This window comes from Neiella holothuriorum, from assembly GCF_019457915.1.
Taxonomy (GTDB): Bacteria; Pseudomonadota; Gammaproteobacteria; order Enterobacterales; family Neiellaceae; genus Neiella; species Neiella holothuriorum.
In genome coordinates this window covers 115,343-173,013 of record NZ_JAHZSS010000004.1, presented here as the reverse complement: position 1 = coordinate 173,013, position 57,671 = coordinate 115,343, and the positions used below count along the sequence as shown (strand labels likewise).

The 57,671-nt window shown below is 48.3% G+C and carries 44 protein-coding genes (1 of these 44 cut by a window edge); 17 read left to right on the top strand and 27 right to left on the bottom strand.

What is annotated here, in order from left to right:
- The 3 genes in view from K0504_RS05595 to K0504_RS05585 are tightly spaced (at most 48 nt apart) and all read left to right on the top strand, a layout consistent with a single transcriptional unit that may run on beyond the window.
- On the top strand, nucleotides 1-922 hold the 3' portion of the coding sequence (locus K0504_RS05595) for a patatin-like phospholipase family protein (RefSeq protein ID WP_220103189.1). 26 nt of this gene lie to the left of the window's left edge; the window shows 922 of its 948 coding nt (coding positions 27-948); its start codon lies beyond the left edge, outside the window; the stop codon is at nucleotides 920-922.
- Nucleotides 923-970: 48 nt separating this feature from the next.
- On the top strand, nucleotides 971-1,657 hold the full coding sequence (locus K0504_RS05590; RefSeq protein ID WP_220103188.1) for a response regulator transcription factor: 687 nt from the start codon (nucleotides 971-973) through the stop codon (nucleotides 1,655-1,657).
- Nucleotides 1,657-3,060 carry a sensor histidine kinase gene (locus K0504_RS05585; RefSeq protein WP_220103187.1) on the top strand — a complete coding sequence of 468 codons (1,404 nt, stop codon included), beginning with the start codon at nucleotides 1,657-1,659 and terminating at the stop codon, nucleotides 3,058-3,060. The genes K0504_RS05590 and K0504_RS05585 overlap by 1 nt, the downstream gene beginning before the upstream one ends.
- A gap of 83 nt (nucleotides 3,061-3,143) precedes the next feature.
- On the opposite strand, the gene katG is transcribed toward K0504_RS05585, so the two are convergent.
- The 13 genes from katG to K0504_RS05520 form a co-directional block, all read right to left on the bottom strand.
- Entirely contained in the window at nucleotides 3,144-5,336 is a 2,193-nt protein-coding gene (gene katG, locus K0504_RS05580; RefSeq protein ID WP_220103186.1) for a catalase/peroxidase HPI, read from the bottom strand.
- Nucleotides 5,337-5,968: 632 nt separating this feature from the next.
- Nucleotides 5,969-7,843, bottom strand: a complete 1,875-nt coding sequence (locus K0504_RS05575; protein WP_220103185.1) for a methyl-accepting chemotaxis protein — start codon at nucleotides 7,841-7,843, stop codon at nucleotides 5,969-5,971.
- Nucleotides 7,844-8,011: 168 nt separating this feature from the next.
- Nucleotides 8,012-11,446 carry a hybrid sensor histidine kinase/response regulator gene (locus K0504_RS05570; protein WP_220103184.1) on the bottom strand — a complete coding sequence of 1,145 codons (3,435 nt, stop codon included), beginning with the start codon at nucleotides 11,444-11,446 and terminating at the stop codon, nucleotides 8,012-8,014.
- A 108-nt stretch (nucleotides 11,447-11,554) separates the two neighbouring features.
- Complete coding sequence (locus K0504_RS05565; RefSeq protein ID WP_220103183.1) at nucleotides 11,555-12,844, bottom strand: sensor histidine kinase; 1,290 nt, start codon at nucleotides 12,842-12,844, stop codon at nucleotides 11,555-11,557.
- Complete coding sequence (locus tag K0504_RS05560; RefSeq protein WP_220103182.1) at nucleotides 12,837-14,108, bottom strand: sigma-54-dependent transcriptional regulator; 1,272 nt, start codon at nucleotides 14,106-14,108, stop codon at nucleotides 12,837-12,839. Before K0504_RS05560 ends, K0504_RS05565 begins: the two co-directional genes overlap by 8 nt.
- 12 nt (nucleotides 14,109-14,120) lie before the next feature.
- A complete protein-coding gene (locus tag K0504_RS05555; protein WP_220103181.1) occupies nucleotides 14,121-15,332 on the bottom strand; it encodes an FtsX-like permease family protein in 1,212 nt (403 codons plus the stop codon).
- A 9-nt stretch (nucleotides 15,333-15,341) separates the two neighbouring features.
- Nucleotides 15,342-16,628: an ABC transporter permease gene (locus K0504_RS05550; RefSeq protein WP_225917985.1), complete on the bottom strand. Its 1,287-nt coding sequence runs from the start codon at nucleotides 16,626-16,628 to the stop codon at nucleotides 15,342-15,344.
- Between the two features lie 11 nt (nucleotides 16,629-16,639).
- Nucleotides 16,640-17,362 (bottom strand): ABC transporter ATP-binding protein, encoded by a 723-nt coding sequence (locus K0504_RS05545; RefSeq protein WP_220103179.1) that lies wholly within the window; start codon nucleotides 17,360-17,362, stop codon nucleotides 16,640-16,642.
- Nucleotides 17,363-17,425: 63 nt separating this feature from the next.
- A complete protein-coding gene (locus tag K0504_RS05540; RefSeq protein WP_220103178.1) occupies nucleotides 17,426-18,697 on the bottom strand; it encodes an efflux RND transporter periplasmic adaptor subunit in 1,272 nt (423 codons plus the stop codon).
- A 550-nt stretch (nucleotides 18,698-19,247) separates the two neighbouring features.
- A complete protein-coding gene (locus tag K0504_RS05535; RefSeq protein ID WP_220103177.1) occupies nucleotides 19,248-19,937 on the bottom strand; it encodes an exonuclease domain-containing protein in 690 nt (229 codons plus the stop codon).
- Complete coding sequence (locus K0504_RS05530) at nucleotides 19,937-21,745, bottom strand: DUF294 nucleotidyltransferase-like domain-containing protein (RefSeq protein ID WP_220103176.1); 1,809 nt, start codon at nucleotides 21,743-21,745, stop codon at nucleotides 19,937-19,939. The genes K0504_RS05535 and K0504_RS05530 overlap by 1 nt, the downstream gene beginning before the upstream one ends.
- 51 nt (nucleotides 21,746-21,796) lie before the next feature.
- A complete protein-coding gene (locus tag K0504_RS05525) occupies nucleotides 21,797-23,503 on the bottom strand; it encodes a sodium:solute symporter family protein (RefSeq protein ID WP_220103175.1) in 1,707 nt (568 codons plus the stop codon).
- 2 nt (nucleotides 23,504-23,505) lie between these two features.
- Nucleotides 23,506-23,772 (bottom strand): DUF4212 domain-containing protein, encoded by a 267-nt coding sequence (locus K0504_RS05520; RefSeq protein WP_220103174.1) that lies wholly within the window; start codon nucleotides 23,770-23,772, stop codon nucleotides 23,506-23,508.
- 333 nt (nucleotides 23,773-24,105) lie between these two features.
- Between K0504_RS05520 and acs the strand changes: the two genes are divergently transcribed.
- Both acs and K0504_RS05510 read left to right on the top strand, forming a co-directional pair.
- Nucleotides 24,106-26,010: an acetate--CoA ligase gene (acs, locus tag K0504_RS05515; protein ID WP_220103173.1), complete on the top strand. Its 1,905-nt coding sequence runs from the start codon at nucleotides 24,106-24,108 to the stop codon at nucleotides 26,008-26,010.
- Nucleotides 26,011-26,200: 190 nt separating this feature from the next.
- Complete coding sequence (locus tag K0504_RS05510) at nucleotides 26,201-27,385, top strand: DcaP family trimeric outer membrane transporter (protein WP_220103172.1); 1,185 nt, start codon at nucleotides 26,201-26,203, stop codon at nucleotides 27,383-27,385.
- 231 nt (nucleotides 27,386-27,616) lie between these two features.
- On the opposite strand, the gene pelA is transcribed toward K0504_RS05510, so the two are convergent.
- On the bottom strand, nucleotides 27,617-28,702 hold the full coding sequence (gene pelA / locus K0504_RS05505; RefSeq protein WP_220103171.1) for a pectate lyase: 1,086 nt from the start codon (nucleotides 28,700-28,702) through the stop codon (nucleotides 27,617-27,619).
- A gap of 253 nt (nucleotides 28,703-28,955) precedes the next feature.
- Here pelA and K0504_RS05500 point away from each other — a divergent pair, with 253 nt between their 5' ends.
- Nucleotides 28,956-31,202, top strand: a complete 2,247-nt coding sequence (locus K0504_RS05500; RefSeq protein ID WP_220103170.1) for a S46 family peptidase — start codon at nucleotides 28,956-28,958, stop codon at nucleotides 31,200-31,202.
- Nucleotides 31,203-31,379: 177 nt separating this feature from the next.
- Here the strand turns inward: K0504_RS05500 and cspE are convergent, their stop codons facing one another.
- Entirely contained in the window at nucleotides 31,380-31,586 is a 207-nt protein-coding gene (gene cspE / locus K0504_RS05495; RefSeq protein ID WP_220103169.1) for a transcription antiterminator/RNA stability regulator CspE, read from the bottom strand.
- A 539-nt stretch (nucleotides 31,587-32,125) separates the two neighbouring features.
- Between cspE and K0504_RS05490 the strand changes: the two genes are divergently transcribed.
- Nucleotides 32,126-34,396: a putative bifunctional diguanylate cyclase/phosphodiesterase gene (locus K0504_RS05490; protein ID WP_220103168.1), complete on the top strand. Its 2,271-nt coding sequence runs from the start codon at nucleotides 32,126-32,128 to the stop codon at nucleotides 34,394-34,396.
- 16 nt (nucleotides 34,397-34,412) lie between these two features.
- Here the strand turns inward: K0504_RS05490 and K0504_RS05485 are convergent, their stop codons facing one another.
- The 4 genes from K0504_RS05485 to K0504_RS05470 form a co-directional block, all read right to left on the bottom strand.
- Nucleotides 34,413-34,886 (bottom strand): LabA-like NYN domain-containing protein, encoded by a 474-nt coding sequence (locus K0504_RS05485; protein ID WP_220103167.1) that lies wholly within the window; start codon nucleotides 34,884-34,886, stop codon nucleotides 34,413-34,415.
- A 67-nt stretch (nucleotides 34,887-34,953) separates the two neighbouring features.
- Nucleotides 34,954-35,556 carry an SAM-dependent methyltransferase gene (locus K0504_RS05480; RefSeq protein WP_220103166.1) on the bottom strand — a complete coding sequence of 201 codons (603 nt, stop codon included), beginning with the start codon at nucleotides 35,554-35,556 and terminating at the stop codon, nucleotides 34,954-34,956.
- A 215-nt stretch (nucleotides 35,557-35,771) separates the two neighbouring features.
- Nucleotides 35,772-36,500: an esterase family protein gene (locus tag K0504_RS05475; RefSeq protein ID WP_220103165.1), complete on the bottom strand. Its 729-nt coding sequence runs from the start codon at nucleotides 36,498-36,500 to the stop codon at nucleotides 35,772-35,774.
- A gap of 42 nt (nucleotides 36,501-36,542) precedes the next feature.
- Nucleotides 36,543-37,490, bottom strand: coding sequence for an acetylxylan esterase (locus K0504_RS05470; protein ID WP_220103164.1), 948 nt, complete (start codon nucleotides 37,488-37,490; stop codon nucleotides 36,543-36,545).
- 131 nt (nucleotides 37,491-37,621) lie between these two features.
- Here K0504_RS05470 and K0504_RS05465 point away from each other — a divergent pair, with 131 nt between their 5' ends.
- From K0504_RS05465 to K0504_RS05450, 4 genes are all read left to right on the top strand, one after another.
- Nucleotides 37,622-38,020 carry a YbaN family protein gene (locus K0504_RS05465; RefSeq protein ID WP_220103163.1) on the top strand — a complete coding sequence of 133 codons (399 nt, stop codon included), beginning with the start codon at nucleotides 37,622-37,624 and terminating at the stop codon, nucleotides 38,018-38,020.
- Nucleotides 38,021-38,092: 72 nt separating this feature from the next.
- On the top strand, nucleotides 38,093-39,910 hold the full coding sequence (locus K0504_RS05460; RefSeq protein ID WP_220103162.1) for a vWA domain-containing protein: 1,818 nt from the start codon (nucleotides 38,093-38,095) through the stop codon (nucleotides 39,908-39,910).
- 76 nt (nucleotides 39,911-39,986) lie between these two features.
- Nucleotides 39,987-40,541, top strand: coding sequence for a sigma-70 family RNA polymerase sigma factor (locus K0504_RS05455; protein ID WP_220103161.1), 555 nt, complete (start codon nucleotides 39,987-39,989; stop codon nucleotides 40,539-40,541).
- Nucleotides 40,534-41,295 (top strand): hypothetical protein, encoded by a 762-nt coding sequence (locus K0504_RS05450; protein WP_220103160.1) that lies wholly within the window; start codon nucleotides 40,534-40,536, stop codon nucleotides 41,293-41,295. The genes K0504_RS05455 and K0504_RS05450 overlap by 8 nt, the downstream gene beginning before the upstream one ends.
- A 4-nt stretch (nucleotides 41,296-41,299) precedes the next feature.
- Here the strand turns inward: K0504_RS05450 and K0504_RS05445 are convergent, their stop codons facing one another.
- From K0504_RS05445 to K0504_RS05420, 6 genes are all read right to left on the bottom strand, one after another.
- A complete protein-coding gene (locus tag K0504_RS05445; RefSeq protein WP_220103159.1) occupies nucleotides 41,300-41,926 on the bottom strand; it encodes a Tll0287-like domain-containing protein in 627 nt (208 codons plus the stop codon).
- Nucleotides 41,927-42,019: 93 nt separating this feature from the next.
- Entirely contained in the window at nucleotides 42,020-45,136 is a 3,117-nt protein-coding gene (locus K0504_RS05440) for an efflux RND transporter permease subunit (RefSeq protein WP_220103158.1), read from the bottom strand.
- 49 nt (nucleotides 45,137-45,185) lie between these two features.
- Nucleotides 45,186-46,328, bottom strand: coding sequence for an efflux RND transporter periplasmic adaptor subunit (locus tag K0504_RS05435; protein WP_220103157.1), 1,143 nt, complete (start codon nucleotides 46,326-46,328; stop codon nucleotides 45,186-45,188).
- A 139-nt stretch (nucleotides 46,329-46,467) separates the two neighbouring features.
- Nucleotides 46,468-47,226 carry an MlaA family lipoprotein gene (locus K0504_RS05430; RefSeq protein ID WP_220103156.1) on the bottom strand — a complete coding sequence of 253 codons (759 nt, stop codon included), beginning with the start codon at nucleotides 47,224-47,226 and terminating at the stop codon, nucleotides 46,468-46,470.
- A 17-nt stretch (nucleotides 47,227-47,243) separates the two neighbouring features.
- Nucleotides 47,244-48,533: a hypothetical protein gene (locus K0504_RS05425; protein ID WP_220103155.1), complete on the bottom strand. Its 1,290-nt coding sequence runs from the start codon at nucleotides 48,531-48,533 to the stop codon at nucleotides 47,244-47,246.
- Nucleotides 48,534-48,776: 243 nt separating this feature from the next.
- A complete protein-coding gene (locus K0504_RS05420) occupies nucleotides 48,777-49,460 on the bottom strand; it encodes an oligogalacturonate-specific porin KdgM family protein (protein WP_220103154.1) in 684 nt (227 codons plus the stop codon).
- A 287-nt stretch (nucleotides 49,461-49,747) separates the two neighbouring features.
- Here K0504_RS05420 and K0504_RS05415 point away from each other — a divergent pair, with 287 nt between their 5' ends.
- Entirely contained in the window at nucleotides 49,748-50,071 is a 324-nt protein-coding gene (locus K0504_RS05415) for an antibiotic biosynthesis monooxygenase family protein (RefSeq protein ID WP_220103153.1), read from the top strand.
- Between the two features lie 129 nt (nucleotides 50,072-50,200).
- Entirely contained in the window at nucleotides 50,201-50,503 is a 303-nt protein-coding gene (locus K0504_RS05410) for a DUF3301 domain-containing protein (RefSeq protein ID WP_318837940.1), read from the top strand.
- A gap of 248 nt (nucleotides 50,504-50,751) precedes the next feature.
- Here K0504_RS05410 and K0504_RS05405 read toward each other — a convergent pair whose 3' ends face one another.
- On the bottom strand, nucleotides 50,752-52,014 hold the full coding sequence (locus tag K0504_RS05405) for a hypothetical protein (protein ID WP_220103151.1): 1,263 nt from the start codon (nucleotides 52,012-52,014) through the stop codon (nucleotides 50,752-50,754).
- Between the two features lie 230 nt (nucleotides 52,015-52,244).
- On the opposite strand from K0504_RS05405, the gene K0504_RS05400 reads away from it, so the two are divergent.
- From K0504_RS05400 to K0504_RS05385, 4 genes are read left to right on the top strand one after another with little or no spacing between them, the layout of a single operon-like run.
- On the top strand, nucleotides 52,245-52,757 hold the full coding sequence (locus K0504_RS05400) for a retropepsin-like aspartic protease family protein (protein WP_220103150.1): 513 nt from the start codon (nucleotides 52,245-52,247) through the stop codon (nucleotides 52,755-52,757).
- A 15-nt stretch (nucleotides 52,758-52,772) separates the two neighbouring features.
- Nucleotides 52,773-54,098, top strand: a complete 1,326-nt coding sequence (locus K0504_RS05395; RefSeq protein ID WP_220103149.1) for a PqiA/YebS family transporter subunit — start codon at nucleotides 52,773-52,775, stop codon at nucleotides 54,096-54,098.
- Nucleotides 54,095-55,714: an intermembrane transport protein PqiB gene (gene pqiB / locus K0504_RS05390; protein WP_220103148.1), complete on the top strand. Its 1,620-nt coding sequence runs from the start codon at nucleotides 54,095-54,097 to the stop codon at nucleotides 55,712-55,714. The genes K0504_RS05395 and pqiB overlap by 4 nt, the downstream gene beginning before the upstream one ends.
- Complete coding sequence (locus K0504_RS05385) at nucleotides 55,711-56,283, top strand: PqiC family protein (RefSeq protein WP_220103147.1); 573 nt, start codon at nucleotides 55,711-55,713, stop codon at nucleotides 56,281-56,283. The genes pqiB and K0504_RS05385 overlap by 4 nt, the downstream gene beginning before the upstream one ends.
- 83 nt (nucleotides 56,284-56,366) lie before the next feature.
- Here the strand turns inward: K0504_RS05385 and K0504_RS05380 are convergent, their stop codons facing one another.
- Entirely contained in the window at nucleotides 56,367-57,611 is a 1,245-nt protein-coding gene (locus K0504_RS05380; protein ID WP_220103146.1) for an ROK family protein, read from the bottom strand.
- Nucleotides 57,612-57,671 lie beyond the last annotated feature (60 nt).

The following is a 57,671-nucleotide window of genomic DNA, read 5'->3' as shown; positions in this document are numbered from 1 at the left end:
TGCAGCAGGCCAGCGCATGCAACGCAGCAACAAATCAACCACACATTTCGCTAAGCCGCTTAGTGGCCTAGGGCTGGTAGCGGAAGGTGGCGGGCAGCGCGGCGTGTTTACAGCAGGGGTATTGGATAGCTGGCAGTTGGCTGGTTTTAATCCTTTTGAAGTGCTTGTTGGCACTTCCGCTGGGGCTCAAAACATAGCGAGTTTTTTAAGCCAGCAAACAGGCTATGCCTATAGTTTGATTGCTGATTTGACGGTTTCCAGTGACTTCTTTAATCCTTGGCGTGTGCTGACAGGAAAAAACGCCATGGATCTGGATTGGTACTTTGGCAAAGCAGCCACCGACAGCTATCAATTTGATACGCCTCAGGCGCATCAAAATGCCAAAGGCAGAACCGTTAGGTTTTCTAGCTCTAATCCGAAAAATTTTGCCACGCGATTAATCGATCCGCTGCAGGAAGGTTGGTTAAATTCGTTACGTTATTCCAGCGCCATTCCCTATTTGTATAAATCTGATTCACTGATCGACGGTGGTGTGACGGCGCCCATTCCCGTGCAAGAGGCGCATGCGTTAGGGGCGCAAACGATTGTGACGATTCGCACGACCAGCGGTGCTCAACATGCGATGCCAAAGCTGTTTGATAAGATTAAACCCTTGGTGTGCAACAAGAACCATTGCCTTCATTTTATGCGCATGCTGAAACAACATCAGTCTGCCTGTGAGCAGGCGGAGCATTTTATTAGCCAGCCGCCAGCACAAGTGACTGTGTTCGAAATTAAGCCGGAAATCGCTTTGCGAACCAAGGTGCTGGGCAGTTCACATGACGATATCGTCGCGGACTACAAGCAGGGATTTTCTATTGGCATGCGCTTTATCAAAACTCATCAGCACGATCTGATGCAAGGTAAGCGCGCCGTTGCTTAATTTTTAACGCTTAATCGATGGCCGAATGATTAAACACGACAGGAATGTATGACTCCTAATATCCTTATTGTTGATGACAAGCTGACTGTTCAGCAGTTACTGATCGATTTTTTATCGGCGCAAGGCTTTGCCACACTTACTGCTTCCAACGGCCTTGAGGCCATTGAAAAAGTGAAAAGTGGTAAGCCCGATCTGATCTTGCTCGATTTGATGATGCCGGTCATGGATGGTTCTGAGTTCATTCGAAAATTCCGCGAAAATTACGGCACACCAGTGATCGTGATTAGTGCCAAACGGCAAGAGAGCGATATTGTTGCAGGCTTTGATTTAGGGGCCGATGACTACATCACTAAACCCTTTGGCATGATGGAATTACTGGCGCGCATCAAAGCAGTGCTCAAGCGAGCTAATGTCGACTTCTTTCCTGATTCGAAAATCGCAGCAGGGCCGCTGACGGCTGATTTGGTCAATAACGCGGTGTCTTGTCAGGGGCAATTGGTGGATTTAACGAAAGCTGAATTCGCTTTACTGGCGGTCTTGCTTAAAGCCAAAAACCGTTCAGTTGATAAAGCCAAAATCTCTAGTCAGTTAATTGAACAAGGCTTTAGCGGCAGTGAGTCCACCTTAAAAATTCATATTCGTAACGTGCGCCAAAAATTAGCCCCGTTACTTGATGGCCAAGCTGAAATTGAGTCGGTGTTTGGGGTGGGCTATCGACTGAAGGTGACATTCTAATGCGCTGGCCAATTCGCTACCAGCTGGTCGCAACCTATCTGCTCGTTAGCATGCTAACGGCTGGCGTCACATACGCTTTGGTGCTGTTCACGTCGGAGCAGCGCATCAATACATTGACGCTTAAATACCAAACCAAAGAAATGAAGCAGGAAGTGATCGCTTGGTATAGCACTGAGCAGCATTGGCAGGGCTTTGAGGGATATTTTCGAGAATTGCATCCACCGAATTTTAAACAACCCAATGTGCAGTATGAAGATGATGGTACGGCTGGTAATTTGGTGTCAGAAAATGCCCAACGCCCCAAGCATCATGGCATTGTTACGGCAGATAATATTGCATTAATTCCCTACTTGGCTTTTAACGTTGGTGACTATATTCCACCTGCTTTTTTGTTAGATGCCGAGCCAATCCAATACAACCAGCAACTCATTGCTTGGATTATCCCTCCTGAGGCGACGGGGCTGAGGCTATCATCACAGCTCAAAGTGTTTCTGGCCAACATCCATCAGATCTTATTTGTGTCGGTGGCCATTGGAATTATTGCCTCATTGATACTGGCGGTTTGTTTGTCGCGCTGGCTACTCAAACCCATGCATTCATTGCATTCAGCCATGTCGTCTATGGCCAAAGGGCAATTGTTTCAGCACGTGCCGGTTACTGCAAAAAATGAATTGGGCGAGCTGGCCCAAGGCTTTAATCAAATGAGTAGCAGCATTGCCGAGGCTGATCGTAAACGGCGTCAGCTTGCTGCGGATATTAGCCATGATCTCGGCACGCCGCTGCAAGTGATTTCCGGCTATGTTGAGATGGCTCAGGCGGGCGATGTTGATTTATGTAAGTCGCGCCTCGATGTGGTTGCTTCGGAAGTGAAGTTAATCGAACGGCTGATTGATGACATGAATCTGCTGGCTAAAACCGATTCGCAAACGTTGTCGCTCACTATGTCTGAAGTACCGGTTCAACTCTTGTTGCAGCGCGTTCATCAACGCTTTATGCCGAGTTGCGAGAGCAAGCAGATCGAGTTTGTATTGCAAGCCGAAGAGCCTTTACCCACATTGCCGCTCGATGAAGAACGGATGCTGCAAGTGCTGGGTAACCTAATCACCAATTCCCTCAAACACACGCCCAAAGGCGGCCGCATTACGTTGCGGGCAGAGCAAACGGCCGAGTATTGTGAGCTGTCTGTGATTGATAACGGTGAGGGAATAGACCCGAGTAAATTGCCGTTCGTGTTCGATCGTTTTTATCAAACGGATACGGCCAGAGCGAATGTCGAAGGTAGCTCGGGATTGGGGCTTAGCATCGTGAAAGGGCTGCTAAAAGTGCAGGGGGCAAACATTACTGCCTACTCTGATGGGCAGCTAGGGGCTCGATTTACCATTCAGGTTCCGTTGCCTGCTTAATACTATTCGTGTGCAACACGAACTGCTGAAGCTATAAAAAAAGGGTGACCATTGGTCACCCTTTTTAGTCTCAAATGAACGAGTTACTTGATATCGAAACGATCAGCGTTCATCACTTTGACCCACGCTGCAACAAAGTCGCTCACGAACTTCTCTTTCGCGTCATCGCAAGCATAAACTTCTGCCAGCGCCCGTAACTGAGAGTTTGAACCAAAGGCCAAATCAACACGCGTTGCGGTCCACTTCTTCTCGCCGGTTGCTCTATCAACACCAATATAAGCACTGTTGTTTGGACACACAGGTGACCACTCAGTTGACATGTCGGTGAGGTTGACGAAAAAGTCGTTGGTCAACACGCCCGGCGTTTTGGTGAATACGCCGTGTGGAGTGCCGCCATGATTGGCGCCAAGAACACGCATGCCGCCGACTAACACTGTCATTTCTGGTGCTGTTAGCGTTAGTAATTGGGCTTTATCGAGCAACAGTTCTTCTGCCGGTACCGAGTATTCTTTCTTGCTAAAGTTTCGGAAACCATCCGCCACCGGCTCTAGCACATCGAATGACTCAGCATCGGTTTGCTCTGCAGTTGCATCGGTACGGCCAGGGGTGAACGGTACTTCAACTTCTTGGCCTGCCGCTTGCGCAGCCTGCTCAATACCAACGCTACCGCCTAGCACAATCAAATCAGCCAAAGACACTGACACGCTTGAAGCCGCTTGGATGCCGCGATAAACAGTCAGCACTTTTTCTAGCTGCTCAGGTTGGTTCACTTCCCAACCTTTTTGTGGCGCAAGTTGAATGCGAGCACCATTAGCACCGCCACGGTAGTCGGAGCCGCGGAAAGTGGCGGCAGAAGACCAAGCGGTATACACCAACTCAGCAACAGACAAACCGGATTCTGCAATTTGGGCTTTCAGCGCTTTAATGTCATCAGCGCCAATCACTGGGCCAGTTTGAGCTGGTACAGGATCTTGCCAAATCAAATCTTCGGCTGGCACTTCTTCACCCAAATAGCGGCTCTTAGGACCCATATCGCGGTGAGTAAGCTTGAACCAAGCGCGAGCAAATGCATCGGCAAATTCATCAGGGTTCTGATGGAAGCGTTTGGAGATGTCGCCGTAAATTGGATCCATGCGCAGCGACATATCTGCTGTGGTCATGATGGTTGTCACTAATTTAGAGGCATCATGGGCCTGAGGCGCTTTATGCTCATCAGACACGCCAATTGGCACCCATTGCCAAGCGCCAGCTGGGCTTTTAACTAGATCCCAGTCGTAGCCAAGTAGCAAATCAAAATAACCGTTGTCCCATTGGATTGGGTTGGCTGTCCACGCGCCTTCAATGCCGCTGGTAGTAGTGTCGTCGCCGCTACCCGAACCATGAGCATTTTTCCAGCCAAAGCCCATTTCTTCGAGCGGAGCCGCTTCTGGCTCAGGACCCATTAGCTCAGGATCGCCCGCACCATGACACTTACCAAAGGTATGGCCGCCAGCGACCAATGCTACGGTTTCTTCGTCATTCATGCCCATGCGAGCAAAGGTGTCACGCACATCTTGACCGGAAGCCAAAATGCTTGGGTTGCCGTTCGGGCCTTCTGGGTTGACGTAAATGAGGCCCATTTGCACTGCGGCTAATGGATTTTCCAAGTCACGCTCACCGGAGTAGCGTTCATCACCGAGCCACTCGCTCTCTGCGCCCCAGTAGATATCTTCTTCTGGTTCCCAGATATCTTCTCGACCACCAGCAAAACCAAAGGTTTTCAGGCCCATGGACTCGATAGCAACGTTACCCGCTAAAATGAATAAGTCGGCCCACGACAAGTTTTTGCCATATTTCTTTTTGACCGGCCAAAGCAGGCGACGGGCTTTGTCTAAGTTGCCGTTATCTGGCCAGCTGTTAAGCGGCGCAAAACGTTGGTTGCCTGTATTGCCGCCGCCGCGACCATCGGAAGTACGGTAGGTGCCCGCAGCGTGCCACGCCATACGGATCATAAACGGACCATAGTGACCGTAGTCGGCAGGCCACCAGTCTTTGGAGTCGGTCATCAGGGCTTCAATGTCTTGCTTAACTTGCTTCAAATCTAGTGATTTGAAGGCTTCCGCATAGTTAAAGTCGGCACCGAGGGGATTCGATTTCGTGTCGTTCTGATGAAGAATTTTTAAGTTAAGTTGGTTTGGCCACCAGTCGACGTTCTTCGTCGCTTTGCCACCCAACGTTGTGTTACCACCATGCATTACAGGACATTTGCCTGATGCTTTATTTTGTTCGTCGCTCATCTGGATCTCCACTTGCGTACCATCTATACAATGAAACAAAATCAATGGGCCAAACTACCACTTCACAAGGCTCTATTGGTTTAGAAAAAGTTTAGTCAAACCACAGAGATGACCTAGATCAAAGGTTGCGATCTACGTATTGTTTTTGGGTTTTATTTTTGTTGCCGCGTTGGTGTTGTGGCGGATTATTTTGTTGCGTTCTGGCCGTTAAAATTCATCTGGTTGACTGTCGATTGGCCTGTACCTGAAATTGGTGTCTAAAATGAGACAAAATCTCTGCAAATGTTCCTGTTGATGCAATGTTTGCAGGCAGAATTAAAGGGAAAAATTAGTCTGGTTGTACTGCCATGCCTCCGGCTCAACTGACAAGAAATCGATATAGAGCCCAATCTAAATTTGAAAGCATTTCGTTGCTCGCCACTGGCTTCAATCAAGCGAGTGTCAGCGCATCGCTGATTCGCTCCAAAAGCTATCAACAAATCTCAACTCATTTGAGCGGGATTATGCTCGTCGAGGATGTTTTTTGGGAGGGCTAGACGTGTTTTTCAGGGCAAATTCAGGCTAGCAGTTTAACGCTTGTTGCTGGTATGAAAGCCTCCATTTGCCGAAGCAAATAGAGGCTTTTTTCATGGCTAGACCTTAAAGAAGGTCAGCTCGTCTTGTTGATTCTGGGCAAGCTGAGCCAGCTCTGCAGACGCTTGTAGGGTTTGGTTAATCGCCGCTGCGTTTTGTCGCACCAGATCGAATGCTTCGGTTGTGCTTCTCGAAATTTCATCGGTCACACTGGTTTGTTCTTGTGAAGCGGTTGCAACGAGCGCATTGATTTCGGAAATCGCTTCAATGGCCTGTGAAATATCTTCAAACGATGCTTTCACTTGATCCGCGAGCACTACCGAGTCTTCAATCAGCTCAACGTTGTGCGTCATGTTGTCGCTGGCTTTTGCTGATTGATCCTGCAGCTTAGAAATAATGTCTTGGATGCTCACCGTCGATTGTTGCGTTTTCGACGCTAGGGCGCGTACCTCGTCAGCAACGACGGCAAAGCCTCGACCAGCATCGCCGGCTCGAGCGGCCTCAATGGCGGCGTTCAATGCGAGCAAGTTGGTCTGCTCGGAGATGCCATTAATGACTTCAAGCACCGAGCCAATCTCAATTGAAAATTTGCGCAACTCATTAATGATGTCCGCTGTTGCCGCGACTGAGCTGTTGATATCACCCGATAAGGCGATGTTTTTCTCTAGTGTTGCCTTACCGATATTTAGACGGCTGAGGCCTTCTCTGGTTTGTTCTTCGGCGTTAATCGCTTTACTACTGACTTCTTGTGATGTGCTAGATAACTCATTGATTGCCGTCGATATTTGTTCAACCTGAAGCTTTTCTTGCTCCATGTTGCGTAGGGTTTCGGTCATGACCACATTCAACTGATCGGAGGCACCAGAAACACGTTCTGAAATCCCCAAAGAGTTTTTCACAAGATCGGATAGCTGAGTAGAGAAGGCAATAACGGAGCGATAGATGCCGGTGTCGTTTTCGGTATTTGCATGGCTAATTGAGATATCGCCTTCGGCCATTTTTTCCATCAATGACGCAATTTCTTCTGGCGCGCCACCCACGGGTTTAAGCACTAAGCGGTTCATCACAATCAACAAAATGCCGCAGGCAATGACAAAGCAAACAAAACCAATGAGTAGCGACGATAGCAGTTGGCTTTGCGCACTTTGAGTGATTGAGCTTTTGTTGACGACGGTAATGTAGTCCCAGTTACTCACCGGCTCATTACCCCAGAAAGCGCTCATTTCGACTGTGGCACCATCGACCTCAGCCGCGTAGCTCAACTCCTGATTGTCTTTGCTCAAATCATCGAATTCTGGCTGTACTTCTTTTACTAAGGTGCCAAATAATTCCTGATCCGGCGCGCTCACCAGTTTCCGGTTGTAGGAATAGATGAACAGATCTTGCCTGTTTTTTATCTCACCCAGAATGAAGTCCAAGTGCAGGGTGGCTGAAACAGCAACATCTTGATTGACTTTATAAGCAATGGCGAGTGAACGTTTACCATTGTTTTTGTTGGTGTAGGCCGTTGATACAAAGAAGGTTTTACCTTCCTTGAAAAGAGCGCTGTAGTAGCTGCGTTTTAGGTAATTTTGCGTCGTCTTTTTACCGTCTTTTTTATACACCGCACCGGTTGTATCAAACAGGTAAACGCCATTGACTCGGCCACTCAACACGTTGGCAATGTCTTCCAAGCTGGCTTTGTTGCTATCGCTGAGGTTGTCGGCGCCAGGTTGGTGATTGCTAATTTTGATCGAGGACAGCACTGATTCATAGCTGTGGAATTTCTCAGAGATCACTGCTTCCAAAGCCAAGTTTTTCTCTTGGATCACTTGTTTGTTCAGCTCAATGCTTTCGGAGCGAAACGCCAGAAAGTCGAGTAAAGCAATCACCAGAATAATTGACGCTAAGATTGCGCCAAGGGCTATTGAAACTTGTAATCTAAATTTTTTCATTCCAGAAATCCCTTTCGGTTTATCAGGCTGGTACAAAATATGAAAGTGCGCAGTATCCGGCCTTACACTAGTCCTTACCAGCATTATGACCGATTATTAAGGTATCGATCAGAATTTCGTTTACTGGTGAGTTGCCCCCTTAGAAAGGGGGCAACTTCCTAAAGCCAGTTATTTACCTTTTTCTTCCAATTCGGCCAGCGAGCGTTGGATCATAGCGCGCAGACGGGCAGGCTTAACCATCTTACGCATAAACCCGTAGCCGCGCGCTTCAGCATCTTGTTGCAGGCCTACCTTGCTATCGGCAGTAATAAGAATACCGGGAATATCGACGCCGCAAATTTGGCGTACCGAGTCCATTAGCTGCAAGCCTGTTTCGCCATGATCAAGCTGGTGATCGACCAGCATGATGGCAACAGGCTCTTCGCAGCTTTCTACCACGCTAATGGCTTGCTTAATACTGTAGGCGGTTAATACGTTCGCTTGCCAGCTTTCTAGCAGAGCGGCCATGCCATGTAATACCGCTTCATCATTATCGACACACAACACGGTGCGGTCTGAAATCATTTCGAATCCAGGCCGGCTCATTGGTGCCGCCAGTTTAGCGGCGGCTTTAGTCGGGCAAACGCGCGGTACACGAATAGAGAACATGGAGCCATGATCGGGCTGCGAGGAGAGTTGGATATCATGGCCTAAAATCCGACAAAAACCTTGCGCAATGTTGAGGCCCAAACCTAACCCGCGAGAGCTCACGTGCTTTTGAGCTTCGAGTCGAGTAAAGGCTTCAAAAACGGTTTGATGTTGCTCGGGGTCAATGCCGGGGCCGGTATCAAATACTTGAATTAACATTTCACCCTGATGGCGGCGACAGCCCAGTAAAACTTTGCTGCCACTGGCATAGCGGAACGCATTACCCAGTAAATTCTGCAAGATCCGGCGTAGTAGTTTGAGATCGGAGTGTAGCCACATGCTGTTACTTTGAACTTTGAAATCAACCTCGTATTGGGTTGCCAGCGCGCTAAATTCGCGGCTTAAAATGTCGAATAAATCGCGCACCGCAAAGCTGGTGGTAACGGGCTTAATACGGCCCGATTCAATTCGAGCAACATCGCCCATATCGTTGAGCAATTCGCTGGCAGTGGCCAATGATTTGTTGAGGTTGGTTAACAGATCGCGGTGAATCATGGTCAAATCTTGTTGTTGACCCAGCGCCGAGCTGAATAAGCGAGCCGCTTCTAACGGCTGCATCAAATCATGGCTACAGGTGCGCAGGTAATGGCTCTTGTTGTAGTTGGCCTGCTCCAATGCCTCATTCACTTCCTGTAACGCAAAGGTGCGCTCTGTTACTCGAGTTTCGAGCTCTTCATTAGCCCGTTGTAAGGCGTGTTGTGCTTCTCGATAGACCGTCACATCGGAGAAGGTCATCACAAAGCCGCCAGATGGCATTGGGTTACCCCGAATCAGAATTACTCGCTTGTCGGGCAGCGTTCGTTCCGATGTATGTGATGTGCCGCGTTGTAAATGGAGGATTCGGGCTTGTACCAACTCTTCCACTTCGCCTTCGCCACATAAGCCTCGGGTGATGTTAAAGCGAATCAATTTGCCAATGGGCGTACCGACTTCAACCATGTCATCTGGATATTGAAACAAATCGAGATAGCGTTTATTCCAAGCCACCAAGCGTAAATCTGAGTCGATGACCGACATGCCTTCGCCCGCATTTTCAATGGCGCCTTGCAATAGGGTTTGGCTAAACTCAATCCGCTCCGACGAGGTTTGTTCGACCAGTTGAGCAATCTCATCGAGGGCAATATCGCGCCCTTCGAGTGCCGATGACAGCAGTAATTTGGCCGAACTTGCGCCCATCACACTACCCAGTAAGCGTTCTGAATGGGTCAACAAGGTTTGCTGGAAGCGCGCCGAGCCGGGTTTGATCTCATGGTTGCGCATGCTGCGCTCAAACTGCAAAAACGTTGCTTCGGCGCGGCGATCCCCCACAAAGCGAGCGGCCAGTGCTTTCATCTCCGTTACGCTAATTTGACTAATGCGGCGCGGTAATTGGCTTTCGGGATTATGGCGCTCTTGAAATTGGCCGGCTTGAATACGTTCAACCACAGTCGGGCGTGCCCAGTTACTGCCAAACCATAAACCAAACACGTTGGAGCCTAAGCTAAACAAGGTTCCTGCAGTAATGGCCGATAGGCCGGTGAATTCCAACCAGGGTGGCACGGCCAACACGCCAAAGTGAGGGAACACCACCCACAACAGCCAGTTGGTGGCGCCAAGTAACAAGCCAAGCGCCACGCCAATACGGTTGGCTTTGCGCCAGTAAAACGCCGCGAATAGACCCGGTGCCAACTGTGCAATGGCGGCAAATGCAATTTCACCCAAGCTCGCTAAGGTATCTGGTGGCGCTAATAGAAATGCGGTGTAACCGAGAATAATCACCAGCACAATCAGACCGCGGCGAATGAATAATACCCGTTGGTTAAAGTCGTCGAAGGTGCGAGCGCGCTGATCAAAGCCACGTTTAAACATCAGTGGCAGGAATATCTCATTGCTGACCATGGTGGCCAGCGCAATGCTCGACACAATGACCATAGAGCTAGCGGCCGACAATGCTCCTAAAAACGCCAACACCGATAACCAGTTGTAGCCTTCGTGTTGCGGCAAAACTAAAACGTAGGAGTCGGCTGCCACTTGTTGCCCCAACAACAAATAGCCAGCCACACCCAGAGGAGCGGCAAAGACAGCGAATACCATTAAATAAGCAGGAAATAACCAACGAGATGTTTTTGCTTCGTCGGTCCCTCGGCTTTCCACCACCATCACGTGGAACTGACGCGGCAGACACAAAAAGGCAGCGGCCACCACTACGGTAGAGCCAATCATCGCGGGTAAGCTTGGCCAGCTTAATTGTTGCTCGGTCATCCCGGCGGCTGCAGCGCTTTGCCAAAGCTCAACGGGGGATGAAAACATCACAAAACAGACCACGATGCCAACCAGCAAGAATGCCAATACCTTAATGATCGACTCAAAGGCAATGGCGAGCATGATACCGGGATGGCGCTCGGTCATATCAACGGTGCGAATACCAAATAGCATGGTAAACGCAGCTAAAACGAGAGCCACCATAAAGCCAAGTTCGGCATTACTAAACGTGGTGGGGCTCATCAGCTGAACACTGTAGACAATGGCTTTAATCTGCAACGCCAAGTAAGGCATGGTGCCAATCAGCGCCACTAGGGTAACGCTCAATGCCAAGCCCTGAGATTTACCGAACCGTGAAGCAATTAAGTCGGCAATAGAGGTCAATTGCAGTTTATGGCTAACCCGCATCATCCGCTGGGTAAGCGGCCAACCAAACAGGAATAGCGCGATGGGACCTAAATAAATGGGCAGATGAGAAAAGCTTGCCGATGAAGCTTGTGCCGAGGTGCCTAGGAAACTCCACGAGGAGCAATACACGCCCAGTGACAAACCGTAGATCCAAGGCCGTATTTTGGCACTGAGTTGAAAGCGTTGTTGATCGCCAAACCAGGCTAATAAAAACAGCAGACCGATATAGCCGAAGCTGATCACTATAAGTTGCAACTGGCTCAACATAAGTTGCTAAATCCCAAGCTCAAAATAACTTGTAAGACCTTGGCAGGATGGCGCAATGAGGTCAAGCTAGCAAACCGACTAAAGCTCGCAACATCACACTTGGTGGAATCAATTCATTGGCAGGTATAGCTGAACTTCTAGGCCTTTGTTCATACCGTTGCGCAGTGATAGACGACCGTTATGACCATCGATAATTTCTCGGCATAAAGACAAGCCGATGCCTGAGCCACTAGGCTTTGTGGAAAAACCTGGAGTTAGTGCTTTGGCCAGGATATCTGCTGTCATACCAGGTCCTTTATCGGCAATGATGATTTGCAGATAACGATCGCTGGTTGTATTAACTATTACGCTTACCTGTTGCTCTGGTTCGGCCTCATGGGCGTTTTTCAGCAGATTAATTAATACCTGTTCCAACTGTTGCGGATCGGCTGAAATGATTTGATGCTCAGCGTTGTTGACTAGCTCGAAATTGTACATACCCTGTAGGGTTTCCAATATGCTCAGCGCATCCACCGGTATTTTGTTCGGCTCACGGATCCGTGCCAATGCACTGTAATCTTTAATGAAGTCGGCCAAGTGAGCAATGCGCCTGGATATGGTGGAGAACACTTTGTTTAAGCGTGGCTCATCAAATTTTTCGGCCAACAACATCCCGCTATGACACATTGAACTAATCGGTGCCAGTGAGTTATTCAATTCATGATTCATCACCCGGACAACCTTCTTCCAAGTGTGTAATTCTTTCCGATTAAGCTCATCGGTCATGGGTTTAAAAATGAACAGTTCATGACGCTGACCATGCAAACGCAGTCGTGATCGACTTAAGTGCCAGGCCTGTGGCTGTTGAGTCGTGTCTAGCATCGAAACAAAACAGCCCTGTTCAGAATCTGTGATTTGTTGTAGCTCCGGCGCACGTTGTTGCAGCAAGGAACTCCAACCTAACTCATCGCCAACTTCATTCGATTGCAAGAAAAAGTGCCGCGCAGCTTGGTTGGTAAAGACGATTTTATCGCGGTCATTGACCAGCACAGTTAGGGTAGAAGAAGCGTTGATGACTTTATCGAGCAGCAACTCGCGCTGATACAGGTATTGCCGTTCTTGCCTGAGTTTTGCTGCGGCCTTATTGAATAAGCTAACCGTTGGTTTTGCTGCGGCGACTTTGGGTTCGGGCAAACTGGTAGCAAAGTCGCCATCTTGTAGGCTCAACAAGCCATCATTTAGGCTTTGTATCAAAACTTGCTGCTGGTGGCTGTAGACTTTTATTGCCCTAACCATCAGAACGACTATTACACTTGCTAAGCCCATCAGTAGATATTTTTGATGAGGCCAAAGTAACAGCCAGCTGGCAATGAGGAGGCTATTGAGAGTAAGCAAATAGGCGAAAAAGCGACTAGTCATGCTGGCTCAACTGATACTTTTCAATTCGCCGATAAAGCGCTTGACGGGTTAACCCAAGAGATTCGGCAGCTTTTTTGATAACCCAGTTGTGCTCGGTAAGGGCTGACTCAATTTGTTGTTGCTCAGATTGCACCTCTATTTGCTGTTGTTGACCGAAGTCATCAGCTTTAAGTTGTCCGCTGCTGCTAAATACAACTGCCCGCTGACAACAATTCTGCAGCTCGCGGACATTGCCTGGCCATGGCTGACTAATGAGCCATTGCTTGGCGCTATCTGTTAACTCATGCTCGCCAATAAACAATTGCGCCAGTGGCACTATATCTTCTTTGCGCTGACTCAACGCAGGCACTTGCAATGACACCACATTCAGGCGGTAATACAAGTCTTCACGGAAGGTGCCTGTACGAATCGCAGCTGGTAAATCGGCGTTGGTCGCGGCTATAACGCGAACATCAACAGTACGAGTTTGGCTTGAGCCTAAGCGTTCATACTCGCCCGATTGCAGCACCCGCAGCAGCTTCATTTGACCACTTAATGACAAGTTACCGATTTCATCCAAAAACAAGGTGCCACCGTCTGCGGCTTCAAATCGCCCTTGTCGCGTCGAGTTTGCGCCGGTGAAGGCACCGGCTTTAGCACCGAATAGCTCAGCTTCCATCAACTCTCCCGGTAATGCGCCCATGTTGACCTTGATCCAAGGTGCAGAGGAGCGTTCGGATTGCGCCTGTACGGCATCGGCAATGACTTCTTTACCGGCTCCATTTGGCCCGGTGATCAGCACGTTAACGTTGGCTTGAGCAACTTTCGCCGCTTGTGCAAGTAATTGCTTCATGGCTGGGTTGTTGCTCGTCAACCCTGTTACTGGAGCGGCGGATTGGTTTTGTTGGGCTTGGTTGTTGATGTGTTCGCTGACGAGCTCTAGCAATCGCGAGTCATCCCACGGCTTGGGCAAATAGTCGGTGGCTCCAGCTTTGACTAGTTCAACAGCGTTGTGCAGGTGCGTCCAGGCTGTGATGACAATGATTGGAACAGTTGGGTTGAGCTGCTTGAGTTTGTAAAACAGCTCTCTGCCTTCGTTGCCGCTGGTTAAACCGTTGGTGAAGTTCATGTCCTGAATTACCAGATCGATTTTGCGCCGCTCCATGCACGTGATGGCTTGTTGCATGGACGAGGCGGTGATCACCTCGTGCTCATGCAAACTGAGCAGCAGCTCAAGTGCGTCGAGAATGTCTGGGTTGTCATCGACAACAAGTACACGTCCCATGTAGTACCTCGATTAAACCGTGCGGGTGGCAATGACAGGTGGAATCAAGCTAGTGCGCCACGCAGGGAACCAGGTTGATAGTGAACCAGAGACAAAAACAATAACGAAAGCAGCCAGATACAGCAATACGTTCGGCTTGCTAATGTCGATTTGTCCGCTCAATCCAATGTTAATGGCTAGCATAACCGCGACGCCGAGCACACTGCCAAGCAAGGTAATTAACCAGTGCTCTGCCATCACGTAAAACAGAATGTCTTTACGAGTGGCGCCCAGAGCCCGACGGATACCAATTAGGCGACGTTGACGGAAAACATGAAATTGAGCGTGAGCAAAACTACTGATGGCAGTGACAATTAGCATCAATACACAGAGGATGGTAAACAACCCAACCAACCCATTATCTTCCTGATAGAACTCTTGATGATGTTGAACCATGGAAAACACCTCAAGAATATCTCGCTCTGGGTGTACCGACAGTAACGCATCCTCTAGCAAGTTTGCGGTTGTTTGTAGTTTTTCTGGAGCGACACGCAGCAAATAGTTTTGTGGAATATCAGGAATCGCTAGATCTTCGTTGTAGAAAACAGCGTATTGCTTCTCTTCTGGGTTACCGGGCATGGTGACAAAATCACTCACAATTCCCACCACAAAACCAGCATTGATCTCCTGGCCTATTGCAGACTCATTACCAAATAACTCGCGTGCCAGAGATTGGGTGATAATGGTGCTTGGCGTTTCCTGGTCGCGCATTTGCGGAGAGGCCTCGTCAAATAAACGGCCCTCAACTAAATGCAGCCCCAAGGTTTCGAAAATATTATTGCTAGAGAAGTAATACGGCACAAAATTAAGTTGTCTATTTTCCAGCAATTTTTCCGGTTCATCGCGTTTGATCACTGAGCCATTCCAACCACCCCATTGGATCGGCAACTGGTTTAATTGGCTTACCGATGTAACTCCCGGAAGCGCAGACAATTTGGCGATATCTTGATGCAACACTGAGCGGTAGAAATCTTCATCGCGAAAAGCGCCAGAGGTTGGTAGTAGTTGAACAATCAATAATTCATCTTTATCAAAACCCAACTTACGCTTCATCTGGGCGTTTGTATCGAGTGCCATAATGCTACTGTTAACGACCAACCCTAGGGTTAATGCCAACTGCAGAATGAGTAGGAATGTTGCAAAACGGCGATGCAACAGAGACTTAATCAATGCTTTGATATTCATAACGAATTCCTATTTCATTTCTGCAGAAATACTGGCGCGATTGGCGCGCCATAATGGATAACCTGTGCTCAACAATGCTGTTAGTAGTGCAATGGCAAAGCCTTGCCCAAGCACTGCAGGTTCAAGTTGAGCGATGGCTTTTAAATTTGGCAGAAGCACAACAGAGCAGGCGAGGAACAACCAACTTAATAACAGCGCCAAACTACCTGCGATTGATCCAACCAGCATTGCCTCGACAAACCCTTGGCGAAATAGTTGATTGCGACTGGCTCCTAATGCGCGGCGCAGGCCCATTTCCGATTTGTCATCATGGTACTTCGCCAGTAGCAGGCTACTTGCGTTAAATACACATACGATTAGAAACAACATGGTTGCAATGGAAAATGCGAGTAGACGTTGATCTACAACTTTCAATTTGTCAGCCCACTCGTGAACATTTTTCAACTCGTTGTTAATCGCCAACGGATGTTCTCCGGCGTCTTTGAGTTGCTGACTGTAGTTATCAAGATATTGCTGAAAGCTGTCTTGTTGCGCTGCGCTGTCGAGTTGAGCCCACAGAGATAAATAGAAACGGTTATGTGGCCGAGAGCTGGCCATGTCTCCGCTATAGTCAACGCTTGAGCTGCGTCCATTAACGCCCCAATTGTTATCAATTGCAGTTTCTAGCGGTACGAATAAGTCATCTGTTGGCCGAAAGGCGCTATCTTGCTCCATGTGATAGAAACGAGGACGCAGTGTCCAAGGCTTGAGAACACCAACAACCGTATAGGGTTTACCTTCAATCTCCACCGCTTTGCCAACTGAGTTGCTGCCACCGAATATCTTGTCATTTAAATCACTGCCCAATACCACTTCGTTACCTTCTGCACTGCTGAGACTGCGGCCGTAGGCAAATGGAGCATTGGTCAACGCAAAAAAGTCTGGGGTGGTCGCTCGCGTGTCGGCGGCAAAACGGGTTAATGATTTTGCATCTAGCGACTTGGTATAAACGCGGGTTTGATAATGAGCAACAACCTTGGTTGGGATGCCGCTGGAAAGTACCTGTTGCGCATCGCGATAACGTGTCACGAACAAAGGTTGTTGGTGCGGCGAATCTTCATCTGGCCAGCTGTTAAGCGACACGTGAAACAAACGATCGCTTTTTTCCGGAATTGGATCGGCCGCCATAGATTGGTAAAGCGCCATGTTTGATGCCAGAGCGCCAACACCAATGGCCAAGGTAAGAATCACCATGCTGTAAAGCGTCGGAGAGCGTTTCAGGCTTCGCAGGCTAAGCATTAAATAGTAGTGCCACATATTACAGCTCCTCACGCCAATTCTGCTTCAGACTCAACTGAAGCGCTTACCGATTGAGGTTGGTACACCCGATGGTCGGTCATTTGGCCGTCAATGATTTGGACATTGCGTGGTACCGAGCGGGCTTGGTCTGGATCGTGGGTCACCATAATGATGGTGGCACCGTCTTTGTTCAGATCGTGCAGCAGCTCCATGACCTGTCGAGCCATGAGGGAGTCGAGATTACCGGTTGGCTCGTCTGCGAGAAGTAATTTCGGTTCGCCGGCTAAGGCGCGAGCGATGGCGACACGCTGTTGTTGACCACCAGATAGTTGGCTTGGTAAGTAGTTCATACGCGACGCCAAGCCTACTTTTTCCAATGCTTCTTCAATACGACGCTTTCGCTCCTTGCCGTTAAAGCCGCGGTAGCGCAGCGGCATATCAACATTGTCGAACAGGCTGTAGTCGGGGATCAGGTTGTAGTTTTGGAAGATAAAACCAATCTTTTCATTGCGTAGGCGTGACAACTGATTGTCGCTTAAGCCCTTCACCGATACGCCATCAATACTGTATTCGCCTTCATCAAACTGATCGAGGAGTCCTGCAATGTTCAAAAAGGTAGATTTGCCTGAGCCAGAAGGACCGGTAACTGCAACAAATTCGCCAGCGTTAACACTTAAGCTAAAGTCGTTCAGCGCGTGAGTTTGAATGGTTTCTGTTCGATAAATTCTTGATACGTTCTGCATAGATAACATGGCTGAAATTCCCTTCACGTTGTTTGGCATATCTGGTTCATTTAACAATTAATAATTTGTTTGTTAGTCGATTAGCTTGATTTGGGCTGTATCGACAAAGTCTTCATAGCTGCTGGAGATAATTTGATCGCCTTCATTCAAGCCAGACACAATCTCGATGTAGTTGACGCTGGTTGCGCCAAAGTCAACTGGCTGTTGGCTTGCTAGTAGTTGCTCGTCGAGGCGATAGACTTGTTGTTGCTTGGATGAAGTGAGAAATGAGCCGCGACGCACCATCAATACATCAGGCTTTTTCTCAAACTCTAGGCGGGCGGTGACTCGTTGATTCTGGCGCAAGCGTAGAGACGATGATGCCGGAACGGAGACTCTTACCATCACTTCACTAGCTTGAATTTCTGGTGAGATGGCTATCACTTCACCAACTATTTTTTCGCCAGAAATGGTCATGCTAACGGTGAGCCCTAAGCCGAGATCTTCGGCATAAAATTCCGGTACACCGATTTCGGCTTCATAGCGGCTTAGGTCGACCACAGTCATTAGCGGTGTACTGTCTGGCACATTGTCTTTTTGTGCCACAAGCCAGTTGCCGATCACCCCTGATACCGGCGCTTTGATTTCTGTTGCTTGTTTGCGGCGGGCTAGCTCATCAAGCGCTAGCTGCTGACGGGCAATGGCCATCTCACGTGTTTTCTGCTCAAAGGCTAAACGCTCTTTGGCGACATCAACTTTGCGCAGTGCGTGCTTGTATTGCACTTGCGCGGCTAAAAGTTTGTCTTGATTTTGTGCCCATTCCTGCTCGCTAATAACCTGCTTTTTGTATGAAATATCGGTGCGCTCTTGCTCGCGCTGTGCTGCTGTTAGGTTGAGCTTGGCTGTATCAAGGGCACGCTCTAAATCTAGTTGTGCTTCGTTATTAGCTAAGCGGCCGCGACTTGCGTCGATGCTCAGCTTGTCCAATTCGGACTGAGCTTGTTGCAACTGAGCATCCAGCTCTGGGCTGGCTATGGTCGCAACGCTCTGGCCTATCTGAACACTATCTCCAGGTTTAGCAAGAAGGGTAATCACACCCGGCTCAGAGCTATAAAGCTGAGGTGCATTGGCTGCAATTAGTCGGCCAGATACAGCAATATCGCGAATTAAGTCGCCCCGAAAAACCTCGGTAGTTTGTACTGAATCCAGACTCACTCGCTTGCCGCCACTATGCCACAAAGCGATGCTTGGCAGGGCAACAGTCAACGCAACACATGCAACCACAGCAGCTGCGAGGTAGCGCCAGCGCTTATTGTTTTTTGTTGGAGTAATTACTGTGTCTTGGCCTTGGGTTCCGTCAATCATGGCTGTGTCCTTGGTAAATCATTTCATCTGGCAATGAGGTTGCAACCAAGGTGCCAAAATGTGGCGTGCTATTAACTGTTTGTTTTTATTTGCTTTACGTTGTTACGTTGAGGGGGTAAGTGTCCGGTCGGACACTCCGCTGTGTCCGCGACTGTCCGAGTGTACGGCACGTACATTCGTCTAAATGTATTGGAAGAATACTCCCGAATTGAGCTTTACTTATTGGGAATCCAAGTAGATAACGGACTGTATATTCAAGTGAAATTTTGTAGAGGCACGCTTTGTTCTTACTTCGCTTATGCGCTAATGGAGATTTACTTAGGGAGAGATAATGGATAAGAAGTTACAAAGGAAGCAACTAACAAATCGATTTGTATTTTTCTGCCACAGAGGCTCTGTGTGCGTCAGCTACTTACATCGGCAATAGGGTGTATCGCTATTTCTCCTCGGTCATTTGATTTGTATTCGTTTACGGTTGATAGGGTAGCTGAACAATCGTATTTCGATATGAATGTATGAGCACATTTTTACGACGCATATATTCAGCCCATTAGGCCAATTGCACCACATCACCTAACGTACTCACTCGGGTTTGATGGGCTTGTTGTGCCATGAGTAATTCGGCGCAAGCAATGGCATCGGTTAGTGCTTGATGGCCTGAAGCGACTGGCAGGCCGTAATTCGCTCGGCAATGATGCAGGCGCAAACGGTGTAAGGGCACCATTGGCGCTGCACGTTCTTGAATGCGTTTTTCGATGGTTTGAGTATCGATGACCAAGAGTGGAATGTGCATACCGAAACATTGCTGAAAAGCTTGCTGCAAAAAGGCTGTGTCGAGCGGTGCGTGGTGGCACACCAGAACACGCCCCGTAAGCGCTTCTAACAGTTGCTCTAACACTTGGGTAAGCGGTAGCGCGCTGGCTAAATCGGCATCGGTTAGATGATGGATGGTGGCACTGTCGCCGACGCCACCGTCAATTTTTACCAGTCGCTGGAGGGCCTTTCCTGCGGCAACCGTGAGGTTGTCCATCACCACAAAACCGGCTGAAACAATCTGATGATGTTTGGGATTTAAGCCGGTTAATTCGAGATCGGCCGCCAACATTGGTTGTTGTGATATCGGCCGACTAAAGTCGCTCGGCAAGGCCGCTAAATAGTTGGCAATAATCAGGTTTGGGCGGATGTTTAGACACCGCCTGGCTTTTCTAAGCTGCCGTTTCAGCTTAAGTTGTAGCCACATTAGCTTCGCCCTCCGGCGAACTTCAACAGCACGGCTTGTTGTGCTTGTTCAATGAGGGCAAAACATTCTTTTAACTGGTGGCGTTGTAAGTCGGTCAGTTGCTGGGGCTTGAGTAGCGTTTGTTGCTGTTGATTGAGGCTTAAACGCAGACCTAAAAGAAATTGCCAGCATTCAATTAGGTTATTGCTATCGGTTGTTGATAGCGATCCTGCCTGCTGCGCGGCTTGCAAGCGGCTGGCAACATCAGCTTGTTCTGTGCCCGCGGCTAAACCGTATACCCGGCTGATCTCTACCAGTGGTGCCAGTGCTCGTTTTTTCAATTCGATGCCTTTCGTCCCTTTGCCGTCGCGCTCTAAGATCAAGCGGCCAAATAAGCCAATGGGTGGTTTTTGTGCCACGGCATTACGCGCTAGCAGAGCAAGGAAAATTTGGTCTTTTTGACATAGCTGACGTAGCTCGGCGTGCAGCTGCTCCGCTAAACCATGGGGATCTATGACGGCTCGAAAATCAAAGAAAATACTGGCATTGAGCAGGGCTTTTGGATCACCACTTTGTTGCCAGTGTTTAAATTTTGAAAGCCATTCAAGGCGCGACAACCGATACGCTGGATTGCTGGCCATGATGTCACCGGGGCAGGTGACAAAGCCACACAGGTCGAGGCTTTGGCATACTTGCTCGGCCAGCTGTTGAAAGTAATCTTGATGCTCAGGTAACGGCGGCTCGGCCAGTAACAAGCCGTTATCTTGGTCGCTGCTGGCTGACATATCCTGCCGGGCCTGCGAACCAAAACAAAGCCAAGCATAAGCTTGCGGTGGCGGCCCAAGGGTGGCTTCGGTTAAAACCAGAAGTCGGCGACACGCAATGTCGGCCACTAAACTAATTAACTGGCTGATACGATCACTACGCATGCCTTGGCGTAACATGGTTTCAATCAAATCAGGTAATTGTTGACAGCATTGTTCAATTTCTTTGGGACTGTTTTGGCGCGCAATTTCGCCAACCAAATAAAGTGGGTTGGCATGAGCCAAAGCAAGTAAATCCGTGCTGCTGATGAGGCCGACTATCTGATTGTCTTCAGTAACCGGGAGGTGATGTATTTGCTGCGCCGACATGGTGAGCAATGCGTCAATGGCTGAGGCGGTATGCTCGATGGTATGCACAGGGTGGGTCATGACATCATCCACCCGCGTGTCCGGCGATCGTTCTTCGGCCAATACTCGGCTGCGCAAATCTCGGTCGGTCAGCATGCCAAACAATCGCCCGTCGCGCATGACTGCTAACGCAGATACGCGCTCTAACGTCATCCGTTTTGCAGCTTGAGCAATCGTAGTGTCCGGTTTAATGGCCACCAACTCTCGTTTAATAAGTGCTTTGATGCTGGCCTGCAATGAGGGAGTGGCTTTGGGTTTGGCCAACGCTAAATAGCGTTTGCCTGATTGCTGCAAGAAGTCGCTAACAAGTGTGTGATCATTAGCCAACTCGGTAATGGCTTGTTGATCAAACGAATAAACAAGAGCGTCTTGTAGTACTTCTAAATGACTGCCTTGCTGATGGCCTGGTAGGCTTGCGCCAAAGCAGCCGCCGGTATCAATGTGGTCGATAATCTCCGATTGGTTTTTCAACTGAATTGTGCCGCTGCGTAGCCAATGCAACTGAGACTGTTGCAACAGATCACTGGGTTGTTGGCGAGCAAGGTAGCGAATGTGAAGGTGGTTACATAAATCAATAAGCGCCGTTTCCGGTAGTTCCGAAAACGGCGCTGTTTGGCTAAGAAAGGTCAGTACGTCGGGTAATTGTGCATCATCCATTGTGACTGACCTCGCTCGGGTTAAAGATTAATTACTTAATCAGTTGGTTTATTAATGATCTTGAGCTTCACCAGCACCTTTCGGGAAGCGAATAGACTCGACCATTTGCTGAACATCTTCTGGCACTGGCGCGGTGACTTTGCTAACCGCCAATGACACCACAAAGTTCACCAACATACCCAAGGTACCGATGCCTTCTGGCGAGATACCAAACCACCAGTTTTCAGGCACATTGCCAGCTGGATTAATGAACTTAAAGTAGATGATGTACGCCGCGGTAAAGGTGATCCCCGACAACATGCCCGCAATTGCGCCTTCTTTGTTCATCGTCTTCGAGAAGATCCCCAAAATAATCGCAGGGAAGAAGGAGCTGGCTGCGAGACCAAAGGCGAATGCAACCACCTGTGCCACAAAGCCTGGCGGGTTAATACCGAAGTACCCAGCCACACAAATAGCGGCTGCTGCGGCAATCCGAGCTGCGCGCAACTCCTGCTTATCAGAAATATTCGGCATGAAGTTTCGTTTGAGCAAATCGTGGGAAATGGCGGTTGAGATCACCAGTAACAGACCTGCCGCGGTTGATAGCGCTGCTGCCACACCACCTGCGGCAACCAGTGCGATCACCCAGTTTGGCAAGTTGGCGATTTCTGGGTTGGCCAATACCATGATGTCGCGGTCGATCTTCATCTCGTTGCGTTCGTCGCCGGCATAGAACATGCGACCATCACCGTTTTTGTCATCCCACTTAATCAGGCCAGTTTCTTCCCAATTTTTTACCCAGCTTGGTGCTTGCTCGTATTCTGTACCTTGCATGTCGCTGCCGTTAATGGTGTCGATCATGTTGACGCGAGCAAACGCGGCAATGGCTGGTGCAGTGGTATACAGAATAGCGATAAAGACAAGTGCCCAACCGGCCGAGATGCGAGCGTCTCGGACTTTAGGAACCGTAAAGAAACGAACGATAACGTGTGGCAAACCTGCCGTACCGACCATCAGTGCTGCAGTAATGAAGAACACATCAATGGTGGCTTTGGAGCCGTCGGTATAAGCGGCAAACCCGAGTTCGGTGGAAAGCCCATCGAGCTTGTCCATCAAATAGACCCCGGGTTCACTGACCAATTCGCTCCCCAAACCAATTTGCGGGAAAGCCGAGCCGGTCATCATGATGGAGATGAAGATTGCCGGTACTAGATAAGCAAAAATCAACACGCAATATTGCGCTACTTGGGTGTAGGTAATGCCTTTCATGCCACCGAGTACGGCGTAGAAAAATACGATCGCCATACCAATGACCACGCCCCATTCGATATCAACCTCTAAGAAACGGCTGAATACCACGCCAACGCCACGCATTTGGCCTGCGACATAGGTAAATGAAACGAAGATTGCACAGAATACCGCAACGGTTCGGGCAGCCTGTGAGTAGTAGCGATCACCAACAAAATCCGGCACCGTAAACTTGCCGAATTTGCGTAAATAGGGGGCCAAACAGAGCGCGAGAAGCACGTAGCCACCGGTCCAACCCATCAAGTAAACACCGCCGTCATAGCCCATAAAGCTAATCAGACCTGCCATTGAAATGAACGAAGCTGCACTCATCCAATCTGCTGCGGTTGCCATACCATTGGCGACTGGATGTACGCCGCCACCGGCAACGTAAAATTCTTTGGTAGAGCCAGCGCGAGCCCAAATCGCAATGCCGATATAAAGGGCGAACGAGGCACCCACAATGATGAAGGTAAGCGTTTGAATATCCATTATCATTCCTCCCTTACACCAAATTTCTTGTCGAGTTCATTCATCTGCCATACGTAGACAAAAATGAGCGCAACGAAAATATATATCGAGCCTTGTTGTGCAAACCAGAAGCCGAGTTTGACACCGCCAATACGAATTACGTTAAGTGGCTCGGCCAACAAAATACCGAGTCCAAAGGACGCCACAAACCAAACGACTAATAGCGTCAACATCAGACGCACATTTGCCTTCCAGTAAGCTTTGGCCGCTTGTTCATTTTCAAAAGCCATTGGGTTTTCCCCTTGTTTGTGTGTTTGGGACCGTCTACTGCTGCCGTTGTTTTTGGTATTACCTGTGTTTAAAAAACAATCAGTCGTGCGGCCTGCCAATGAACCTAGAAACACCCAGCAAATTCCGAAAGTCGACTTTAGTCTAAAAAAAATCGTTTTGAGAGCAATGTCTTACATCCATGTCACAAAAAATAATTGGTTAGACCAAAGTCCAATGGTTGATTATTTTTTAGCCGTCTAGTTTTTCTGGCAGCGCAACTTACTGCCCGAATTCCGGATGAGTTGCATGCCGCATAAAGGGCACCGAACAAAATTAATAACTGGAGAAAACCCATGGCTGATAACACGGTTGACAAGTCGTCAGAAATCTTTCACCCAAGTGCAGAAGTGGTTGCCAATGCCAATGTGCCGGAATACGAAAAGATGTATCAGTATTCTTGTGAAAACCGCGAAGAATTTTGGGCTGAAGAGGCCGATAAGCTGAGCTGGTACAAAAAATGGGACAAGGTACTGGACGACAGTAACAAGCCATTTTACAAGTGGTTTACTGGCGCCAATTTCAACATCGTTCACAATGCCATTGATCGCCACCTTGAGGATGCCACCCGCAACAAGTTAGCGATTATTTGGGAAAGTGAAGGCGGTGCAGTCCGTTCATTTTCGTACCACGCAATGAACCGTGAAGTCAGCAAGTTCGCCAACACTCTCAAAAGCATGGGTGTAAGAAAAGGCGATATCGTGACCATCTACATGCCGCAAGTACCGGAATTGGTTTTTGCGATGTTGGCTTGTGCCAAGATTGGCGCGGTTCACTCTGTGGTTTACGGTGGTTTCTCTTATGAAGCGCTGGCGGCTCGCATCGAAGATGCTCACAGTCGAGTGTTGGTCACGGCTGATGGCGGCTTCCGCCGTGGCAAACCTATTGACCTAAAATCCATTGCCAATGAAGCGATGAAACGTAGCCCAACCATCGAAGTCTGTATTACCGTTCGCAACAACGGATTGGATGTGGAGATGGAGTCGGAGCGTGACTTTTGGTACCACGATTTGCAATCCTTACCAGTCGCCAGCAACAAGTGTGAAACAGAAGTGCTCGACTCGGAAGATCCGTTGTTCATCCTGTACACCTCCGGTACCACAGGTAAACCAAAGGGAATGCTGCATAGCCACGCTGGTTACGCCGTGTATACCTCGACCACCCATCGTTACTTATTTGACGTGAAACCCGAAGATCGCTGGTGGTGTGCGGCCGATCCAGGCTGGATCACCGGCCACAGTTACTTGGTGTATTCACCGCTAATTAATGGCGCCACCATTGTGATGTACGAAGGCGCGCCGAACTACCCGTATCCAAATCGCTTATGGGCCATGGTTGAAAAATATGGCGTTAACTTGTTCTACACCTCGCCTACAGCCATTCGCGGCTTGATGCGTTTTGGTGACCGTTGGCCACAGCGTCATGACTTGAGTAGCTTGCGAATTCTTGGCTCGGTGGGCGAGCCCATTAACCCCGAAGCCTGGAAGTGGTACTACGAAGTCATTGGCGACAAGAAATGCCCAATTATTGATACCTGGTGGCAAACCGAAACCGGCGGCGTGATGATCGCTCCGCTGCCAATTACGCCGCTTAAGCCGGGCTCCTGTACCAAACCATTTTTCGGCAACGAGATTGGCGTGGTGGATGATGAAGGCAATGACGTCCCCGTTGGCGAAGAAGGTAAGTTAGTCATCAAGAACCCGTGGCCAGGTATGGCGCGCACTATTTATGGCGATGATGATCGTTATGCCAGCTTGTACTGGGGCGACTACGGCGAAAAGAATTACTACAAAGCAGGCGATTCGGCCAAGATTGATGAAGACGGCTATGTCTGGGTTATTGGTCGTATGGACGAGGTACTGAAAGTGTCCGGTTATCGCTTGGGCACCGCTGAAATTGAAAGTGCCTTGGTGAGCCACCCCGCTGTATCTGAAGCCGCTGCAATTGGTTTACCGCACGAGGTTAAAGGTAATGCGATTCATACCTACGCCATTTTACGTGACGGCTTGGTTGGCGATCGTGCCCTCGAGCAAGAGCTGAAAGAGCACGTGGGCAAAGAGCTTGGCAAAATTGCACAACCAGAAGATGTGCAATTTGTTGAATCACTTCCAAAAACTCGAAGCGGCAAGATCATGCGACGGGTACTTAGAGCACGTGCCTTAGGTCAAGACGAAGGCGATTTGAGTACGCTCGAAGAGTAATCCTAAATTGGGCAGGCAATTCTGTCTGCCCTTGTTCCCCTAATGCTGCAAACAACCTAAATCAGGGTTGGGGGATCGCTTTACCAAAAAACAGCCGCAACGGGGCGCTCAAGTCATCACTCAACTGCGATTTTGAGCATCTTCCAGAGCTGTACGGCTGCATCAGACAGCAACAAGAGGCGAATGAATAATGCGTTCCAACAAACATTTAAAACATACCCTGGCATTAACGTTACTGGCATCAACGTTGCCCTTTGCCGCCCATTCGGCAATTGAAATTGGCACCGTCGAAGAGGCCATGAAGAAAACCAAATTGAGTTTTGGTGGCTTTATCAAAATCGACAGCTTTTGGAGTGATTACAGCGACGGCAAGTTGGCTAGCAACAATATTGGCCGCCAGTTTTACGTGCCATCAACCATTCCTGTTTGTGCCACCGATGATTGTGATAGTGGCGATGCTCAATTTGATGCGCACGCTAGAACAACTCGATTCAATTTCGGCAGTACCACGCAGTATGGCGACCACACCATCAAGACCTTTCTAGAAATGGATTTTGCCGCTACTCCCAATGGTAACGAGCGAGTGTCCAATAGCTACAGCCCGCGCATGCGCCATGCTTTTATTACCTTCGACAATGTGTTGGTTGGTCAAACTTGGAGTACGTTCCAAAATACCGGCGCGCTGGTGGAGTCGATGGACTTCATTGGTGTCTCTGAAGGTACCACCTTCGAGCGTCAAACTCAGATCCGGTTCACCATGGGGAATTGGCAGTTTGCCTTAGAGAACCCTGAAACCACCATCACGCCTTATGGCGGAGGTTCTCGTCTTGATGTGGATGACAGCAGTTTGCCCGACGGGGTAGTGCGCTACAACCACAAAGCTGACTGGGGTGACTTAGTGTTCGCCGGTTTAGTACGTTCGTTGGATGATGGCGACGAAACCGAAATGGGCTATGGCCTTAGTGGCTCGGGCAAAATCAACGTAGGTGCCAAAAATGATATTCGCTTTATGGTCAACTACGGCTCCGGTATGGGGCGTTATGTGGGCCTCAATGCCATAAATGATGCGGTATATACTGCCGATGGTGAGTTGGAAGCGATTGACGTTGTCAGTGGTTTTGCAGGCTACCGTCACTGGTGGAATGAGCAATGGCGCAGCAACGTATTCTTTTCGGCTATTTCCGCTGACAACGACACGGAGTTAACCGGCGATACGGCGACCAAACAAGTGTTTTCTGGACACGTCAACTTGGTTTATTCACCTGTTCCACCACTAAGTTTTGGTGTTGAGTATTTTTATGCTGAACGAGAAATTGAAAATGGTGAGACCGGTGATATGAACCGGATTATTTTCTCTGCCAAATACGCACTCTAGTGCGTCACTTATCCGAAAAAGGCGGCGTTGCTGTCGCCATATAACGATCGATCCCTCTCTCTCGTTTGCCCAGTTAAGTTCTACGCTAACTGGGCTTTTTTATATTAAGACCTATTCACTTTAGCTCGGTGCCCGTTAAAGAAATCAACCTAAAATCCACGCCGTGAAGGCGTAAGCCATTGGCAAGCAGGAGTAGGTCCTCAAAGCGCCAATGCAGCAATGACACACATATCAAGGCGTATCTTCTGCTGGGGTTGAGGGCGATGCAGCGCCTTGTTCATAGGCGGCGATGAGTTTACTGGCGAAATCACCAGCCCAAGAATAACCGGTTCGCCGCTCCATACTGACATCGCTAATATTGAGCTTTTTCTTGCCGTCACGATCAGCAAAGAAATACTGATTATTGTCGACCTCATAAAAGCGATACCAGAGACTTGAGCCTTGGCGTGATATGAACATGCCTTTGGGTTTGTCGTAATACAAATCAGGTTTTCTGTTTTCTTTTAACCAGCGAATTCCTGCATCGATGGCTTGATTGATGCGGCGATTCTGCGCTGAATTGTTTACCGTTCGATAATTCATGAGAAATGCGAGTATGCCCACTGACTCTCTGCTCGATTTGGATGGAAACTCGTAGGCGCGAGCCTGTTTGGGCGTGTAGCTGATTGGATCTAGCTGAGCAGGCCAAATGGTCAACTGACCGTCATTGCTTATTTGCGAGGCGATAATGAATTCGACGCCGCGTTCTAGCGCTTGTTCGAGTATGGAGTTGTATTCCTCAGGTACCAAATCCGTTTTAAATGGCGGCTGTTGGGTGAGGATATCGGCGAACAACACCATTACCCGAATGATGGCGTGATCGTTAAAGGTTGCTAGGTTGGAATAGGGGCGATGATGGCGAAGCGGGTAAACTTGCGGCCAACTTCCCGTTGGATGCTGAGCCTTTAATAGCCAATCAAGACCTTTGGTAAATCCTGATTTAATTTGCTGCCGTTGCGCGGCATTGGAGTTGTCGTACGATTGGGCTAAGAAGCGCAACTCGGCAATGGTCGCACCATCATCTATTGTCGCCAACTCCACGCCCTGACTCATCCATTTAGTTTTGGCGGTGACGCCGTCCCAAGGCTGGGCGTAATGGGCTTCTCGCTCAGTACTAAAGCCGCCATTGTCCAACTGCCAAGTCAACAGATTGAGGGCAATGTGCTGTTGATTATGTTGATATTGCTTGAGCTTGCCGATGCTGCGGTATTTGTTCAGTAGCTTGGCTATGTCGGTTTGGGGCGCGGGATAATGCAATACCTGATTCGCGTAAGCCAACGGTGTTGCTCCAATCGTCAAACAGCAAATCAGCACAGAGGCTATACAGGATCTGAAAGAGTGTTTAGCTAGATTCATGGCATAGCGTTGAAGGTGGAAAAAGCACGTAACAACCATACATCAAGAATCCTGTGTGTTGTTACTCATCTTCAGCGCTGATTATGGTTAAATAGCGCCACAACTATAAGAGTCTCCGCCCACGGTGGTGACCTCAAACGACCAATAAAGACAAACAACAACAGTCAGGAATACCATGAAAACGAAACATTCAGTTGCTGCGGTGCTGGCCTTAGCCAGTGCTTCGTTAGCAGGACCAGCCTTGGCCGATGAAGGCCAATGGCAACCTCATCAGCTTACTCAATTGCAGTCAGAATTTGATCGCGTAGGCATTGAGTTGCCAGCGTCACAAGTGGCGGACTTAAATCAATACCCGCTCAATGCAGTGGTTGGCTTGGGCTATTGCTCGGCCTCATTTGTTTCTCCAAAGGGCTTGGTCGTCACCAATCATCATTGTGCGTATGGCGCGATTCAAAACAACAGTAGCCCAGAAAACAACCTGATTGAAAAGGGATTCTTAGCAGGCTCTATGGCCGGTGAATTGCCTGCCGGGCCGCAAGAGCGCTTGTATGTGACCGAGCAAGTGGACGATGTAACCGACCAAGTTATTGGTCAGCTGAGCAAAGATTTGCATGGCAAAGCCCGCTACGACGCCATTCAAACCAACCGCAAAGCCTTGATCAGCGAGTGTGAAAGCGATCCGGATTACCGTTGTTCTGTGCGCGCGTTTCATCACGGATTGGAATACTTTCTGATTAAGCAGTTGATGATTAAAGACGTGCGTTTGGTGTATGCGCCACCTGAAGCCTTGGGTAACTTTGGCGGCGACATTGATAACTTTGAGTATCCGCGTCATACCGCAGACTTCACCTTTGTGCGCGGTTATGTCGGCAAAGATGGCAAACCTGCCGAGTACAGTGAAGATAATGTGCCGTATCAGCCAGCTTCTTTTTTGAAAGTGAACAAAAGCGGCGTGAAGTTGGGCGATGGCGTGTTGGTGGCCGGTTATCCAGGCCGCACCAGCCGTTACAAACTGGCTAGTGAAGTCAACTATTCGGCCGACTGGTATTACCCAACGTTACTCGATACCTACTACATGACGCTCGATACCATTGCCGAAGCAACTCAGGGCAATAATGCGGTTGAGGTCAAATACGCATCGCGGGTAAAAAGTATCAACAATCGGTTGAAAAAGTTACTCGGCTTGCAAGATGGCTTTAAAGCCACTGACATTGAAGGCATCAAACAAAGTCAGGAACAAGCCTATTTGAACTGGTTTAGCCAAAGCGAAACTCGTAGCGCTTACGCCGACTCGTATCAGGCGTTACAAGACTTGCTGGTGGATGCGCATGCGCAACAGCAACGCCATTTCTACTACAACTATGCAACCCGAGCCGATCTGCTCGACACCGCCATTCGGCTGTATCGCTTAGCTAAAGAATCAGAAAAACCAAACGCTGAGCGCGAAATGGGTTATCAAGAGCGTGACTTACCCATGTTCAAAGCGCGCTTGCAACGGTTACAAAAGAAGTTCGCTCCGCAAGTTGACCAAGCCTTGTGGCTCGCTTACCTCAACAATTACCTCGCCCAAGATGACTCGCGTCAGGTTCCAGCGTTGAATCAAGCGCTTGAACTAAATTCGTCAACGACGGCTGAATCACTAACCGCGCTAGTGGCTGATTTTTATAGCAACACTCAGTTGGCCGATGCGGATATTCGCACTGGGTGGATTGGCAAGTCAGTGACGGATTTTGAGCAATCGAACGATCCGTTCATTAAGCTGGCCGTTGCTTTGTATGATGCCAACATGGCACAAGAAGCTGACGAGAAAGAAATGGCCGGTCGCTTGGCTGAAATTCGTCCGCAATACATGCAGGCTGTGGTGGCTTATAACACGGCCAAAGGCAAGCCGGTTTACCCCGATGCCAATAGCACCTTGCGTGTAAGTTATGCCCAAGTTGATGGTTACCCGGCTGCTGATGGCGTTTATAAAACACCATTCACGTCGGTACGTGGTTTGGTTGCGAAGCACACTGGCGAAAAACCTTTTATTGCCACCGATAAGGTGATCCAAGCGCATCAGAATAAAGCGTTTGGTGATTATTACCGTGCGGATCTTGGCTTGGCCGAGCAGGTGTGTGGCTTTTTTGCTTTCGGTTGTGAGCCACATGCGGCTAAACCACTGGCCGTTGATTCAGTTCCTGTGAATTTCTTAAGTAGTGCCGATACCACTGGCGGGAACTCAGGTTCGCCTGTCATGAATGGTAAAGGTGAGCTGGTGGGTCTTAACTTTGATTCGACTTATGAGTCGATTACCAAAGACTGGTACTTCAACGGCAAAATCACGCGAGCCATTCACGTCGATATTCGATACGTTCTTTGGTTGATGAGCGAAATTGATAACGCCGAGTACCTGCTCGAAGAAATGACGTTGGTGGATTAAAGCCGTTTGATGGTTTAGTCAGGTTCACGCCGCTCACCTTGTTAGTTTGAATGAGAGTGGCGTGTTATTGGGCTGAATTTCAGGCACAAAAAAAGCAAGGCATGTGCCTTGCTTTTTTATTGCCATTGCACCGTTAGTGCAACAACAAAAGCGTAGAAATCGCTTTAGGCTATCGAATTAGACAGCAACGATATCTTGAGCTTGAGGACCTTTTTGGCCTTGGCCAACAGTGAACTCAACACGCTGACCTTCAGCAAGAGTTTTGAAACCGTTGCTAGAGATTGCGCTGAAGTGAGCGAAAACGTCTGGGCCGTTGTCTTGTTGAATGAAGCCAAAACCTTTAGTTTCGTTAAACCATTTTACTGTACCAGTAACTTTAGACATATCTGTGTATCCTGAAAAATAAGAAGTAGAACCCTTTAGGCTTGTGCCAAGGGCGGGTGTAGCATTGAAACAAACTTAAACTTAAAGGCTTCAGGACGAGATCTTACGAATAATATGCCGAACTTGGTGCGTATAAATTGGTGCTTCTTTCTAGCTGGCCGCAAGTCTATAGGGTTCCCTCAGTAAGTCAAACGTTAATTGATTAAAAATTAAACGTTTCGTCGATTGTTTTTGCGAAAGCCAATAAAAAATAAGAAAAAAGGGAGGCGTTTGGCCGTCAGTGCTTGCCGGCGGAAGCCAAGACGCTTTCCGTTTGTTGGCCTCTGCCTGAAACACGCTTCATATCAGCTAAATGGGTGTAATTTGTTGCGCTTATGTGAAGGAATTGATGAATGTGCCGTTGATGCAAGGATGTGCTCATGCCACTATGACTTTATAAGGGTTATTAAGGAAGCAACAAAGACGTTATTGACCCTGAACGAGCCTCAGAGCCCGATTTGTCATGAATGCGGCAGGCAAATAGAGAATCAAGGATTTCAATGAGCCTCATTAAAAAAAATATATGGCTGGTTTTTTACATCATTTTACTGTGCTCGGTTATTGCCACAGGTTTTTATATTCAGTCATCCTTTAAAGCACTCCAAGACGACCTCGAAGCCGAACAAAAAGGTGTTTCTAGGCTGCTGGTCAGCTCGATTCGCGCCAATCTCGAAAAATATGAATCCATTATCGATGTCCTTTCCGGCGAATTAATTCGAGGGGGCGAACTGCCAGGTGTTGATGACGTCACGACGCTACTTTCTGTCGCTTATCGCACGGGCGATGAAGTTATCGATGTCGTGCTTTTGAAACCCGACGGCACATTCGTTGTTTCTATTGTTTGGCCAACGCTCAATGGGGTCAGCAATATTCGTGACTTTCCGCCTGCGGAAACCACCTTTCAACAAACCTTGAAGACAGAAGGCTTGGTATTAGGCCGTTCGTATTACAGTAGTCAGTTGAAGCGCATGGCTGTACCGATTCGTAAAGCGATTCGTGACGACAATGGCGCCGTGCTGTTTGTGATCTCTTTGCTGGTGGACGTCAACCAGTTGTTTGGCCACATTGCTCAGCTGGAACAAGAGCGACCTATTTTTTCCAGCTCAGTATTCCGTGATTTCGATAACTACTATCAATTTGCGACACCTAAAAGTCGTACCGAGCCTGAGTTTTACTATAAGCCAGTAGATACAGAAAGACGCAGCCGGATCATGCGCAGTATTGCCCATGATCTAGAGCTGCCGTTTGAACAGATTCAATATTCAGGTAAGCCATTTAGCAGCGTGATTAATGATATTAATGGCAGTTACCTAGTGACGTTTCATTACATCGACGAGTACGGCCTCTGGCAAATTACCGAAACGAGGCAAGAGCATGCAGTGCGCTTGTCTGCAGGTATGCTCGCTGGGCCAATTGGCTCGGTTATCTTTTTCATTATTATTATATTTTTACTGTTTCGCGTGGTTGAAAAGTCACAACAGAATAAATTCAGTGCGCTGCAACGGCAGGCCAACCGTGACTTCTTGACAGGCTTGTACAATCGCTTTTATTTAGAAAATGAAATCGAATTTAAGGATCAAGACCAAACCTTTCATTTGATATTTCTCGATCTCGATCGCTTCAAAGCGGTTAATGATGCTTATGGCCATGGCATTGGCGATCAAGTGCTTATTCAAGTCTCACGTCGACTTCAGAAACTCATAAAACATCCGGATTGTTTAGTTCGCTACAGTGGCGATGAATTTATTATTGTGGCCAGAAATGCTCAGATACTACAAATCGAAGGCCTGTGTAAAAAATTACTAAACGAAGCCAAGCGGCCATTTGTGGTCGAGCAATATGAATTTTTCCTCAGTGCAAGTATTGGTGTGGCGAGTTACCCCAAAGATTCGACATGCTTGGGCGAGTTGATTCGCCATGCCGACTTGGCGATGTATGAGTCTAAAAAACGCCGTGATGCGGTGTCGTTTTTTAGCGAGTTTGATAAGACCCATTTGTTTTCATTAGCGCAAATCGAATACGAAATTAAACACGCTCTCGATAAAGACGAGCTGTTTTTGGTGTATCAACCACAAGTGAATGAACACAAAAAAGTTGTTGGCGTTGAAGCCTTGATTCGATGGCAGAATGATAATCTTGGTTTCGTGCCACCCGATAAATTAATCGCTGTGGCTGAAGCGAACGGCTACATGGAAAAAATTGGTAGTTTTGTCATTGAAGAAGCGCTCAAAACGATTCATGAGGTTCGTCGGCTGACCAACTGTGATTTCTCTCTTTCAATCAATGTTTCGGTCAAACAACTACAAAACAAAGACTTTTTAGAGCATTTTGTGCAATTAACTGAATCTTATGGCGAGCTTGATGCGCTGAACCTGATCCTTGAGGTGACTGAGAATGTGTTTATCGACAACGTTGGCAGTATCAAGCGTTTGTTGGTGAAGTTAAGAGAAAAGGGTGTTCGTATTGCGCTTGATGATTTTGGTACCGGCTATTCGTCGTTAAGTTTGTTAGCTGAGCTGCCATTAGACGAGCTGAAGTTAGACAAGGCATTTATCGATCCGGTGACTGACGATCCGAAAGCCTTAGCCATGATCACATCCATACTGTCAATTGCCAAAGCGCTTGAGCTACAAACAGTGGCTGAAGGTGTTGAAGCTAAAGAGCAGCACGACTTGCTCTGTGGTATTGGCTGCGACTCGATTCAAGGGTATTACCACTCAAGGCCTGTCGGTAAACAAGAGCTTATTGAGTTTATTTCATCGCACTGTTAGCAAATGAGTTTGCTAACTAAAGCAGCAAGGACTGATCAATCGCAATAAATTCATTCGCAGCTTTAATCAGTGAATTTGCGGTGAGTTGTTCAACGCCATATACCGTTACAGTTTTGCCTTTCGAATGACGAATATTGTCCGCTAATAGAGCAAAGTCGCCGTCTCCTGATACCAGAATTACTTCATCAGCTTGCGGCGCATATTCCAGCGCATCAATGGTGATGCCAACATCCCAATCGCCTTTAGCGGAGCCGTCCGACCGTTGAATAAATGGTTTTAACTTCACCTCAAAACCAATTGCCCGCAGAATGTTTTGGAATTCCCGCTGCTTGCTATCGCCACGTTCAATCGCATAAGCAAAAGCCTTCACGACTGTGTTATTGGTGGTGACTTGAGCCCAAAATCGGTTGTAGTCGAAATTGCGTCGAAACGTCTGACGGGTGGTGTAGTAGACATTTTGCACATCCACCAAAATAACGACTTTTTTCACGCGATGAACTCCTAGTGACAACAATGAGCTTGACCCATCAAAGCCGTATGGATACGACTACTATTGGTTATGATGGCAAGTCTGAACGGCGACTCGCAATGGCTTGAACAACTGCGCCCATACCGGAATGGTTAATGCCTTCAATCACTGGTCTATCTAACTCTTCAAGGTGACTGAACTGCAAGTTTGGTAACTCTTGCAGCAAGATTTCTTTTGATTGCATCATTTCAACCGCTGGCGGACCGCCGGTTTTGTAACTGAGCTGCTTTGGCCGATAACCTTCGAGCAAAAAAACTCCGTTTGGCTTTAACGCTCGCTCGACTCTCTGATACAAGTCTTGTCGTAATGTTGGAGGCAAATGACAAAAGATGGAAACGATGCCGTCCCACCGCTCGTGGCCTAAATCAAAAGTTGCTAGATCGTCACAGTGGGTTTCAATGGTGACGCCATGTTCTGCTGCGAGTTTGTTAGCTTTAGCTAAGCCTACGCTAGACAGATCAACCGCGGTTGCCTCATAGCCCTGTTTGGCAAGGAATACCGCGTTGCGGCCTTCGCCTTCAGCTAATAGCAGGATGTTACCTTTGGGGAGTTGCCGGAAGTGTTGCTGTAAAAAATCGTTCGCTTCTTTGCCATAAACGTAGGTGTCGGTGTCGTATTCCTGATCCCACATGGTTTACTTCTCACTGCGTTGATTGGATTACAGCAGAATCTAGGAGCTAATCTACTGGCGGCTTAGTTATTGCCGCTATCATCGCTGAAGAAGCCATCGACAAGCAAGATTAAAAAGGAGCCTGTTGAAGACGTTGGGTGGCACATCTGAATCTGCAGTTGGGAGGGAGTTGATCAGGCGACGACAACAATCTGCCGCCTATTGTCGCGGATCCGCTAAATAAACAGGGGGGCCATGCGGCGCCAATAGTAGCCGCGGTGGGCACGCTCCCCCCAGTATTTCAAATCGTGGTGAACATTTTTCTGCCATAAGATCTGGCTGAGGCGTTCATTATTCTGACGAAACGGATCCTCTTCGCCAATCACAAAAGTGATGTCAATATCGCGAATCGCTTTGAGGCTTTGTTCGCATTGCAGGTTTGGCAGAAAATGGGTTGGGGTGTTGAAGTAAATATCGTCGTTGTAATAGCCGTTGAATAGGTCGGCAAACCACTCGACGCCATAGGTGAGATCGTAGCGACCAGAAAAAGCGATGAGCTTTTGAAACTTATCGGGGTTACGAAATACCATGTTGGCAGCATGAAAGGCGCCAAGGCTGCAACCGTGGGAAATGGTTTTACCGCTATTGTTGAGTAAATCCATTAACGGAAAGACTTCTTGCAGGATGTATTGTTCATACTGCAAATGGCGGCCGATGCGATGAGCTGGGTGTGCCCAGTTGGCATACAAAGACTCACAATCGACAGAGTCAACGCAAAATATTTGCAGTCGTCCTGCTTCAATTTTGGGCCGAAGCGCTTCAACCATGCGCATATTTTCGTATTCATAAAATCTTGCATTGCGGGTTGGAAAAACCAGCATGCGATCGCCACTATGACCGAAAACTAACAACTCCATGTCTCGGCCCAGTCGCTCACTCCACCACTTATGATATTCCCTATTCATGAGATCCGACTCTAAGGTTAAGGTGATTGGTTAGGACTGAACTTACAAATCACTGAAAAAATGCATTAGCTGTGCCAACAGCTGCTGATTTTCCTCTTCTTGTTGCTCATAGTCAGCGTGGCCGTGGCTTAGCCAATAAAGTTGCTTGTGGTTCGGGACGGCGTTGTAGATGGCAAATTGCCCAGGAGGCGCCACAACGGGGTCATTTTTTGCACAGGCAAAGTGCATTGGAACCTTTATGTGTTTCGCTGCGATGGCAGCATCATGAAAGGAAAGTGTTTTTTCTGTGACAGTCTGATGACGTTTGTGAAAGCGCTGGACACTGAAGCCACTGCCGTAGGTTGGTAATTGCAGCCGAACTTGGTAGTTACCAAAGGTTGGTACATTGACGTGGGCTTTCTGCAGACGGTCTTCCCATGGCAAAGCCAGTGCGCCAATGCCACCAGAAAAGCTGATCCCCATATAACCTAACCGGCCAGCTAGCTCTGGAAATAAAGTGAGCATGAGTGTGACATTGAGCCATAAGTCTTCCACGCAGCCACCAATCACATAGCGATCGACGTCTTGCATGTTATGCAATACATGCCACTGAGGTTGTGAGGAAATGCGAGGGTGTTTGCTGAGCCCTAAGCCTCGAAAGCTCGGGAACAGCATGACGGCGTCACTAAATGGTAAATGGGACTGTGGCCCATCGCAGCCACCATAGCCGTGGCCGACAATTAAGCCGCGCCGAATCGGTGAATCTGCGGGTACCAGCATCCAGCCACGGATCGTTGCTTGTTTGGTGGACTGAAATTTATAGCGATATATGCGAAATCCATCGGCCATACGACCCGTATCTTTTACTTTGTATTGCAGCGGCATGGTACGAACAGCATCGTATCGCTGCTGCCAGAAATCACAAAAACCGGCGGGCTCTTGCGGTGTAGGCACAGCAAGTAGCTGAGATTTGGTGTATCCATAACCGGGATCAAAGTCGCGAATGATCAATGTGGCGGCGCCTCGTCGTCACTTGAAATGAGAAACAATCTCTAAAGAAGCAAAGTGTAAGGCAAACCGAAGTAGGGTGGTAGCCGCCTTTACTGTTGCATGAGGGAATCGAGCAGATCTAATATGCTGTCATGCGTATCAAATATTTATTCATGCACCTTCTGGCATTAATTTGTGTTGGCCTTGGGATCTTAGGGGCTTTCTTACCGTTGTTGCCTACGACGCCATTCTTGTTGGCCGCCGCGGCGTTAAGTGCAAAAGCATCGCCCAGGCTACACGCGTGGTTGATGAATCATCCGGTGTTTGGTAAATCGTTGCGTCATTATCAGCAACATCGAGCGGTTAGCCCTCGGACTTTTTTGGTTGCCATGGCGGTCTTGTGGCCAACCATACTTGCCAGTGCTTTGATGGTGCCCATCTGGTGGGTGGCTGTGTTGCTGCTCGTGATTGCATCATCCGTTTCTGTTTTCCTATGGCGTGCTCGCCAACGTTTTCTGCTTCTGCCTCCGAGCCAATTAGCAAATAATTAAAATTTTTTTGCCCCGTTTTTGTTTCTACCCCGATTACCTCTGCAACCACGTTATCTGTAGAGGAAAAATTCCATGGTTACTTCAACCTTGATTAACAAAACAGGCATGGTTCAGCCGTCGTTAATAGCGCTTGTTGCCGCCTGTTCATTAAGCCTTATGGCATGTTCAATAACTGAGACCGAGAAGGCTGAAGCAGCAAATGATGCCAGCAAATCTCCCGTGGTTGTTCAACCACTGCCAGAGCATGACATCGCAATGCAACGCCAGCTGATGGACTCTAAATCGTCAGCTCAAAAGGCGGCAATAGCAGCGCCAGCTTCGCCAGCATTGATACAAACTCGCACGCGAATGGCACTGCCATCTTCGGCGGTTCAATACGATGTAGGTCGAAATAACGAAATCTATCAACATCTTGTCGATAACGGCGTGCTCCGAGTGAGCGAACAACCGGTCTCGACGTTTAGTGCGGATGTAGACACCGCCAGTTATGCCAATGTACGGCGCTGGCTTGAGCAAGGGCAACTGCCGCCAAAAGATGCGGTTCGAACCGAGGAGCTGATTAACTACTTCCATTACCAATATGGCCCAGCTTCATCGTTAGATAAGCCGATAGCGGTTGATACTTTGCTCACACCATCCCCTTGGAATGACCATCGTCACCTGTTGCGAATTGGCGTTAACAGTTACCAACCTGATCCGTCACAGCGGCCCGCAGCCAATATTGTCGTGTTGGTCGATGTGTCGGGCTCTATGCGCGCAAACAATAAACTACCGATGGTGAAACAATCATTGCGCCTGATGCTAAGTCGCTTACAAGCCGACGACCGGATGGCAATTGTCACGTATGCCAATGGTGCCAAGGTTGCGTTGCCAAGTACGTCAGCAGACGACCAATTGACTATTGGGCAAGCCATTAATGGCTTGGCTGCGGGAGGCTCCACCAACGGCGGTGCGGGGATTGAACTGGCCTATCAGCAAGCGCAGCAAGGTTTTATTGATGATGGCATTAACCACATTTTGTTGATGTCCGATGGCGATTTGAATGTTGGTGTGACCAACCTTGATGATCTGAAGCAGCACATTGAGATTAAGCGGCAACAAGGCGTTCATTTTTCGACCATAGGTTTTGGCCAAGGTAATTACAATGATGAGTTGATGGAGCAATTGGCCGATATTGGCAACGGCATGGCTGGGTATATTGATAGCCTCCATGAAGCGCAAAAGTTACTCGTTGATCAACTGGGTAGCTCACTGCAAGTGGTTGCTCACGATGTCAAATTGCAGGTGGAGTTTAACCCCGAGGTGGTGGCTGAATATCGCCTGGTGGGATACGAAAATCGTCAACTAGCGCGGGCAGATTTTAATCAAGATGGTAAAGACGCTGGCGACATGGGCGCAGGCCATTCGGTGACGGCTATTTATGAGCTGACCTTGGTAGGAGAGCCAACGACTATTGAGCCCTTGGTGTTTCAACGCCTGCAGGAAAATACTGGCGTCGACCAGCAAACGGCTGCGGAGATCCGCGTTCGTTATAAATTGCATCAGGGGCAAGCATCACAATTGCTAAAGCAGCGCATCAACTTGACTGAAATGACCCCTACAGCAAAGCTGAAGCAAGATGATCAATTTGCCTTTGCGGTAGCAGCCTTTGCACAAAAGCTTCGTCATAGCGACTATTTAGCCAATATAGATTATGCTGAACTTACTGATTGGGCTAATCAGAACAAAGGCTTGGATCCATTTGGCTATCGTGCGGAGTTTGTTGGCTTAGTTCGATTAGCGGCTAGTTTGGATGCACGCCTAACGGCAGTGGATCAGCAACACATCGCTGATCCGAGTAACCATCGTGAAAATCGTAGCCGCACAGCCTTGGTTACACTCAACCCGTAATCGAATCATCTCAAAGCAGATGTTGCAGTATGGCATCATCGGCAAGGGCATAAGATTTAGGATAACGAATCAACCGATGAGCTTTCGTAACGACGACCAATTACTGGATGATTATGGCAAACGTGGCGATGCCGCTGCGTTTGACATTCTCTACCAGCGTTTTCGCAAACCTTTGTTTGGTTTTATCCGCCAGCAACTGCCAGAAGCAGCCACAAATGATGTTTTTCAGGATTGCTGGACTGATGTCATTAAACAGGCCGCAAACTACATGCCTTGTGGTAGCTTTCGAGCCTATTTATTTACCATTGCTCGGCGCAAGATTGCTGATTACTGGCGGGCCCATCACAAGCCAATGAACAATAAGCTGCAACCGATTGATGATGTGCCAGAGCAAGCGTCGCCGCAGCCAGACCCTTTGCAAATTCAGTTAGATCAAGCCACCAATGCAGTGATTTTAATGTGTGTTGGTCGCTTACCTCACGCCCAGCAGCAAGCATTTATGCTAAAACAAACCGGCTTGCCGGTGGATGAAATCAGCCTGATGTTAGGTGCAACATTTGAAACGGTGAAGAGCCGAATTCGGGCGGCTTACGATAAATTAAGGCATTGCTGGGAGCGGAACCATGAGTAAACAACAAGACCAGCAAGACACCTCTGACAACCGGTTAGAGCAAGCTTATCGTGAAGCAATCGATGCGATGGCACCACCAAGCAAATTAGATGAACACATCCTAAAGCAAGCGCATCAGCAGGCCCCCAAAGGGCGAGATTGGGCGTCGTTTCCTAATTGGGCTCGGGCTGCATCTGTGGTTGGTGTCGCTGTTTTGGGCTGGTGGTTATGGCAACCAAACGTGGTATCAATCAATACACCACAGCAAGTTGAGCAGCGTATGCAGACCGATGCAACGGAGGTTGCCGAATTGATGCCGTTAGCCAAGTCGTCACCTGCGCCTAGCGAACATAAACCGGCCGAACAGGCTACTACCAGCGCTTTAGCCGATGCTGTTGAAGCTAAACCTCGGCAAATTGAACGCGCTAAAGCCGAGCAGGCTGAACGCCAGCAAGAGCAAGAACGGGTTGCTCAGCACAAACTACAACAAGCGCAACAACAAGCCGAGCAGATACAAACCGAGCAGCAGTTGAAATTCAACTTTTGCGTTCAGTACAAGTTGGCGCAATACCAAGAATTGGATTTGGCAAGTACCTTGCCAGACGGGATTGATGTTAGTTCGCTAACCCGCAAGCCGACGGTTGAATGGCAGCAAAAGCAATGGCAGCTGGTGGAAGTTGAGCCCAAGGCCTATTTAATTCGAGCTGAAGACAATGGCTGGCAAGTCGCCAGCGTCCCAGATGCGGATCTCATTATCTGTAAACTTCACCGCTGAACCGTTAGTGTTCAGCGGCTTCTGGCAGTTGCAACACTAGGCTAAATGCACCCCGGATCTGATTCAGCTGGTATCCCGTGGCAATGTCTTTCGGATAGGTTTCTGCCAGCGCTTTTTTTATCCCCGGTGTTAAGTTACTTCCGTGGCAGTGCAAGCAAAGGGCGCCTACCGGCTGAGCTTGCATATAACGATATTGCTTGTCGTTTTGCAGCTCGGCAAATAATGGTTTTATCGGTATGCCATTGACTGCTGATTTCTCAAATGATCTGAGGATTTGCTGCTCCCACTCATCGGGAATGGCGGTGATTTGATTCCGTGCTTTTAAACTGACCCGTTTGACTTGCCAGCCGGTTTGCTCGGATAAGCTGGCTGCAATTTCTGGCGCACGCTCGGCACATACCTTAATGGCCGCAACCGGGCCGTCTGTGCGCATGATGCTCACTAACTCAGGCTTTAGTTGACTGGCAAATTGTTTGACGATGTCGCGAGCCTGCTCCCGATGAACATATGGGTGAGGCTCCTGAGCTGCACTGAAGCTGGAAACAAGGCTTGCGCTTGCGCATAGGCTCAACAATATGCCGGCAGCTGCCGTTCGATAAGACCATGTGATGCTGCCTAAGGTCTGCTTCATCGATACTCCCTTTGTTTAGTTCTGTTGTTATTGATCATAGGAGCAATAACAAACTTTGCTTACCGACCATTGTTAAGTTGAGAGCACGCGCACTCATGACGTTGGTCGTTTCAATTTCTCACGCATAGTCTGCAGCATGGCATAGAACACGGGGACAATGAGTGTGCCTACCAATGTCGCGGCCAACATGCCGCCAAATACGGCATATCCCAGTGAATTCCTGCTTGCTGAGCCTGCGCCGACTGCAACCACTAACGGGAAGATCCCAAAGATAAAAGAGATCGCCGTCATCAATACCGCACGGAAGCGAAGTCGGGCAGCTTTCGCTGCGGCTTCTAGAATCGGTAGGCCTTCATCTTCGCGAAGCATCTTGGCAAACTCAACAATCAAAATGGCGTTTTTACTGGCCAAGCCAATGAGCAACACCAGTCCAATTTGCGAATAGAGGTTCATCTCCGCACCGGCAAGCCAAATATTTAAAAAAGCTCCCATGATGGCCAACGGCACAGACAGCATCACGGCCAGCGGAATTGTCCAACTTTCATACTGGGCCACTAAAAACAGATAGGTAAAGACAATCGCCAAAGCAAAAATAAAGACGGCCAAATTGCCCGCTTTTAGTTCTTGATAGGTTTGTCCCGTCCAGTCAAAGGTGTAACCGGCAGGCAGTGACTGAGCGGCGGCATGTTGCAATGCCGTAATGACATCGCCCGAACTATATCCAGGTGCTGGTACCGCGTTGATCGTCACTGATGGATACAAATTGTATTGATCGAGCACATCGGGTCCGAGCTTGGGCACAACTTCAATGAGCGTGCTTAAGGGCACCATCTCTCCGCTCGCTGTACGAACGTAAAAGCGCTTGATATCTGATTGGTCATTTCGAAATTCAGTTTCGGCTTGCGCCATGACTCGGAATACTTTGCCGTAGAGGTTGAAGTCATTGATATAGGCCGAGCCGAGAAAGGTCGACAAGGTGCCAAAAATATCCGACAACGGAACGCCTTGGACTTTTGCTTTGGTGCGATCAACATCCACATAAAGTTGTGGCACATCGGCTCTAAAGTTGCTGAAAGCCAGCGCAATTTCTGGTTGTTCATTGGCTTTTAAAATAAAGCCATTCATCACGTTCGACAACTCGACGGGGCTTTTGCCGAGTGTATCTTGCAGCACGAATTCAACGCCGCCAACATTACCTAGCCCTGAGATCGCCGGAAGTGAAAAAGCAATCGCTTTGGCTTCAGTGACAGCGGCATATTTTGCTTGTAACCGACGCACAATGGCATGTTCGTGCATGCTTGGATCTGAGCGTTCACTCCAATCCGACAAAGTCACAATCAACAAGCCGGCATTCGATGCCACTGCATTGGTCAAAATACTAAAGCCGGATGCATGAATCACGTCTTCTACACCGGGCTCTGCCAGTGATAAGTCGACCATTTCTTTCATCACTACATCGGTGCGATTAATCGAAGAGCCATCGGGAAGCTGCAAATCGACCATAAAGTATTTTTTGTCTTCTTGCGGCACAAACCCTGTTGGCAGTTGACTACCTAAGGTTCCGGTGATGGCGAGCAGAGCAACATAAACCACCCCAACGAGAACAAATTTACGCAAGACTTGCTGGACAAGTCCTGTGTAGCCATTGGTCAGTCGTGAGAAGTGTTTGTTAAACAGGGCGTGAAAGCCTTTCTCGTGCACTTTCGGTGGCTTGAGTAAGGTGGCGCATAACGCCGGACTCAAGGTTAATGCGTTGACCGACGAGATCAGAACTGAAATACAAATGGTAATGGAGAACTGAGCATACATTTGCCCGGTGATCCCCGGCATCACCGCTGTTGGCGCGAATACCGCTAGCAACACCAAGGTTGTTGCGATAATTGGCCCGGTGACTTCACTCATGGCTTTAATCGTGGCTTCAGGAGCAGACAAGCCCTCTTCGGCCATGATTCTACTGACGTTTTCTACCACCAGAATGGCATCATCGACCACAATACCAATGGCGAGAATTAATGCGAACAGCGATACCGTGTTAATGGTCATGCCAAACATCAGCAGAAATACAAAGGTACCGACTAATGAAACTGGAATCGCAATGGCGGGCACCACGGTTGAGCGCACATCTTGCAAAAATATGAACACCACCAAGATAACTAGCGCAACCGAGATAAAGAGTGTGCTGACCACTTCATTAATAGACGTTTCAACAAACTCGGTGGTATCAAACAAAATCTCGTAACCGACGCCATCAGGGAAGTTTTCGGACAGCCGATCCATTTCGGCGCGGATCCCTGCGGCGACTTCCAATGCGTTGGCGTCACTGATCTGGTAAATCGAGATAATGGCACTTGGGTTGTTGTTGAGCTTGCCCTCAGCGTCATAAGTTTGCGAGCCCAACTCGAGCCGCGCAACGTCAGCCAATGTGACCATGGAGCCATCGCGGTCAGTTCGCAATATGACATTTTCGAATTGCTCTACCGAGCTTAATCGGCCTTGAGTCGACAAGGTGAACTGGAATTGCTGATCGCGTGGAACTGGAGCAGCACCGATACGGCCAGCCGCCACTTGAATGTTTTGCTCTTGCAGTGCTTGGGTAATATCGGAGGTTGTTATTTTTAGCGCGGCCATTCGATCGGGGTTGAGCCACACCCGCATGGCATAGTCCATCGCGCCGATGATGGTCACGTCTGATACGCCCGGCACTCGAGCTAAGTTATCTTTAATGTTAATGCCGGCGTAGTTAGTAAGAAACAAGGAATCGAACTTATCCGGCTCGGTGGTTAGATTGACAACCAACAACATGCTGCTACTTTTCTTCTTAACACTAACGCCTTGCCGGCTCACCTCTTCAGGTAATTTAGGCATGGCTTGTTGCACTCGGTTTTGCACGTTGACTTGTGCCATATCGGCATTGGTGCCAACCTCGAATGTCACGGTCAGGTTGTAGCTGCCATCCCCTGCCGATTTGGACGACATATAAATCATCCCTTCAACGCCATTGACTTGTGACTCAATGGTTTTGGCAATCGTTTCTTGCACAACCTGTGAGTTGGCGCCTGGGTAACTGGTGGACACTGCAACTTGCGGTGGCGCTATTTGAGGAAATTCAGCAACCGGTAATACTGGAATGGCAATCAGCCCCATCATGGTCAATACGATGGAGATGACGAAGGCAAATTTAGGTCGGCCAACAAAAAATTTACTGATCATAGCTGGCCCCGCACGATAGACTAAACGGCTTCATCATGACAATCCTTTGTTAGTTACCAGCAAACGGCAGCGGCTGACTTTCAACCGGATCAACAGTCACGCCGGGGCGAACCTTCTGTAACCCACTGACAATGACATTTTCTCCAATAGAAAGGCCGTCAGTAATATGCCAATTGATACCGTATTGTTTGCCCACGCTAACGATGCGTTTCTCGACCTTGTTCTCTGCGTCAATCACCAACACGAAATGGCCTTGCTGATCCTGAGATATTGCTCGCTGCTGCACTAATATTGCTTGCTCGTCTTCTTTTGACTCGATGATGAGCGACACGTACATGCCCGGCAGAAGCAATTGTTTGGGGTTACTGAAGGTGGCACGAATTGAAATGGTGCCGGTGGCTGGATCCACTCGGTTGTTGGCAGAATTAATGGTGCCTGTGTGCTCATAGATTTCGTCGTTGGGTAAGCGCAGTTTTACGGTTAGATCTTCAATGGACGACTTGCCTGTTTTGTTGACTTCTCTAGCGGCATTTAAGGCGCTGCGCTCTGAGATTTGGAAATCAATCCACATAGGATCAAGTTGTACCAAATTCGCCATTTGCTTATCGGGAGTGATTTGGTCACCGAGGAACACTTCAGACTGACTCATTCTGCCGGCAATGGGGGCATACACCTTGGTGTATTCCAAATTGAGTTTGGCAACATCTAACGATGATTGAGCGCCCGCGACAGCTGACTTTGCTTGCAGCATGCGCGACGTTAACTCATCCATGTCCATGTCGCTCAACAGCTTTTTGTCGTTGAGTTTCTTGCCGCGCGAGTATTGCAGCATGGCAACCTGATACGCACTTTCGGCTTGTTCGAGCGACGCTGTTTTTAAACTGACTTCCGCTTGGTAATGGGCGGGGTCAATCTCAAACAATAAATCGGCGGCTTGTACATTGGCGCCTTCAGTAAAGTTTCGCGACAATAATTGGCCACTGACTCGAGCCTTAATGGACACATCTTCTGAAGCAACGGTTCGGCCAACAAACTCGACGACTGGTTTCATCGAGCTTTCGATAACCTCAGCATATTCAACCTTAGGTGGTGGAGGCGCTTGCTTAGGCGCTTCAGAGCAGGCGGAAAGGAATACAGTCAAACTTGTTAGAGTTGCGAGAGCTAAGCCGTGGTAGTTGCTGTGTACTAACATGTTAAATCCAATTTTATCGAGGCGAGGGTGTTCAAAAAATGCAGGGCTAAGGTTGTGTTATGGCTAACGGATTTCCAGCGAAATAAAGAATGGAATTTGCCCACATCCAACCTTTAGTTGGAGGTGGGCAGGCAAATCGTTAGCGTTGGATTTGCAAAGTACGAGCACGGAAGTAGAGGAATCGAATTAACTCGTACTCAAATGCCGAACCTGTTGCGTAATAGCGGAATGGAATTTGTTTACGAGCGTTAATTGAGCGCAGCAAAAACAGCGCGAACTCTTCTTCTGATTTTAAGCCCATCTCGTCTATTAACTCGTTGTAGACAAGTGAATCTACAAGCAAGCCAAAGCCATCACGAGCCGATGAAGGGCCCAAGAATGGCAGTACCAAGTATGGGCCATCGCCCACGCCCCAGTAACCCAATGTTTGACCAAAATCTTCTCGCTCTTTGTATACGCCCATTGCTGTTGCTGGATCGAATAGACCGAAAATACCAATGGTTGAGTTGGTGACAAAACGGAATGCTGTAGTAACGGCTCGCTCGCCTTTAAGCTGGAATAACGAGTTCAGAAACGTACTCACTTCGCCTAAGTTACTGAAAAAGTTATTCACACCGGTTTGCATGATCTCAGGCGTAATGTATTCGTAGCCACTAACTGCAGGTAACAAAACATACTCATCGGCTTTGGCGTTGAAGTAGTACATGCGACGGTTAAAACCTTCCCATGGATCGTTATCAACATAACCAATACCGCGAGGATCCATTTGACTGGTATCCGGGTGAGCCAAGCGAGGCTCTTTGGCGTCAGGTTCTAAGTCTGGCGTGGCGCTACATGCGGTCAGCAACACTGCGGCGGTTGCCATTACCAGATTGCGCACGTGATTTAATTGTTTCATTTATGATTGCTCCCTGCTTATTTACTGCTGGCGAAAAACGCGAGCATGTCATCTACCCACACTTTTTCATCCATGTTGCCGCAGTGGCCGCCATTTGGATAAACCCAGCCACGGTCGCCGAAGGTATCTTGTAAAAACTTAAGATCCGGGCCCGCTAGAATGATGTCATCGGCGTTGGTGACCATACCGATTTTACTCGATGTTTTGAGGTATTCTTCTAAGTCGACAAGGCTTAATCGTTTAATCATTTCCGCTCGAGTGACTGAGGCATCTTGCTCTTGATAGAACGGCACCATGCCTCGTTCAAAGTAGGTCAAAAAGCCTATTGAAGAGCCGCGAATGAAGGAGTGACTGGTACTTTCGAACTTACTGATGTGATGATTTTTATAGGTAACAGCACCTAGGTTTCTCATCACATCAATGGCGAAAATCATGTCGGTAGAACTTAACCGGAATGCTAAGCCAATGAGCTGTGAATACTCATGGTCATTCACTTTGGCTTCGATAAACATTTGGTACAGGAACTCAGGTGTTAGTTCCACACGGGTCGCATGGGAAATATTGTCGCCCACCCGTTCAAAGATACTATTTACCGTATTTCGTAAACCATCTTGGCCTACTGCTTCAACATAACCATCAAGGATAGTCACGGAGTTGTATAGGCTGACTGGCGGATTGACTAACAGCACTTTCTTAAAGTCGAAGACTTTCTGTTCTTCATCAAGTTTGCTGACAAATGCCGAATGTGCGCCACCTAGGCTGTAGCCGGTGAGGTAGTAATCAGTCACTTGTAGCTTATCGCCTAGCTTGTCCTGAGCGTGAGCTAGGGTTTTCTGCATGACCTTATAAATTTCTTCGGCATCTTTAGCCAAATAGCCCGGCATTTTATCGTCCGAGGCGGTCACAATGAAGTTGGCGTGGGTCGGAGAGGTGATTGAAATGACGTTGTAACCAGCTTTGAAGAAAGCCTTTTCCAACGCAATCATCTTGCCGCCATTGTATTTACCGCCGGTGCCGGCAATAGAAAACACGAGTGGTGCGGGCTTTTCTTGATAGACGACCGAGTATTCAAACCCTTCGTGAAACCAAAATACTTCAGGGGTTTCTTGTTGGGGGAGGATATCAATAGTGAATTCTTTTCGATTTATATCGTCTGGCAATTCAGCTTTGAAGTCTGCTGGGGTGCCAAACACCGTAGCTTTGAACGGGTCTGAGAACGGGAATTGGTAATCTTGAGTGGCTGGCGCGCTTTGCGCAGTTCCAGCAGCTCCCAATAACAGCGCCCCGACAAGTAAGATCCTTTTCATATGATTATTTCCACACGCATTGTAGTTTTAGGCTGTTGTCTTTCATGACCAATTCAGTATGCCGCATGAATACTAAAAATAAAGCTGGTTTGTTAAATTTGTTAGGAACTTAAGTGGTTTTTTATGAAATGGCGGAGCCGTGTGATGGTGTTACAGAAGTCAAGCCGCCAAAAGCGGCTTTATAGCAGAACATGGTGGTGCGCATTGCCGCTGTTCGTAAATAACAAGAAAGCGGCGTAGCGGCTATTTGAATGATACTCGGATACCCGCACGCATACGTAGTTCGCGGTCGTCAGATTGGTTGCTTACTGAAATATCGCCGAGTTCAAAAAATGGCGCCCAGTTACCAACTGCGCGGTAACGGAAGCTGAAGTTTTGCTCCCAGTTTTTGCGGTCGCCGTTGTAAAGGTGGTAATTGGAATTATCGGAGTAATACACATTGCCTTCGTAACTTGCGGCCCACTTCTGAAAGTTATAACCCGCTACAAAAGTAAGGCGGTGGCGGAATTTATTGACGGTTTCATGGGGCTTAATATCGAGGCGGTAACGACCACTCAACGACAACATTTTGTCCCAGCTAGGCCGATACGTTAAACGAAGTTGCGGCTTGTATGTTTCGTTACCGTTTGATGTTTCAACAGGCATGCCAGGACTCAAGCGCCACTGTGGGCTTAACGTGTAGTCATATGCAATGGAGAATTCCTTTGCATAGGCTTCCACATCTTTCATGAAATCTTGAGAGTCTTTACTGCGAAATTTAACTTCTAAGCCAACGCTGACATTGCTATCAAATTTGTGATCAACCTTCATGCGGCTGGTGTGTTCTTGGCGGTTAGATTTATATTCGTGCCGAATATTGAATGATGCATGGACCGTGTTTGACACGAACAGCACCAAAATAAGCAGCAAGAAGCGTGATAATGTCATAAAACTCACTTTTCCTTCAGTGGTTTTGAGGGAGAAACGTGGCGAATTCAGGGCCGCCAATGCTCAGGAAGTTGGTTCTCAACCTACCGCCTACTCAGAATTAACAACACTATAGCGATAGTTACCATATATTGAAATCCCGTTTTACTTGAAAATGATGGGTAACAAGTTGTTTAAACTGTGGTTTGCCCCTCATAGAAAATATTAAATTTGAGTGATCACTCATCTTTGAATGATAAGCACCCTGCTATAAATCAAAACAAGTTAGAAAAGCAGTGAGGTGGCTTATGTTTCACGTACTTTATCGTTGGCAGTTAAAACCGGGTAAAGAGCAGGATTTTCAAGAAGGCTGGAGTGAGGTCGTCCATCGTAATGTCAATATGTATGGTGCGCTTGGCTCGAAGCTCAGTAAGTGCAGCGATGGCTGGTGGCGTTCATTGTCCTATTGGCCGAGCGAAGGACACTGGCTCAAAGCGCTACGATTGGATGACTCAGACCAACAGGCTCGGCAAAAAATGATGTCTGCCATCTTAGTCAAAGAGCCGCCGGTGACCATGACTCCGGTATTGGATCACGTCATTGCCAGTAAAGTTGAGCACAAGGACTACTAGCTCAGGTAATGTGATCGCCAACTAACGGTTGCATTGTCTTGACGATATGTAACTCTATGCGCCTTTGTTGTGACTAACGCTATTGTTGAAGTTCGGGTGTGAGAGTTAATGGTTTTTGATTTGTCATCTGTGATTATCTTGATGTGCCTTGCTGCCGTTGCTGTGATTTGGTGGAAGGCTAAAGAGGCACAAGAGCGGGCGCTCAAAGCGGCCCGGGCTTATTGCAAAAACTTAGGTCTGCAACTGTTAGATGAATGCGTTGTTCAGGGCCATTGGCATTTTCGGCGAGGTGACTCGAGCTTTTTGGTTGTCGAACGTATTTATCAATTTGAATTTACGTCAACAGGTTACGAGCGCTATGTTGGCGAAGTCATTATGCGCGGGGCGAAACTCGTTTCGGTTCATGTTGAGCCTCATGTGGTTCAGTATTAAGTCAATTTTACCTGGTTTGCGAGCTGAAGATTTAGCGCCTTTGCCAAACCAATCTCACTCGTCGCATCAATCGCCATACTTTCTCGTACTATCAACCTGCTTATTTTTCTCTAGCTACTTCTAGTCGCGAATCGTGTTGGCTGTTCGCCACCTGACAACAATAAAACGGCTATCGGTGACTATCTAAATCTAAGGCGCTTTATTCTGTTCAAATGGCGCGGGCTAACGTTACTCGATTAAGGCAGGCGCTAATGACCTACCGGTAGGCGTAACTCGTCATCTTGTTTCGCTTCGCTTGTTGGCTTCGCCAGTAAACTCAACGACTGCGCCGAGAGTAATGTTCTTGAGGTACACCAAGCGACATCGTTCGGCAGCGCTTGAGGGGCATCAAGGCTATCGAGGTGATTGTTAATGGCCGTTGCTTGATCTGGCAGCATTAGGCTGATGACTTGTTGTGCTCGGGCTTTCACTAAATTGTTGGCGATACGGCCGCGCTGGCCCCAGCCGATTGTTTTTTCGCAGTAGCTGTCGTTGTCTTGATGCAAAAAAGCCACATCTCGCAATGCGTCGAGGGTATAAGACATCAACGCCTCTTCAAACAACATGGCGATGTCTTCTGAACTGGTGTAGTAGTTGTACATGTCCGAGGCGCCGTCGAGCTCAAACATTGCACCGGCGTCTGGAGCCGTAAGTGCAAGCAACACTGAACTGGCATCATCGCCGCCAAACAGCACGTCGGCCAAATTTTTCAGGGTGGTATAAATCAGTGGATAGTCGCCAACCACGCGCTGTTGAATACTGAGGCCATCGTCGAAAACCTGATCGATCAGATCGTAAAAGGAATCGTCGCCGAAAGGCTGCATGAGTTGGCTCAGAACATCGGGTGGCAAATAATCATTGGCATGCGCAAGTTCGTGATAGAGCAGGTTGGTTAGCCCAGGCACTATGTCGGCAAAGCTACGGGTGTCATCGCCATCGGAAAAATTACTGGTGGTGATATAGTTGCCCGCATCGTCAACATAGCGCCAACCGGTGTCCAAAACTAACTCACTGCCATAGCCGCTGCGATAATCAGGGCTATCATCAATCGTTGCGTACTCAGTTGGGCTCAGCCACAAATATGCCGGATCAATATACATGGCGCCCGTTAGCGGATGATAAAACGCAGGGCGAATATCATAGGCAATGACAATGGCCGATAGCGGATCAAACATCGCGATTAAGCTGGGAGACGCTTGTTGCAAGAAGGTTTCAATACGCGCGGCCATCCAGTCGTGGCTGACCACCACTCGGTCCATAATGGCATCAACATCTGCGCTACTTGACCCCGCTCCAATTGGCGGTAGCACATCGGCGTAGCAAGATTTTTCATCCTGATAGGCGTTAACACATTCAACGAGCACATCGCTGTAGCTGCTGGTCTGATATGGGTAAATGGATTCAAGCTCGGTTGTTGGCCCTTCACTCGTTGTACCTGAAGATGACGAGCCGCCACCGCATGCAGTTATCAACGAGCATACGCAACATATGAACAAGTGATGAAACTTCATGTAACTGAACCCCTTGTTGAAACTATCGTTAAAGGTGTTAATGGGTTGCAAACATGTTATCGAGTTATGATGATTGCAGCTAGTAGTTAACTATTTTTGCCGTAAATTTATAGGCTTAGTTATTCGCGGCACTGGCTAATAATGATTAAAACGAAGTAAGGTTAGCGGCAGAACTGTCGTAGGAGCGCATCATGACCAAGCAAATAGACTCAACCAAATCCATGGGCCGAACCATGGCGGTAATGGCGTGGTTGTGTTTCTTTGTGTTGGCTGGTTGGTTTTTCAATGACTACCTCAGTGACAAGCAACAACCAAATCGTGGCCTTAATTTGAGCGATTCTCAGCAACTAGAACTTGTGCGCAACCGAGCTGGGCACTACATTGCACCGGGAGAGATTAACGGTGTGGCGGTGCAATTTTTATTAGATACCGGCGCGACCTACTTAAGTATTCCACAGCACATTGCTGATCAAGCGGGTTTGCGGCAGGGTAAAGCCAGTGTGGTGAGTACTGCCAATGGTCGTATTCGAGTGTACCGAACGATAGCGGATGAAGTACGCTTAGGCGGTTTGCAACGACGCCAAGTTGAAGCCTTTATTAATCCTGCAGAGCAGGGTGGTGTGGTGCTACTTGGTATGAGCTTTTTGAAGTATTTTCAATGGCGTCAGATTGATGATAGGTTAATCCTTACGCCGCAAAATTAATGGACTGACTTATTCGTGAGCGGACACCCTACTAGCTTAGATTCGGCGACAATTTCAGCCCACGAGGCTGATTCTGAACACCCCGTTGCTGAGACTCCTGCGATTGCTCAAACGGCCTGCGAAGAATGTGATCATGTGATTGCAGACGCAGTGGCAGAAGCAGGCGATGCCGTTCATTGCCCACGTTGTCATCATCATATTTCCGTCGTTCATACCGCTCCGGCTATTGCGCCGTTGGCATACGCCAGCGCAGCCATAATGATGCTGATCGCGACGTTAATGTATTCGTTCATGTCATTTTCATCGGCGGGTCACACCGTCACGATGGACTTTGCTCAGACCCTCCGAAGTTTAGTGAGTTATGGCTACAACGAGTTGGCCTTATTGCTATTTGTCACCTTAGTTATTTTCCCTATCGGCTTTTTACTCATCACGGTTTACTTGCATGGCGCGCTACTGTTTAAGTTGCAGCCCATATTCGTTCGCCCTTGCTTGTTGATGTTGGGCCAAAGTAAACATTGGCTCATGGTTGATGTTTTTCTGATTGGCATCTTAGTTTCATTGGTAAAAGTCATGGGCATGGCTGACGTTGGATTCGGTTTAAGTTTCTGGGCGTTTTGCTTATTTACCGTGCTGTTGGTAAAAACCACTATCGTGACCGACTTGCCTTGGCTATGGCAGCAATTGGTGTCGCAACCGAAGCCAGTACCTGTTGAAAACAAACACCCGTCTGCGCTGAGAAATGGCTTTCAGCTTTGCCATTATTGCGGCAATTTGAATGCCGTTGGCGTGGATGAATGCCCGCGCTGCGATCATAAAGTTCACGCTAGAAAAGACCCTAAACTCGATCGAGTCCTAGCTTTGTTGATTGCTTCGATGGTGCTTTACATTCCCGCTAATATTTTACCCATTATGGACACCAGCCTGCTCGGTGGCTCCGATCCAGCCACGATCATGGGCGGTGTCATCTTGCTATGGCAACTCAAATCGTATCCAGTTGCCATGGTTATTTTCATCGCTAGCGTGATGGTGCCTTTGGCTAAAATGGTCGCCATTGCTTGGTTAGCTTATGTCGTGAAGTCGGACCGTTCTCATGATCCGAAGCGACAGTTGAAGCTATACCGAATGACTGAGTTTGTTGGCCGATGGTCAATGATTGATGTGTTCGTCGTGGCCATTCTGGCGGCCTTAATTCGTATCGATGGTTTGATTGCAATCTACCCGGGGCCGGCCACTGTGTCGTTTGCCGGTGTCGTGATTTTGACCATGATTTCAGCAATGAGCTTTGATCCGCGTTTAATCTGGGATGATGGCAACTCCAAGGAGACTAGTAGTTCATGAGCAAGGCAAAGATTTCTTCGGTCTGGTTTGTGCCTATCGTAGCAGCACTGATCGGGCTATGGATGGCTTATCAACATTACAGCAGTTTAGGCCCGTTGATCACCATCACCATGCCAAATGCTGAGGGTTTAACAGCCGGTAAAACCACACTAAAAGCGCGCTCTGTGAATATCGGTAAAATCGAATCGATAGTGCTCAGCGACGACTATTCTCACACCGTAGTTAATGCCCGTATCGAGAAGCCATACGCCGGCATGTTAGTGGAAGATAGTGAACTTTGGGTGGTTAAGCCCAGAGTTGGACGTGGCGGCGTGTCTGGCCTGACAACGATTCTCTCGGGGGCTTACATTGAGGTGCGTCCTGGAGATAGTAAAAAGGCGCGCGATCTCTACCAGATATTGAAAGAGCCGCCGCTCGGCGACCCCGACCGCCAAGGTTTGCGTTTGAGCTTGCAAAGTGAAGGGAATAAATCCGTTGAGGCGGGCACTCCAGTCAATTATAAAGGATTTGAAGTTGGGCAAATTGAACAGGTTAGTTACAACACTGAGTCGGGCAACATTGATTACAAAATCTTTATCGAATCGCCATTTGATGAATTAATTGCCAGTAATACCAAGTTTTGGATCCAGTCGGCGATTTCACTAAAAATGAATACCGAAGGTCTGAGTGTGCAAATGGACTCCATGGAAAGTTTGCTTAGTGGCGGTGTCACGTTTGGCCTCAGCAGCGATGAGCGACCTATTGGCGAAGTGACCGAAGGGGATTTATTCCGCTTATACGAATCTGAAAAACGCGCCACTGAAGGCAATTTCGACTTCTACAAGCCTTACCTGTTGTTCTTAGAAGAGTCGATTGCGAATTTGGGTCCCGACTCGCCGGTCGAGTTTCGCGGTATTCGCGTTGGCTCGGTTATCGAAGCGCCGTATCGCCGCCGCACTGAATCTGAATTGATGTCGAAAAACGGCATTATTCCAATTCTTGTGCACATTGAATTCGAACGCTGGAATGCGAAAGATGAATTACCAACGACCGAAGAGTGGCAAGCCGAACTCAATAGTATGATTGAGCGTGGCATGCGCGCCACCATCCAAACCGGTAACTTACTGACCGGCGCACGTTATATTGATCTCGACTTTTACGACAACGCACCGCCACTTTCGGCAGAGCTGACTCGTGTTGCTCGCGTTGCCGATATGGAAATGCTGCCGAGTATGTCCAGCGGTTTAGTCCGGATGGGCGAGCAGATTGTTGGAATTCTGAGCAAAATCGAAGAGCTGCCGCTCGAACAAACGGTTGCTGAGCTCAATAACACCCTGAGCAATGCAACCAGTGCCATGGCAAGTTTCGACGGCACCATGAGCAAGCTCGATACTATTTTGATAGACGAAGAGTCCAATTCAGACATGAAAGCAACATTGGACCAATTACAAACAACATTAGCCAGTTATGATGCCAATAGTGCATTGCATCAAGACATGCGTGAGACAGTGAAGTCGTTGCAACACGTCTTGTGGGAGCTTAAACCACTGCTGGAAATGGTGAACCAAAAACCGGATTCATTTGTATTTGGCGGCCAGGTCGAAGATCCGATTTTGAATGAGGATGAAGCGCCATGAGAACTTTAGTTATTTCTGCTACCGCGTTATTGAGCTTGCTGTTGGCGGGCTGTGCTTCGCCGCCTAAACAGGCCAACCAATATTCGTTAGTGGCCAGCCCTGTTGGTGAGCTAGCCAACGTTAACAACGATGTGTCTGGCATGATGGAAGTGCGTCGGGTCCTCGTGGCGGATTACCTTGATGATCCGCGCCTGATGGCCCAAGTTGGCGACAACAAGCTGCTTAGTTTGCCCCGTCAGCGCTGGGCGTCCCCCTTGTCTCGTGAATTAGCTGCGCTCACCGTTGAAACCATGTCCCACGCATTGCCTCAGGTCAAAGTGTTAAATGGCGCCGATCTTGAGCATGAAACCATGTTGTTTGATGTTGAAGTGAATCGTTTTCACTTGATTTCCGACTCGCAATTACGCGTTGCTGGGCGTTATCAAATAAAGCAGGCAAATGGTGACTACGTGACCGGCGAGTTTCTGCGAGAGGCTTCTTTTAGCCCAGGCAACTACGATGAGGCCGTTAGTCAAATGCGTAGCATTTGGATTGAAGAGATCACCAAGGTCGCTTTAACGATCAAGTAGCATAGAATGACATGATAAAAAGCCTGACTTCGGTCAGGCTTTTTTTGTGGTCGCTTGCGAACGCTCGCGTGGAAGCATAACGGCTAAGGGGTTGGTTGGCCGTGTATCTGATCAATCATGTACTGCAACAAATGGCCCTTGTTGAGCGCTCGTCGAATGAGTGCAAATGGCGCCAGCAAACTATGCCGTTCAATTTTTGATGCTTCGATGGGCAGATCCTTGATGAAGCTGGCCATGGTTTGGCGTTGCAGGGTTGCTTCTAAAACCGGTTTGATGACACCCCAAGCTTCGGTAATGTGGCCACCGATGACAATTTCCTGCGGATTAAGCAAATTAATAGTCGTGGCGAGTGCTTTAGCAAGGTTTTCCGCAACATCGGTTAGAACCCGAATAGCCAACTCATCGCCTTGGTTTGCCGCATCGCAGACTGTTGAGACGGTTAAATTGTCTGGATTTAGTGACGTGCTATAGCCAGACTCAAACAGTTGTTGAACGCGCTGAACAATTGCTTTGTTCGATGCGATTGTTTCCAAGCAGCCAAAATTCCCGCAGTGGCAGCGTTCGCCTAACGGGTTTACTTGAATATGGCCGATCTCGCCACGGTTTTGAGCTTGTCCCAATAAAACTGCGCCATCAATAATGATGCCGGCTCCAATACCATTGTGTAGCCTGACAACAATCACATCCTGACAATCTTTAGCGCAACCGAAATAATGCTCGGCTAAGGCTAGTGCTCGAATGTTATTTCCCAAATAACTGGGAACATGAAAGACCTTACTGATTTGCTCCGTCAGCGCTAAGGGCTCAGCTAAATTGATGTGTGGTAGATAATGCACGATACCGGCCAGGGTGTTGACCAAACCCGGACTGGTCATTGCAATGGCCATTAGATCCTTGTCCGGATCTTTATGTTGCGCGAGCAAGGTGGAGATTTCATCGGTAATTCGCGCAACTAATTGCTCTCCGTTGCTGGCATTCAAGGGGACTTCTCGACTGGCCAATACCGAGCCAGATAAATCACATAAGCCGGTGTGTAGCGTGGTACGGCCAATACGCACGGCAACAATTTGGTGATTGTCGGTGCGGGTTTGCAAATTGATGGGGCGACGTCCGCCAGTCGATTGTTGTGCGTTCACTTCATGGAGTAAGCCGCATGCAATCAGTTGGCGAGAAATTTTAGTAATGCTTGCCGGTGCCAAATGCGCCAGCTCAGCTAGCTCTATACGAGAAATGGGCCCAGCTTGAGATGCTAGCTGATAAACCAAGCCTGTGGTTGTTTGTTTGTCATGTACCTTTAACGAGGGCACTCCGTTGTATGTCGTGCTCATGGATAGTCGCAAATGAAGAATAAGAGAAAGAAGCTAGCCTAAAGGACGGAAGCCGATATG

Excerpts from the sequence above, each read along its gene's own strand:
- K0504_RS05590 (WP_220103188.1), top strand. The coding sequence starts at position 971 with ATGACTCCTAATATCCTTATTGTTGATGACAAGCTGACTGTTCAGCAG.
- K0504_RS05585 (WP_220103187.1), top strand. The coding sequence starts at position 1,657 with ATGCGCTGGCCAATTCGCTACCAGCTGGTCGCAACCTATCTGCTCGTT.
- katG (WP_220103186.1), bottom strand. The coding sequence starts at position 5,336 with ATGAGCGACGAACAAAATAAAGCATCAGGCAAATGTCCTGTAATGCAT.
- K0504_RS05575 (WP_220103185.1), bottom strand. The coding sequence starts at position 7,843 with ATGAAAAAATTTAGATTACAAGTTTCAATAGCCCTTGGCGCAATCTTA.
- K0504_RS05570 (WP_220103184.1), bottom strand. The coding sequence starts at position 11,446 with ATGTTGAGCCAGTTGCAACTTATAGTGATCAGCTTCGGCTATATCGGT.
- K0504_RS05565 (WP_220103183.1), bottom strand. The coding sequence starts at position 12,844 with ATGACTAGTCGCTTTTTCGCCTATTTGCTTACTCTCAATAGCCTCCTC.
- K0504_RS05560 (WP_220103182.1), bottom strand. The coding sequence starts at position 14,108 with ATGGGACGTGTACTTGTTGTCGATGACAACCCAGACATTCTCGACGCA.
- K0504_RS05555 (WP_220103181.1), bottom strand. The coding sequence starts at position 15,332 with ATGAATATCAAAGCATTGATTAAGTCTCTGTTGCATCGCCGTTTTGCA.
- K0504_RS05550 (WP_225917985.1), bottom strand. The coding sequence starts at position 16,628 with ATGTGGCACTACTATTTAATGCTTAGCCTGCGAAGCCTGAAACGCTCT.
- K0504_RS05545 (WP_220103179.1), bottom strand. The coding sequence starts at position 17,362 with ATGTTATCTATGCAGAACGTATCAAGAATTTATCGAACAGAAACCATT.
- K0504_RS05540 (WP_220103178.1), bottom strand. The coding sequence starts at position 18,697 with ATGATTGACGGAACCCAAGGCCAAGACACAGTAATTACTCCAACAAAA.
- K0504_RS05535 (WP_220103177.1), bottom strand. The coding sequence starts at position 19,937 with ATGTGGCTACAACTTAAGCTGAAACGGCAGCTTAGAAAAGCCAGGCGG.
- K0504_RS05530 (WP_220103176.1), bottom strand. The coding sequence starts at position 21,745 with ATGGATGATGCACAATTACCCGACGTACTGACCTTTCTTAGCCAAACA.
- K0504_RS05525 (WP_220103175.1), bottom strand. The coding sequence starts at position 23,503 with ATGGATATTCAAACGCTTACCTTCATCATTGTGGGTGCCTCGTTCGCC.
- K0504_RS05520 (WP_220103174.1), bottom strand. The coding sequence starts at position 23,772 with ATGGCTTTTGAAAATGAACAAGCGGCCAAAGCTTACTGGAAGGCAAAT.
- acs (WP_220103173.1), top strand. The coding sequence starts at position 24,106 with ATGGCTGATAACACGGTTGACAAGTCGTCAGAAATCTTTCACCCAAGT.
- K0504_RS05510 (WP_220103172.1), top strand. The coding sequence starts at position 26,201 with ATGCGTTCCAACAAACATTTAAAACATACCCTGGCATTAACGTTACTG.
- K0504_RS05500 (WP_220103170.1), top strand. The coding sequence starts at position 28,956 with ATGAAAACGAAACATTCAGTTGCTGCGGTGCTGGCCTTAGCCAGTGCT.
- cspE (WP_220103169.1), bottom strand. The coding sequence starts at position 31,586 with ATGTCTAAAGTTACTGGTACAGTAAAATGGTTTAACGAAACTAAAGGT.
- K0504_RS05490 (WP_220103168.1), top strand. The coding sequence starts at position 32,126 with ATGAGCCTCATTAAAAAAAATATATGGCTGGTTTTTTACATCATTTTA.
- K0504_RS05480 (WP_220103166.1), bottom strand. The coding sequence starts at position 35,556 with ATGTGGGATCAGGAATACGACACCGACACCTACGTTTATGGCAAAGAA.
- K0504_RS05475 (WP_220103165.1), bottom strand. The coding sequence starts at position 36,500 with ATGAATAGGGAATATCATAAGTGGTGGAGTGAGCGACTGGGCCGAGAC.
- K0504_RS05465 (WP_220103163.1), top strand. The coding sequence starts at position 37,622 with ATGCGTATCAAATATTTATTCATGCACCTTCTGGCATTAATTTGTGTT.
- K0504_RS05460 (WP_220103162.1), top strand. The coding sequence starts at position 38,093 with ATGGTTACTTCAACCTTGATTAACAAAACAGGCATGGTTCAGCCGTCG.
- K0504_RS05455 (WP_220103161.1), top strand. The coding sequence starts at position 39,987 with ATGAGCTTTCGTAACGACGACCAATTACTGGATGATTATGGCAAACGT.
- K0504_RS05450 (WP_220103160.1), top strand. The coding sequence starts at position 40,534 with ATGAGTAAACAACAAGACCAGCAAGACACCTCTGACAACCGGTTAGAG.
- K0504_RS05445 (WP_220103159.1), bottom strand. The coding sequence starts at position 41,926 with ATGAAGCAGACCTTAGGCAGCATCACATGGTCTTATCGAACGGCAGCT.
- K0504_RS05440 (WP_220103158.1), bottom strand. The coding sequence starts at position 45,136 with ATGATCAGTAAATTTTTTGTTGGCCGACCTAAATTTGCCTTCGTCATC.
- K0504_RS05435 (WP_220103157.1), bottom strand. The coding sequence starts at position 46,328 with ATGTTAGTACACAGCAACTACCACGGCTTAGCTCTCGCAACTCTAACA.
- K0504_RS05430 (WP_220103156.1), bottom strand. The coding sequence starts at position 47,226 with ATGAAACAATTAAATCACGTGCGCAATCTGGTAATGGCAACCGCCGCA.
- K0504_RS05425 (WP_220103155.1), bottom strand. The coding sequence starts at position 48,533 with ATGAAAAGGATCTTACTTGTCGGGGCGCTGTTATTGGGAGCTGCTGGA.
- K0504_RS05420 (WP_220103154.1), bottom strand. The coding sequence starts at position 49,460 with ATGACATTATCACGCTTCTTGCTGCTTATTTTGGTGCTGTTCGTGTCA.
- K0504_RS05415 (WP_220103153.1), top strand. The coding sequence starts at position 49,748 with ATGTTTCACGTACTTTATCGTTGGCAGTTAAAACCGGGTAAAGAGCAG.
- K0504_RS05400 (WP_220103150.1), top strand. The coding sequence starts at position 52,245 with ATGACCAAGCAAATAGACTCAACCAAATCCATGGGCCGAACCATGGCG.
- pqiB (WP_220103148.1), top strand. The coding sequence starts at position 54,095 with ATGAGCAAGGCAAAGATTTCTTCGGTCTGGTTTGTGCCTATCGTAGCA.
- K0504_RS05385 (WP_220103147.1), top strand. The coding sequence starts at position 55,711 with ATGAGAACTTTAGTTATTTCTGCTACCGCGTTATTGAGCTTGCTGTTG.
- K0504_RS05380 (WP_220103146.1), bottom strand. The coding sequence starts at position 57,611 with ATGAGCACGACATACAACGGAGTGCCCTCGTTAAAGGTACATGACAAA.